The sequence below is a fragment of the Variovorax robiniae genome (genome assembly GCF_037889955.1).
GTDB classification, from domain to species: domain Bacteria; phylum Pseudomonadota; class Gammaproteobacteria; order Burkholderiales; family Burkholderiaceae_C; genus Variovorax; species Variovorax robiniae.
The window spans coordinates 228,984-286,654 of the sequence record NZ_JBBKZS010000001.1; the positions used below are offsets into that span (position 1 = coordinate 228,984).

The 57,671-nt window shown below is 69.5% G+C and carries 39 protein-coding genes and 1 pseudogene (2 of these 40 cut by a window edge); 11 read left to right on the forward strand and 29 right to left on the reverse strand.

The window, feature by feature from the left end; all coding sequences use genetic code 11:
* The 3 genes in view from WKW79_RS00995 to WKW79_RS01005 are tightly spaced (at most 4 nt apart) and all read right to left on the reverse strand, a layout consistent with a single transcriptional unit that may run on beyond the window.
* Positions 1-716 carry the 5' portion of a diacylglycerol/lipid kinase family protein gene (locus WKW79_RS00995; protein WP_340333231.1) on the reverse strand. 244 nt of this gene lie to the left of the window's left edge, so 716 of the gene's 960 nt are visible here — the first part of the coding sequence; the start codon lies at positions 714-716; its stop codon lies off the left edge, out of view.
* Positions 713-2,392 (reverse strand): response regulator, encoded by a 1,680-nt coding sequence (locus WKW79_RS01000; protein ID WP_340333232.1) that lies wholly within the window; start codon positions 2,390-2,392, stop codon positions 713-715. The genes WKW79_RS00995 and WKW79_RS01000 overlap by 4 nt, the downstream gene beginning before the upstream one ends.
* 4 nt (positions 2,393-2,396) lie before the next feature.
* Positions 2,397-3,896 (reverse strand): ATPase domain-containing protein, encoded by a 1,500-nt coding sequence (locus tag WKW79_RS01005; RefSeq protein WP_340333233.1) that lies wholly within the window; start codon positions 3,894-3,896, stop codon positions 2,397-2,399.
* Positions 3,897-4,182: 286 nt separating this feature from the next.
* Between WKW79_RS01005 and WKW79_RS01010 the strand changes: the two genes are divergently transcribed.
* From WKW79_RS01010 to WKW79_RS01020, 3 genes and pseudogenes are all read left to right on the forward strand, one after another.
* Positions 4,183-4,869, forward strand: a complete 687-nt coding sequence (locus tag WKW79_RS01010) for a hypothetical protein (RefSeq protein ID WP_340333234.1) — start codon at positions 4,183-4,185, stop codon at positions 4,867-4,869.
* A gap of 56 nt (positions 4,870-4,925) precedes the next feature.
* The gene (locus tag WKW79_RS01015; protein WP_340333235.1) at positions 4,926-6,344 is read left to right on the forward strand and encodes a TolC family protein; all 1,419 of its coding nucleotides are present in this window, start codon (positions 4,926-4,928) and stop codon (positions 6,342-6,344) included.
* 22 nt (positions 6,345-6,366) lie between these two features.
* Positions 6,367-7,621 (forward strand): annotated as a pseudogene (locus WKW79_RS01020) (cytochrome P450); the annotation flags it as partial.
* A gap of 7 nt (positions 7,622-7,628) precedes the next feature.
* Here WKW79_RS01020 and WKW79_RS01025 read toward each other — a convergent pair.
* Positions 7,629-8,315: a GntR family transcriptional regulator gene (locus WKW79_RS01025; RefSeq protein ID WP_340333236.1), complete on the reverse strand. Its 687-nt coding sequence runs from the start codon at positions 8,313-8,315 to the stop codon at positions 7,629-7,631.
* Positions 8,316-8,465: 150 nt separating this feature from the next.
* Between WKW79_RS01025 and WKW79_RS01030 the strand changes: the two genes are divergently transcribed.
* On the forward strand, positions 8,466-9,521 hold the full coding sequence (locus WKW79_RS01030) for a helix-turn-helix domain-containing protein (protein WP_340333237.1): 1,056 nt from the start codon (positions 8,466-8,468) through the stop codon (positions 9,519-9,521).
* A 9-nt stretch (positions 9,522-9,530) separates the two neighbouring features.
* On the opposite strand, the gene WKW79_RS01035 is transcribed toward WKW79_RS01030, so the two are convergent.
* Positions 9,531-10,307, reverse strand: coding sequence for an alpha/beta hydrolase family protein (locus WKW79_RS01035; RefSeq protein ID WP_340333238.1), 777 nt, complete (start codon positions 10,305-10,307; stop codon positions 9,531-9,533).
* Positions 10,291-11,463 carry a DUF3182 family protein gene (locus WKW79_RS01040; RefSeq protein ID WP_340333239.1) on the reverse strand — a complete coding sequence of 391 codons (1,173 nt, stop codon included), beginning with the start codon at positions 11,461-11,463 and terminating at the stop codon, positions 10,291-10,293. Before WKW79_RS01040 ends, WKW79_RS01035 begins: the two co-directional genes overlap by 17 nt.
* A 229-nt stretch (positions 11,464-11,692) precedes the next feature.
* Between WKW79_RS01040 and WKW79_RS01045 the strand changes: the two genes are divergently transcribed.
* Positions 11,693-12,043 (forward strand): hypothetical protein, encoded by a 351-nt coding sequence (locus WKW79_RS01045; protein ID WP_340333240.1) that lies wholly within the window; start codon positions 11,693-11,695, stop codon positions 12,041-12,043.
* Between the two features lie 10 nt (positions 12,044-12,053).
* Complete coding sequence (locus WKW79_RS01050) at positions 12,054-12,701, forward strand: ATPase (protein ID WP_340333241.1); 648 nt, start codon at positions 12,054-12,056, stop codon at positions 12,699-12,701.
* A 46-nt stretch (positions 12,702-12,747) separates the two neighbouring features.
* On the opposite strand, the gene WKW79_RS01055 is transcribed toward WKW79_RS01050, so the two are convergent.
* From WKW79_RS01055 to WKW79_RS01165, 23 genes are all read right to left on the reverse strand, one after another.
* Positions 12,748-13,401, reverse strand: a complete 654-nt coding sequence (locus tag WKW79_RS01055; protein ID WP_340333242.1) for a glutathione S-transferase family protein — start codon at positions 13,399-13,401, stop codon at positions 12,748-12,750.
* Between the two features lie 53 nt (positions 13,402-13,454).
* A complete protein-coding gene (locus WKW79_RS01060; RefSeq protein ID WP_340333243.1) occupies positions 13,455-15,059 on the reverse strand; it encodes an Imm49 family immunity protein in 1,605 nt (534 codons plus the stop codon).
* 56 nt (positions 15,060-15,115) lie between these two features.
* The gene (locus WKW79_RS01065; protein ID WP_340333244.1) at positions 15,116-24,394 is read right to left on the reverse strand and encodes a hypothetical protein; all 9,279 of its coding nucleotides are present in this window, start codon (positions 24,392-24,394) and stop codon (positions 15,116-15,118) included.
* Positions 24,395-24,397: 3 nt separating this feature from the next.
* Positions 24,398-26,383 (reverse strand): AAA family ATPase, encoded by a 1,986-nt coding sequence (locus WKW79_RS01070; RefSeq protein WP_340333245.1) that lies wholly within the window; start codon positions 26,381-26,383, stop codon positions 24,398-24,400.
* On the reverse strand, positions 26,380-27,876 hold the full coding sequence (locus WKW79_RS01075; RefSeq protein ID WP_340333246.1) for a hypothetical protein: 1,497 nt from the start codon (positions 27,874-27,876) through the stop codon (positions 26,380-26,382). Before WKW79_RS01075 ends, WKW79_RS01070 begins: the two co-directional genes overlap by 4 nt.
* Before the next feature lie 15 nt (positions 27,877-27,891).
* Positions 27,892-32,970, reverse strand: coding sequence for a hypothetical protein (locus tag WKW79_RS01080; protein WP_340333247.1), 5,079 nt, complete (start codon positions 32,968-32,970; stop codon positions 27,892-27,894).
* A 1-nt stretch (position 32,971) separates the two neighbouring features.
* On the reverse strand, positions 32,972-35,320 hold the full coding sequence (locus tag WKW79_RS01085; RefSeq protein WP_340333248.1) for a hypothetical protein: 2,349 nt from the start codon (positions 35,318-35,320) through the stop codon (positions 32,972-32,974).
* 9 nt (positions 35,321-35,329) lie between these two features.
* Complete coding sequence (locus tag WKW79_RS01090) at positions 35,330-36,253, reverse strand: hypothetical protein (RefSeq protein WP_340333249.1); 924 nt, start codon at positions 36,251-36,253, stop codon at positions 35,330-35,332.
* A 2-nt stretch (positions 36,254-36,255) separates the two neighbouring features.
* Positions 36,256-38,880: a phage tail protein gene (locus WKW79_RS01095; RefSeq protein ID WP_340333250.1), complete on the reverse strand. Its 2,625-nt coding sequence runs from the start codon at positions 38,878-38,880 to the stop codon at positions 36,256-36,258.
* A 6-nt stretch (positions 38,881-38,886) separates the two neighbouring features.
* Positions 38,887-41,175, reverse strand: a complete 2,289-nt coding sequence (locus tag WKW79_RS01100; protein ID WP_340333251.1) for a putative baseplate assembly protein — start codon at positions 41,173-41,175, stop codon at positions 38,887-38,889.
* 7 nt (positions 41,176-41,182) lie between these two features.
* Positions 41,183-41,584: a GPW/gp25 family protein gene (locus tag WKW79_RS01105; protein WP_340333252.1), complete on the reverse strand. Its 402-nt coding sequence runs from the start codon at positions 41,582-41,584 to the stop codon at positions 41,183-41,185.
* Positions 41,577-43,232 carry a hypothetical protein gene (locus tag WKW79_RS01110; RefSeq protein WP_340333253.1) on the reverse strand — a complete coding sequence of 552 codons (1,656 nt, stop codon included), beginning with the start codon at positions 43,230-43,232 and terminating at the stop codon, positions 41,577-41,579. The genes WKW79_RS01105 and WKW79_RS01110 overlap by 8 nt, the downstream gene beginning before the upstream one ends.
* A 42-nt stretch (positions 43,233-43,274) precedes the next feature.
* The gene (locus tag WKW79_RS01115; RefSeq protein WP_340333254.1) at positions 43,275-43,958 is read right to left on the reverse strand and encodes a phage baseplate assembly protein V; all 684 of its coding nucleotides are present in this window, start codon (positions 43,956-43,958) and stop codon (positions 43,275-43,277) included.
* Positions 43,959-43,965: 7 nt separating this feature from the next.
* Complete coding sequence (locus WKW79_RS01120; RefSeq protein ID WP_340333255.1) at positions 43,966-45,051, reverse strand: phage late control D family protein; 1,086 nt, start codon at positions 45,049-45,051, stop codon at positions 43,966-43,968.
* 12 nt (positions 45,052-45,063) lie between these two features.
* Complete coding sequence (locus tag WKW79_RS01125) at positions 45,064-45,231, reverse strand: hypothetical protein (protein ID WP_340333256.1); 168 nt, start codon at positions 45,229-45,231, stop codon at positions 45,064-45,066.
* 5 nt (positions 45,232-45,236) lie between these two features.
* Positions 45,237-46,382 (reverse strand): CIS tube protein, encoded by a 1,146-nt coding sequence (locus WKW79_RS01130; protein ID WP_340333257.1) that lies wholly within the window; start codon positions 46,380-46,382, stop codon positions 45,237-45,239.
* On the reverse strand, positions 46,382-46,885 hold the full coding sequence (locus tag WKW79_RS01135; protein ID WP_340333258.1) for a phage tail protein: 504 nt from the start codon (positions 46,883-46,885) through the stop codon (positions 46,382-46,384). Before WKW79_RS01135 ends, WKW79_RS01130 begins: the two co-directional genes overlap by 1 nt.
* Before the next feature lie 12 nt (positions 46,886-46,897).
* Positions 46,898-48,478, reverse strand: a complete 1,581-nt coding sequence (locus tag WKW79_RS01140) for a phage tail protein (RefSeq protein WP_340333259.1) — start codon at positions 48,476-48,478, stop codon at positions 46,898-46,900.
* A 16-nt stretch (positions 48,479-48,494) separates the two neighbouring features.
* Complete coding sequence (locus WKW79_RS01145) at positions 48,495-48,941, reverse strand: phage tail protein (protein ID WP_340333260.1); 447 nt, start codon at positions 48,939-48,941, stop codon at positions 48,495-48,497.
* Positions 48,942-48,967: 26 nt separating this feature from the next.
* Positions 48,968-50,728, reverse strand: a complete 1,761-nt coding sequence (locus WKW79_RS01150) for a phage tail sheath family protein (protein ID WP_340333261.1) — start codon at positions 50,726-50,728, stop codon at positions 48,968-48,970.
* A gap of 54 nt (positions 50,729-50,782) precedes the next feature.
* Positions 50,783-51,592 carry a hypothetical protein gene (locus tag WKW79_RS01155; RefSeq protein WP_340333262.1) on the reverse strand — a complete coding sequence of 270 codons (810 nt, stop codon included), beginning with the start codon at positions 51,590-51,592 and terminating at the stop codon, positions 50,783-50,785.
* The gene (locus WKW79_RS01160; RefSeq protein ID WP_340333263.1) at positions 51,589-52,170 is read right to left on the reverse strand and encodes a Pvc16 family protein; all 582 of its coding nucleotides are present in this window, start codon (positions 52,168-52,170) and stop codon (positions 51,589-51,591) included. The genes WKW79_RS01155 and WKW79_RS01160 overlap by 4 nt, the downstream gene beginning before the upstream one ends.
* 120 nt (positions 52,171-52,290) lie before the next feature.
* Positions 52,291-52,725, reverse strand: coding sequence for a hypothetical protein (locus WKW79_RS01165; RefSeq protein WP_340333264.1), 435 nt, complete (start codon positions 52,723-52,725; stop codon positions 52,291-52,293).
* 91 nt (positions 52,726-52,816) lie between these two features.
* On the opposite strand from WKW79_RS01165, the gene WKW79_RS01170 reads away from it, so the two are divergent.
* The 5 genes in view from WKW79_RS01170 to WKW79_RS01190 are tightly spaced (at most 29 nt apart) and all read left to right on the forward strand, a layout consistent with a single transcriptional unit that may run on beyond the window.
* Positions 52,817-54,256: an MFS transporter gene (locus WKW79_RS01170; RefSeq protein ID WP_340333265.1), complete on the forward strand. Its 1,440-nt coding sequence runs from the start codon at positions 52,817-52,819 to the stop codon at positions 54,254-54,256.
* A 29-nt stretch (positions 54,257-54,285) separates the two neighbouring features.
* Entirely contained in the window at positions 54,286-54,903 is a 618-nt protein-coding gene (locus tag WKW79_RS01175; RefSeq protein ID WP_340333266.1) for a paraquat-inducible protein A, read from the forward strand.
* Positions 54,900-55,568, forward strand: a complete 669-nt coding sequence (locus tag WKW79_RS01180) for a paraquat-inducible protein A (protein ID WP_340333267.1) — start codon at positions 54,900-54,902, stop codon at positions 55,566-55,568. Before WKW79_RS01175 ends, WKW79_RS01180 begins: the two co-directional genes overlap by 4 nt.
* Positions 55,561-57,213 carry a PqiB family protein gene (locus WKW79_RS01185; RefSeq protein ID WP_340333268.1) on the forward strand — a complete coding sequence of 551 codons (1,653 nt, stop codon included), beginning with the start codon at positions 55,561-55,563 and terminating at the stop codon, positions 57,211-57,213. The genes WKW79_RS01180 and WKW79_RS01185 overlap by 8 nt, the downstream gene beginning before the upstream one ends.
* Positions 57,210-57,671, forward strand: partial view of a PqiC family protein gene (locus tag WKW79_RS01190; RefSeq protein ID WP_340333269.1) — the 5' portion only. Its footprint extends 156 nt past the window's final position; 462 of the gene's 618 nt are visible here — the first part of the coding sequence; its start codon is at positions 57,210-57,212; its stop codon lies off the right edge, out of view. Before WKW79_RS01185 ends, WKW79_RS01190 begins: the two co-directional genes overlap by 4 nt.

The window sequence follows — 57,671 nt, forward strand, 5'->3', positions numbered from 1 at the left end:
GCGCTCTGTGGCTTGAGCGCGATGGCTGCCAGTTGTCCCTGCTCCGGCGCATCGGCCTCGGCCAGGCCGACCTGGTGCATCTGAAGCGAATTGTTGGCGACAAACAGGGTCTGGGTGCGGATGTCGCGCTGCTTGCCATGCCAGGACATGTGCAGGTACCAGGGCCGGACGCCGCGCAGCACGGTGACAAGGCCCGACCAGAACGCCACCCAGCGGTGCCGGCCGTACTGGGCCTTGAACGCCTCGCGGTCTTCCAGCAGCTTGGCATACAGGCCCAGGCTCGCGTTGACCAGGAACACCTTCTCATTGACCATGCCCACCTGCACCGCGCGCGGGTTCTCGTTCAGCAAGACCTGCAGCGCTTCTCCCGTGTCGGGGGGAATGCCATGCGTGCGGCTGAAGTAGTTGAAGGTGCCCTGTGGCAGGACGCCGAATGCACAGCCGCTGTTCAGCGCCGCCTGCGCCACGGCGTTGATGGTCCCGTCGCCGCCCGCTGCGACCACCACGCCGCGCATTTCGCGGGCGCGTTCCACCGCCTCGCGTGCGCATGCTTGCAAGCGATTCGGCCCGTCGACTTCGTAGATCTGGAAGTCGCGCTGCACCGCGGCGCAACCCGTCGCGATGATGTCCCGGGTGCGCGCGGCCTCGCCGCTGCCGGAACCGGCGTTCAGCACGATCAGCAGGGGCGGGTGGGGCGCCAGGTCGGGTGGCGTCATGCCGAGTGCTTGCGCCGAAGCTCCGTCGACACCGCCTTGCCCAGCGTGTCGAGGTCGAAGGGCTTGGCCAGCACCAGCTGCGGGCCGATGAGGCGCTCGACGGCTTTCATGTCCGCATAGCCGGTCGCGAGCAGGATGGGCAGTTCGTCGTACATCTTGTGTGCTTGCGCGATCAGTTCCGCGCCGTTCATGCGTGGCATCAGGTAGTCGACCAGCAGCAGGTCCGGCCGGGACTTCTCCAGTTCGACCAAGCCCGCAGCGCCATCGGATGCCTGCCGGACTCGATAACCCAGCACCTGGAGGCACTCGACCATGCTTCGGCGCACGCCCGGATCGTCTTCCACGACCAGGATCTCCGCCTGCACCGCCAACGCAGCGTCCTGCACGGCCGTCGCCTCTGCGGCCACATGCTGCGGCGCGGGCGCCAGCGGAAAGCTCAGCGTCACCGTCGTACCTGTGCCCACCTCGCTCTCCACCGTGGCTTCTCCGCCGGACTGCCGCGTGAACCCGTAGACCTGGCTCAGGCCCAGCCCGGTGCCGGCATGCAGCTTGGTGGTGAAGAAAGGATCGAAGACCTTGCTCAGCAAATTGGCCGCGATGCCTGTCCCGGTATCGCGCACCACGACGCTGACCGCGCCACGTGGGTACGCGGGGTTGCCCTCGGCCTCGGTTGGCGCAATCACCGTGTGGATCTCCAGCATGCCGCCCTGGGGCATGGCGTCACGTGCGTTGACCGACAGATTGAGCAGGGCCATTTCCATCTGCGCCGCGTCGACGATGAGCCAGGCCGGCCCGGGACACAAGGCCAGTGACAACTTCACATGCGCCCCGACCGAGATCGAGATCAGCTCCGCCATGTTGCGGATCAGTTCGTTCACGTCCTGCAGCTTGGGCACAAGGCTTTGCGTGCGCGCGAACGACAGGAGCTGCCCGGTCAGGCGCGAGCCGCGATTCACGGCTTCCTTCGCCCGGCGTGCGTAGTCGCGCACGCGGTCTTCGTCGACCTTCAATCGCTCGATCAGCTGGAGGTTCAGGTTGACCGCATGCAGCAGGTTGTTGAAGTCGTGCGCGATGCCACCCGTCAGCCGTCCCAGCGCCTCCATCTTCTGGTTCTGGACGAGGGAGCTTTCGACGCGTTCTCGTTCGAGGATCTCGTGCATCAGCCGATCGTTCGCACTGGCAAGGTCGGCGGTTCGCTCGGCAATGCGTGTTTCGAGCTGGTCGTTGAGTTGCTCCACGTTCAGCTTGGAGGACTGCAATTCGGCCAGATGCTTTCTCGTGAGGTACTGGCGTTGCCGTGCGCGCAGTGCAGACTGCGCCGCGCTCGCCAGCGTGTCCGGATTCACAGGCCGCTCGAGCAGCACCAGGTTGCTGAGTTCCCGCAGCGCCAACCGTGCACGATCGGTGCGGCGGACGGTCTGCCGCGCCGCGAGCACGACAAAGGGGTAGTCGGACCAGGGGGGCTGGCGCGCGAGCAGGTCACGCAGCGCTTCCACCAGGCCCTCTGAAAGCGTCTCTTCGGTGACGATCGTTGCGGCCGACTCCTGCTGGATTGCGCTGATCAGCGCCTGGGCGTCATCGCAGACGTGGACGTTGATCTGCCGGGCGCCAAGCACCTCGCGGATGACGCGCGCATCACGCCCGAATGGCGCCAGGACGAGGACTCGGTTTTCCATGCGGTCACGCCTGTTCGGCGTCGCCGAGCAGCGACGTCCCGCCCCGATAGCGGGGCAGCCCCGCCATGACACCCTCGAAGTCCGTGAGCGCCTCGCCGATTTCGAGGCCGCCCGAGCCCAGGCGGAATTGATGGATCGTCGATGCGTGGGCGCTCGCGCGGCTCTTGATCACCGACATGGCCTTGAGGATCTGTCCACGGGCTTCGAAGAAGCGGAACTGCAGCATCGAATCGCTCAGGTAGCTCAGGTCGACATCGCTGGGCGCTTCGCTGGTGATGCCGTGCTGGGACAGCACCAGGATGGTCGTCACACCCTGCAGGTTGAGGTACGTGAGGAGTTCGTGCATCTGAAGCATGAGGAAGTTGCTGCCCGGCATGGCGACCAGGTAGGCGTTCAGCGTGTCGATCACCACCGTGGTCACACCCTTGCGCTCCACCGCATCGCGCACGTGGTGCGAAAACTGGCCGGCCGAGATCTCGGCCGGGTCGATGGCATGCAGGCTCAGTTGGCCTGTCTGGATGTATTGCTCGATGTCCAGTCCGAGCGCGCGTGACCGGGACACCAGGGTCTTGATGCCTTCGTCGAACAGGAAGAACGCAGCCTTGCCGCCACTCTCCATGGTCGCGCGTGCGCAGCACACGGCGGTTGTCGTCTTGCCCACGCCGGCAGGTCCGGCAAACAGCATGTTGGTACCCGGCGTGAGGCCGCCGCCCAACAGCCGGTCGAGTTCTGCATTGCCGGTGCCGACGGGCTCTGTCGCGTGCGCACGCCCATGCTCGCTCGCCACCAGCCGGGTGAAGACCTGCAGCCCGCCTCGATCCAGGTTGAAGTCGTGCTCGCCTTCACGGAATCTCACGCCACGCAACTTCACCACGCGCAGCCGCCGCTTGTCGGGGCCGTAGGTGCCGGTGTTCTGCTCCAGGTGGATCACGCCGTGCGCAATGCTGTGCAGGTGCATGTCCCCCGTGCTCGCGGACTTGTCATCGAGCATGAGCACCGTGCAGTTTTTTGTGACGAAGAAGCGCTTCAACGCCAGGATCTGGCGCCGATAGCGCAACGGGTTCTGGGACAGCAGGCGCAGCTCGGAGAGACTGTCGAATACCACGCGCTCGGGTTGTACGCGCTCGACCAATGCCATGACGCCACGGATCGTCTCGCCCAATTCGAAGTCGGAGGGGTTGAGGATGCTCTGCTCGGCTTCCGCACTCAGTCCTTCGTCGCTGACCAGATCGAAGATCTCGACGTTCTCCAGGTCCCACCCGTGAGAAAGAGCGCCTTGCGTCAACTCGTCCGAGGTTTCAGACAGGGTGACATAGAGGCTCTTCTGGCCGAGCGCCCGCCCTTGCAACAGGAACTGCAATCCCAGCGTGGTCTTGCCGGCGCCCGGTGTTCCTTCCACGAGATAGAGGTGGCCCGCGGGCAAGCCGCCTGCGAGCACCTCGTCGAGGCCGGGGATGCCGGTGGGCTGAAGCGTCGGTGGCTGCAAGGAGGGGCGTTTGCTCATGATGGCGACGGCGCGTGCGTCACTCTGAAATGGGGTGGCCCTGAATCTAGTAGCAAGCACGCACTCGTTCGCGCCTTGCCGTGCGCGCCTGCGTGTAGGCGAATTTCGTTCTCGGCTGTCGGTTGGCTTTTGCCGCACGGGATGCAGCGTCAACAAGTGGGACGGATCGCCAACATGCGATCGACCCCGAATCGAACAATCACGTCATCGCGATCGAAGGCCGGTGGTCGCGGCAAGTCACCCACTTCGAGTCCGGTCCTTCACTTCGTTTTGCAAGGATTCCAGCATGTTCAAGCTTGCCCCGATCACGGGCCCATTCACAAAGCGCCCGCTGCGCGTTCTCCTGGGCGTGGCTGCAGCCGCACTGCTCGCTGGCGGCTCCGCCATGGCCCAGCCGCAAGCCACCCAGCCAGCGGGCCCGACCGACGCAGCGCAGAGCAACGTCGTACCGATGCCCGCGGCCAACTGGCTCTTCGTCCAGACCGGCACCTCCTTCACCTCCGACGGCAAGACGCTCACCATCAAGGGCGTCGCGCCGCAGACGTTGATGTTCTCCGACCGGCCCGAGCGCATGACCGGCGACGTGCTGACCTCGAAGTTCGCCGAGTTCTGGAACCAGGGCAAGGACGACTTCCAGAAGGATCCGCCCAACGCCACGATCTCCACGTCCATCGACGACAAGACCGACCTCACCGTGGTCGAGTTGCTCAACCCGCGCGTCTCCGGCGACACGCTGACCTACGACATCAAGCTGCTGGAAGGCACCTTGCCGACGTCAGGCAAGCAGATCAGCCTGTTCATCGATTGGTGGTACGGCCCGGGCTGGCATGGCGGTTGGCGCGGTGGATGGCGTGGCGGCGTCTATATCGGCGGGCCGCCGGTCGCAGTGCCCGTGCCCGGCCCCTACGCCTCCGGCCGCTGCTGGCGCGGCCCGTACGGCGGCCTGCATTGCCGTCCGTGGTGGGGGTATTGATTGCAAGCGGCGCTCGACAGGCGAGGCGGATCTTGCGCGGCAGGCTCGTGGCGATCATGACCATGCTCTTCGGTGCTGCCTTCGGCTTGCCGGCCGGGGCGGTCGACCTCGGCGCGCCGCTGCACCCGGCCTACGCGGGCGATCCGCTGCACGTCGATCCACCGTTGCTGCACACCGGATCGGTCCTGCCCGGTGACATGCAGCCCGTTCCCTGCGCGCAGGCCACGCGCGACCTCACGCCGGAGCTTTCACTCGCCGAGGCGGTCGACATCGCGCTGTGCGCCAACCCGACCGTGCAGGCCGCCTGGGCCGACATCAAGCAACAGGCCAGCGCGGTCGGCGTAGCCAAGGCCGCGTACCTGCCGAGTGTGCAAGGCAGCGTGAGCGGCCTGAGCGACCACACCTGGTATCCCGACGGCGGCGGGACGAATTCGATGGACCAGGGCATCAAGGCCCATGCCACCCTGGTGTGGCGCCTGCTCGACTTCGGCGGGCGCGAAGCCAAACTGGCGGCCAGCCAGCACCTGCTGGCCGCCGCGGTGGCCACGCACGACGCCACGCTGCAGGCGACGATGGCCAGCGTGATCCAGGCCTACTTCGACGCCGAGACCGCCGAGGCCGCGCTCGTCGCGCGACAGCAGGAAGCATCCATCGCCGCCAGCACCCTCGACACCGCGCAGCGCAAGAAGGCCGAGGGCAAGGGCTCGGAAAACGACGTGCTGCAGGCTCAAACACGCGTCGCCTATGCACGGCTCGGCGTGAGCCGCGCGATGGGGAGCCTGGTCAAGGCCAAGGCCGTGGTCGCCTATGCCCTGGGTGCGCCGCCCGGCACCACGCTGACGCTGACCGCGCTGGCACCGCCGAAGACCGGCGAGCTGAGCCGCTCGCTGGCCGAATGGCTGGAGGTCGCACAGCAGCACCATCCGTCGATCGCGGCCGCGCGCGAGCAGGTCGCCGCGGCACAGGACCATGCGCGCGAGGTGCGCTCGCAAGCCCTGCCCACGCTGGACTTCAAGGCCTCGGTCTACGAGAACGGCCGCCCCAGCCAGACGCTGGGCCAGAGCCGCGAGGCCGTCGTCGGCGTGACGCTCAACGTGCCCCTGTTCGATGGCTTCAGCCGCTCGTACAAGGTGCAGGGCGCCGATGCGGCCGTCGAGGAACGCGCCGCCGAACTGCACAAGGCCGAACTGCGCGTCGGCCTGGACGTGGTGGAGGCCTATTCGGATGCCACCGCCGCGCTCAAGAACCTCGACGCTTCGGACGCGCTGCTCAAGAGCGCATCCGCCTCGCTCGACAGCGCGCAACGCAAGTACCAGAAGAGCAGCAGCGAAGACGTGCTGGACATCCTCAACAGCCAGAAGGCATTGGCGGATGCGCAGGAAGAGCGCATCCGCTGCCTTTCGGAATGGCATTCGGCCAGCCTTCGCATCATGGCTGCGGCCGGGCAGCTCGGCATCGCCGAACTGGACCAATGACTTTCATCGCGAGAGAGACGACATGACGAACGACATTCCCACCGGCTGCCCCTTCAGCCGCCGCGCCGCCGAGTTCGACCCCTTCGGCGACGGCTACCAGCAGAACCCGCCGGATTACCTGCGCTGGTCGCGCGAGGAAGAGCCGGTGTTCTACAGCCCGCGCCTCGATTACTGGGTGGTCACGCGCTACGACAGCGTGCGCGCCATCTTCCGCGACAACGTCAGCTACAGCCCCGCCATTGCGCTGGAGAAGATCACGCCCACCGGCGAGGAAGCGAACGCGGTGCTGGCCTCGTACGGCTATGCACCGGGCCGCACGCTGGTCAACGAGGACGAACCCATGCACGCCGCGCGGCGCCGCGCGCTGATGGCGCCTTTCGCGCCAGAAGAGGTCATCAGGTTCGAGCCACTGGTGCGCCGGCTCACCAACGACTACATCGACCGCTTCATCGCCGATGGCCGCGCCGACTTGGTCGAGCAAATCCTGTGGGAGCTGCCGTTGACGGTGGCCTTGCATTTCCTCGGCATCCCCGAGGAAGACATGCCGATGCTGCGCAAGTACTCGATCGCGCACACCGTCAACACCTGGGGCCGGCCACGGCCCGAGCAGCAGGTGGCCGTCGCCCATGCCGTCGGTAACTTCTGGCAGTACGCGGGCGAGGTGCTGGCCAAGCTGCGGCGCGACCCGAGCGGCCCGGGCTGGATGCCCTATGCGATCCGCCAGCAGGCGCTGCAACCCGAGGTGGTGACCGACAGCTACCTCCACACCATCATGATGGCCGGCATCGTCGCGGCGCACGAGAGCACCACCAACGCCAGCGCCCTGGCCATCAAGCTGCTGTTGCAGCATCCCGATGCGTGGCTCGAACTGTGCCGCGACCCCGGCCTGATCCCCAACGCGATCCAGGAATGCCTGCGCCACAACGGCTCCATCGCCGCGTGGCGGCGCATCACCACGCGCGACGTGTGCATCGATGGCGTCGACATCCCGAAGGGCGCGCGGCTGCTCATCGTGAATTCATCGGCCAACCATGACGCCGCGCATTTCGACGAACCCGACCGCTTCGACATCCACCGCGCGGATGCCGCGCAGCACCTGACCTTCGGCTTTGGGGCGCACCACTGCCTCGGCAACCACCTCGCAAGGCTGGAGATGCGCGTGCCTGCTGGAGGAATTCACCCGCCGCCTGCCGCTCATGCGTCTGGCCACCCAGCGCTTCAGCTACCTGCCCAACACGTCCTTCCGCGGACCGGAACACCTGTGGGTGGAATGGGACGCGCGCGTCACTTTCCCGAGGGGAGCGGATTCGCAGCCTGCATCGCCAGGAAGTTCTTCTCGCAAAAGTCCCCGGCCTTGCGCAACATCGAGCGGTTGAGTGCGTTGGCGAGCGGCGCGTCGCGGTCAATGTAGGCATTGACGACGCGCACCCGGTCGCCCGCGAGCGACTCCATCTGCTCATCGCTCATCAGGCCGATGCGACGGAACCAGGCCATCTTCCACTTGAGTGAGTCCAGCACGCTGATCACGAGCGCGTTGCCGCACAGGTTCATTTCCTCTTCGAGGTAGGACTCGATGTGCAGCATGAAAGGCTCTCCGCCCTGCTTCTCGGCCTCTGCCAGCACCAGGGCATGCGCGTGCAGGGACTGCAGCGCCGCGTCGGAGGCATTGGCGACGATGGCGTCCGACATCAGGCCATGAACGGCCCCCCGGAAGGCGAACAGGTCGCGGATGGCCTGCGCCGACACCGGCGTCACCTGCGGCCGCCGCCGCGCGGTGAGGGTGATGAGGCCGTACTGGTTGAGGATCAGCAGGGCCTCGCGCACCGGCGTGCGGCTGGTCCCGAACTGGTTGGCGATGTCGACCGAATTGATGATCGTGCCCGGCGCCAGTTCGCCCCGGATGATGCTGTTGCGCACCGTCTCGACGATGGTGTCGACGGTGATGTCGTCGGTCGTCTGAGCCTGGTTCATCGTGAATTAGTTCTGATATTCAATGTCGACAGTGTAGTGAGGAATTGCAAATAAACGTAGACAAAGTCGCTGCAGATTCATAAAGTGTCGACACTTCAAAGACGCCCCCGCAGCGGCATGGCCTGCGGACTGAATCGACCGGAGCCCGACATGAACCTCGTGTGCGATGACGAACTGTTGCTTCCCGCAGAAAGCTTCACGCCGGGCCAGGGCCCCTTGCAGGAGCAACTCGCACGGTGGCGCGACTGCGTGGCCCCGGCGCTCGATGTCAGCGTGGCCGACGAAGACATGCCGCAGGAATGGACCACCCACACCACCGGCTGGAACCTCGGCGGCGTGATGGTGGTGCGCGGGCACTATGACCCGCAGACCCTCACGCGCAGCGCGAGCAGCATCGCACGCGACAAGCTCGACCACTACGTGCTGCACCTGAACCAGTCGCAGCAGGCGATGCATTTCGATGCCAACGGCCGCCGCATCAGCGTCGGTCCCCGGCAACTGCTGGTGAGCGACTTCGCACAGCCGCGTTCGGTGTTCTGCGCGGGCGACATCCTGACGGTCTTCATTCCGCGCGCCTCGTTGGATGCGCTGATGCCGAAGCAACTCGACCTGCACGGCGTGGTGCCGACAGGCGCCTGCAGCACCATCCTGGCCAGCCATCTGCAGTCGTTGTCCACACTGCTGCCGCGCATCACGCGCAAGGAGGCGCCCGACGCCATGGTCGCGACCTTGCAACTGTTGGCAGCCAGCCTCGCGCCGACCATCGACATGCTCGGCCTGGCGCGTCCGGCGGTCGAGGGCACGCTGATGCGCCAGATTCGCCAGTACATGGAAGACCACCTGAGCGAGGAAGAACTCGGCGCCGACAGCGTCTGCGCGCACTTCCACATCTCGCGCTCCACGCTCTATCGACTGTTCGAGGTGGAGGGTGGGGTGCTCAACTACCTGCAAGACAGGCGGCTGCTGCGCATCCACGCGCTGCTGGCCTCGCCGACGCAGCGCAGCTACCTCGGCCGCATCGCGGCGGACAACGGCTTCAAGAGTGCGACGCACTTCAGTCGTGCATTCCGCGCGAAGTTCGGCTACAGCCCGCGCGAGACGCGCACGGGACAGGCCTGCGTGACCGGTGCAGTCGCGCGTGGCGCATCGTCGGCGCTGGCCTCCACCTTCGGACGCTGGTTGAGCTCGCCGCCTGTCGTCGCTTGAGGCGGGCGTTCAGGCCGGGCTGTTAGGCGCCGGCCTCAGAAGCCCGGTCGCGGCCTTGGCCCCCAGCACCATCTCCGTCATCCAGCTCACCAACAGCATCCCGTAAGCCTGCCTCGAGGCTTCCGAGGACAACGCATGGTCCGCCCCTGAAATGACCCGGTAGGTGACCGAGCGCACGCGCTTCAAGGCGCTCAGGTAGTTCTCGATGACCGGGTGCGGCACCGTCTTGTCCGTCTCCGATTCGACGATCAGCACGTCGCCCCTGAACGACGTGCAGGCCGTGAGCGCGCGGTTGTCCGCGGGCGCGATGGTGGAATGCCGGTAGATCATCAGATCCTCCCGGCCCAGCTTGCCCTTGGGCGTGTCCCATTGCTCGTCGCGGTACAAGGCCGGCGCGCGCAGCGCCAGCCAGCGCACCGGCCGCAGCGCGCTCACCAGCGCGGCCAGGTAGCCGCCGTAGCTGCTGCCGACGATCGCAATCGATTGCGGGTCCACCGCCGGATGGCCCACCAGCGTGTCGTAGCCGGCCAGCACGTCCTGCAGGTTGTCCTCGCGCGTGACCGCCTCCCGCAGGTCGTGATGCCGCGCGTGGCCGCGCAGGTCGATGGTCAGGCAGATGCAGCCGAGCGCCGCGATCTCGTGCGCGCGGGCCAGGTACTGCGCCTGGCTGCCGTCCCAGCCATGCACCAGCAGCACGCCGGGAATCGCCGCCGAGGGCGCGACCAGCGTGCCCGCGATGTGATGGCCGGCAACGGCAATGTCGATGGCGCTATGACGCGTGGGCATCCGTCCTCAATTCACTGACGACCGTGTACTTGACGAGTTCGCCAGCCACCTTGTCGTTTCCCCGAAAGTACACCGTTGCGCCGGGTGGCGTCTCCTGCGTGCCATGGACCTCGAAGCAGGAGGCCCAGACCTGATGGCAATCGGGATGGTCGCGGAAGCATTCGAGCCCGGCGATCTCGGCGCCGGTCGCCCCACCCATGCGCCACGACTGTTCCAGCACGCCGGAGCGCTGCTCGCCGCTCGGCGACAGTCCCTGGGCCACGTCGTAGTTGATGCGCGAGGCGAAGAAGCCGGGGAAGCAGTCCTCGGCCGCCTGGTGATAGTCGCGCGACTGCTCGATGCCGAGCCGCACGTTAGGCGCAAGGTCGAGCGCAAGCAGCGCGTCGAAATCGCCACGCACCAGCGTCAGGTCGCTGCCGCCGTAGACCATGTGGCCGTGGTTGTTGCGCGTCATGCGCTGCACGCCGTGGTAGCTCGCCCGCAGCCCGCCGACCACGATCTGGCCGACGCTCAACGTGATCACCGGCTCGCTGAGGTTTTCCTCGATGACCACGCCGTGCGTGCGCAACTCGTCCTCGCTCATCTGCCCAACGCAATGTTCGAGGGCGGCGACGTTGCGCACCACGGTCTGCCCGCGTCCACCGGTCGCGCAGGCCGGCTTGACACGCGCATCGCCGTGGTCCAACAACCGCTTGCCGGCGATGAGCGCCTCGTCGTGCGAGAACGCGCTGTAGCCGCGCAGCACGCTGCCCGCGACGCGATCGGCAAAAGCCGGGTTCCAGCCCAGCGGCCTTGCGGCCGACTCGAACACCAGCGGATGCGTGATGACCTTGGTGCCGACGAATGCATGTGGCACCACGCCGCCGAACAGGTCGTGCTCGTCGGTGATGTCGAGCGCGTCTGCCGCGTCGGCGGTGAGGGTGTCGCTCGGCACGAAATAGGTGGGCGCCTCGCGCGGTTGCGTGCGCTTGAATTCGCCACGAAAGCCGACCCCCTTGAGCATGGCGAGCCGTCGCGCTGCCTCGGCGCGCGTGGCGTGTTCGTGATCGCTGTCGAAATGCCGGTGGTCGGCTGTCAGGGAAAGGACGCAACCCGCGGGAAGGGCGCTCGGGCGGGCGTCGGGCGGGCTCTGAAGAGCGGAGGCGAGGGCATGCATGGTGGGGCTCACGTTTCGAGGGGTTGTGGGCCGGCGTCGCACACCGAGTTGCCGGGGCATGCGTGCGATCTTGGGGGGACACACGCGGTGGCTGCATCGGCGGTGGGCCAAGGATTGCGCCGGTGCATGCCTACAGCCGCCTACAACTGCCCGGAAGTCGCGTCCCGGAAAATCCACAAAATCAGGAAAAGGTCTAAAATGCAGGCTTCGAACTTTTCCGGAGAACACCTTGGCCCAAGCCCTGAGCTCTCGTCCTGAAGCGCTGGACCGCTTGTCCCGCAACATGCCGTCCTTCACCGCCACCACCTTGGCGGGCGGCATGCAGAAGGTCACCAGCACGGTGATGGCCGAAGGCGCGGTCGTCATCACCCGGCACGACCAGCCCACCATGGTGCTGATGTCGGTCGATCGCTACCTCAAGCTCGAGCAGGCCGCCGAGCCCAATCTCGACGCGCTCACGCAGAAGTTCGACGACATGTTCGCCCGCATGCAGGGTGCCGAGGCGGCGCAGGGCATGGCCGATGCGTTTGCGATGACGCCGGCGGAACTGGGCAAGGCCGCGGTTCGCGCAGCGCGCTGACCCTCCGCAGGTGCCCGCGAACATCTTCGTGCTGGCCGGCGTGAACGGCGCCGGCAAGAGCAGCATTGGCGGCGCCGCATTGCAGGCGCGCAAGGTTCCGTATTTCAACCCCGACCTGGCGGCACGCGCGTTGCAGGACGCCAACCCCAATCTTTCGCTCGAAGCCGCGAACGGCCACGCCTGGGAATACGGCCGCAAGGGCCTGGAGCGCGCGCTGAAGGAGGGCGGCAACTACGCCTTCGAGACCACGCTCGGCGCCAACACCATTCCCGACATGCTGCTGGCCGGTGCCCGGGCCGGCGCCCAGGTCCATGTCTGGTATGCCGGCCTGTCGTCGCCGGAGCGGCACATCCAGCGCGTGCAGGACCGTGTCACTGCCGGCGGCCATGCCATCCCCGAGCACAAGATCCGCGAGCGCTACGTCAGCAGCCGCGCCAACCTGGTCCGGCTGCTGCCATGGCTGGCCAGCCTGCGCGTCTATGACAACAGCGCGGAGGGCGACCCCAAGGCCGGGAAGGCGCCGAAGCCGGTGCTGCTGCTGCACATGGAGGCGGGGCGCATCGTGACGCACGTGGCGTTGAAGCAGGTGCCGCAGTGGGCCAAGCCGATCCTGGCGGTGGCGTTTGAGTTGAATGCGGCGAAGGGGCCGGCGCATTGAACTCGAAAAAAGTGCGAACCAAAGAACCGGGTGAGCGACGTAGCGCTCAACCGCGCTTCGACGCGTCATTGAAGACCGTCAATTGCGCGTCGAAGGCGCGCTGGAACGCCGGCCGCGCTTCGCCGCGCGCGACATAGGCGGCGAGGCTTGGATACTCGTCCAGCAAGCCGGAAATGTTCAACCTGCGCAGGACCGTCACCATCATCAGGTCGCCGGCGCTGAAAGCACCGTCGAGCCAGTCCGCGTCGCCCAGGCGCGTTGCAAGTTCGCCCAGCCGGACGCGAATGCGGTCCCTCACGATGGGCAGGCGCTGCGCGTACCAGGGCTGGTCGCGCTCCAGCAGCAATGCGACGCCGAGGTCGACGATCGGCGGCTCCACCGTGCTGAGCGCGGCGAACATCCAGGTGATCGCGCGGGCCCGGGCATTGGGATCGTCGGGCAACAGGCCTGCATGCTGCTGCGCGATATGGAGCACGATGGCCCCCGATTCGAACAGCGCGAGATCGCCTTCTTCGTAGGTTGGAATCTGCCCGAAGGGATGGACCGCGCGATGCGCGGCTTGCTTCATCTCGGTGAACGACACGAGGCGCACGTCGTAGGCCTGGCCCACTTCTTCCAATGCCCAGCGGACACGCATGTCACGGGCTTGTCCCTTGCCGCGGTCGGGTGATTGCGCGAAGGCCGTGATGGTGGGGATCATGGAAGCTCCGGGTGGTGGCGCGGCGGATTCTCGCGCGGGCTGCCTGTCGGTGCTCAGGTCTTGAGCCATCGAAACGGCTTCGGAAACCAGGCCCAGTGGTCGCCGAGCCAGACCAGGCCGTCGTAGGCCATGCCGTCGCTGGCGCCGGGTGCAATCACTTTCCATGCGACCCAGACGCGTTGCGGTTGAAGTTCGGGCGCCAGGGCGCGATAGCCGCCGGGGAAGTGGCTGGAGAGTTCGTTGTCATCAGCCAGCATGCCGGCCGGGGCCACGTGGCAGACGACGCGACTGCCCGGCGCCGCGGCGGGCACGCGGGGGCCGGCCGCCCACATGCGTTCGGCGGCTTCTGCGAAGGTTGCCGCGCGGGTCGGCGTGAAGGCCAGGGCGGCATCGCCGGGGCGCGGTCGGAGCGTGTGCAGCACTGCGCCGTCGGGGTCCTGGGCCAATGCTTCAAGCAGGGGTTGGACCTGGGCCTTGATGGCTTCGGCCATCGCCAGCGCTTGCCGCCGCGCATCGACCTCCGGGATGCCCGCATGCAGGGCGAGCAAGTTGACGTAGACGGCGCGGCGGGCCAGCAGGCGTTCGCGGTCGAGGGATTGCCCATCCGGAGCGGCGAGTGCGGCGTCGAGGGCGGCCAGTGCTTCGGCGAGCAGTTGGCCTTGCCATGCGCGCTCCTGGGCGTCGTCGGACGGGGTGTCGTCGAGTTGCCTCGCGAGGATGTCCGAGGCGGTGAGCAGCGAGTCCACCGGCAGGTCGGGGGCTGACGCGTCGAGCCTGAAGTCGGCCTGCCAATGGTCGATGCCGAAGCTGCCCGTGGCGGTGATCCGCACTGCATCGGCGGTCGCCTGGGTCTGGCGCGTCGATCGGGGGATGCCGTCGATGTCGGCTTGCCAACCGGCCTGCCGGATGGTGGGCATGGTGCGCGTGGGCAATTGGAGCGACAGCGTGGCGCTCGGCGCGGGCGCGACGTGCTCGCACAGGGCCGGGAATTCGCGCAGCGGTGCGAGGTCGATGCCGAATCGTTGTTGCGCGAGGGCGGCGCAAGCGCTCAGTTCCCAGGCGGCCATGCCCAGCGTCAGTCCGTCGCGCGCGGGATCGGCGTAGAAGGCTCGGTGGCGTTCGAAGGCGTCGAGCAGCAGGGCAGGAAGGGCGGCGGCATCCTGGCGCGCCAGGGCATCGAGCAACGCGGCGAGCGGCAGCAGCAGCGCGTGTCGGGCGTCCGGGTCGAGCGCGGTGTCGGTGGTTGCGGCGATGGCTTGCTCGCAGGCTTCGCGGGCGCTTGGCGAGTGCCGGCCACCAAGGATGGCGTTGGCCAGCAGATCGCCGAGTTGCGTCCAGCAGGACGCATGGGCGAGCCCATGGCCGCTGGCTTGCGCCGCGGCGAACACCCCGGGCATCAGCAGCGCACGCAGGGCATGGCGGTCGTTGGCGAGCATCGCCGCCGCAAGCGCTGGGAGCAACAACGCAGGGCTGGCTTGCACGTGCGAAACCTCGAAGCGCTGCGCCGGTTCACCCCAGACCAGGGTCGACGCGGGTGGTGCCAGCAGCGCGACCGCCAGCACGCGTCCCTGTGTGGCTGCCGCTGCGAGCGCGGCATCGCGTCGGGCCAAGTCGCCGGCGCCATGCGCAAGCCGGGCCTGCTGGAGCGCTTGGTCCAACGCATGGTCCGACGCTCGGCCTGACGCCTGACCCAAGGTGTCCAGCGGCTGCGCATTCATCTCCCGGGCACTTTCATGTCGTAGGTCTTCACCACGATGCGGTCCAGATTGCCAGCGTTGTCGGCGGTCTGTTGCGCGAGGAAATAGCGGATGTTCGGCATCTCGGCCAGGATCGCGAGACCCAGTGCCTTGATGTCCGGGTCGGACGAGTTTGACATCGAACGGCCGAGGCTCATCATGTATTCGGGCGTGCCTTGCTGCGCGCGCACCGGCATGCTGCCCTGTTCGGCGGCGCGGTCGACCAGGCCGGCGCGCGGGCCCTTGCATTCGATGATGACCAACGCGCCGCTGGCGTCGCGGTAGGCGAGGTCGGGCACGCCGGAGCCGGCGCGCGGGATGGGCATGGGCGTCATGGGGCCGCCGTCGAGGCCGGCGGCGACCTTGCGGCCGGCCGCGACGCCAAGCCCTTCAGAGGTGCGGTTGAGGTCGCCGATGACGCGCGACCAGATCGCCTCGGCCTCGTTGTAGGCGGGGCTGCCCTTGGGATGGCTGGCCATTTCCAGTTCCAGGGCATCGCGGCGCGCCAGCAGGTCGTTGCGATGGGCGGCGGCCTCGTCGGGCGTCATGTTGACGATGTGCCTGACGGGTTCCTCGCCGGGGCGCAAGGGGCCGGCTGCACGCACGGCCACCTCGACCAGGTCGGTCGCCAGCAGTGCGGGATGGGCGCCAGCAAAGGTCGGCGAAGTGCCGCCGACAGGCTTGAGGAACACCAGGTCGCCCAACTGGTTGAACTGGCCGGTGCCCGCGTCGATGTAGTGGCCGGTGATCCAGTGCAGCAGCGCGATCTCCATGCTCTCGGCGCGCCCGAGGGTCATCACGTCCAGGCCCTTGTCGGTGCGGCCTGCGCTGATGTCGGTGAACTGCCGTCCTTCGTTCAGGTCGCGCCGCAGGGTCATGAATTCACCGAACTTCTGGAAGCTCGGGGAGTCGGCGAACAACTGCGCGACCAGCTTGCCGTTGGCGATGTGGTTGAGCACCTCGGGGACCTTGTCGACGCGCTGGGCTTGGCGGGCGGTGGCATCACGACGGGCCTCTGCGGCGGACATGCCATGCTCGCGCAGTGCGACGCGGCCTTCCGCGTCGGCCTGGGCGGTGAGGGTGCGGATGCGCGCTTCGAGTTCGGCGCGTTGCGTCTGCACGCCTTTGGAGCGGCCGGTTGGCATCACGTCGAGTCGGCGTTGCAGGGCTTCTGCCTCGGCGCGCAAAGTGGGTTCCTTCAGGCGCGCCGTGTGGCGTTCCACGACGTCGGCGAGCACGGCGCGCAGGGCGGGCGAAGTCATTTCGGGATGCAGCGTGGCGAGCGGACTTGCGAGCTGGCCGCTGTGTTCGAGATGCAGGCCGACGATCTGCGCCAGCTCGGTGGCCTGGGCGCGGTTGCCCATCGCGGCGGCGACTTCAAGCTGCTTCAGCAGCGTCGGCGCGTCGGCGGGCGTGCCGGTGAGCGGCTTCATGAAGGGGTTGTCCATCGCGCCGGTGCGCACTTCGGCCAGGCGTGCGATCAGGTGCGGCTCGCCGAGCAGCGTCTCGGCGAGGCTGGCGCGTTTCGGCGCATGCTGTCCGAAGGCGAGACCGAGTTCCGCGGCCTTGGCTTCGGCGGCATGGCGCAGCGCGAGCACGGCGGCGGGCTCGGCGCTGCCGTCGGTCGGCTTGGGCGGCAGGTTGCGCAGCAAGGCTTCGAGTTCGGCGAGCTTGCGGCGGTCGGCGGCGCTGGGTTGCGCGCCCTCGGCGGGCACGCGGCCGGGCTGGAGCAGGTCGCCGGTGTCGTCGGTGTCGTCGGTGCTGCGCGAACGTTGCTGCGCTTCGGCCAGCGCGACGCGGGCCGGTGAATGCTCGGGCAGCGCGTCGAGGGCGAGCTTCAGGCGCGGGTCGGCGGCATCGGCGTGCAGCAGGCCGAGGTGGGCGGCCAGGGCTTCGATGTCGGCATGGACCTGGGCGCGGGCGGCGGTGTCGGCTTCCGGTACCGATGCCAGGCGCCTGGCCAGCACTTCCAACTCCCCGAGCCGGCCGCGATCGTGGGCGGACAGGCGATCGCCCACGGCCGCGCCGGGGCGCAGCGCGTCCGGGGCGGCGCCGGCCTCGGTGTGGTGATGGCGCACCTCGGTCAGCTCGTGCGCGATGGCGCGGCCATGGGTTTCCAGCGGGGCGTTCGGCGACAGGCGCACGAAGTACATCGGGTCGTCGCCGTCCGGGTTGCGGCGGAAGCTGGCGATGGCGCCGTGCTCGGTCTCGCCGACCTCGACCTTGACTTTCATCGGCTTGCCTTCGGCATCGGTCATCGACAGGTGCAGCGCGCTTTCGGTGGTGCCATGGGTCGTGAGCGGGCCGACGCTGCTGAGACCGAAAGCCTCGCCGATGGCCGCATTCAGGGCATTGAGCGGGTGCGTGATGACCGGCTCGGTGGCCAGTTGCATGCGCGAACCGGCGATGGGCGAGGCGGTGCCGTCGTGCGGCAGCAGCGGGTTGGGCGCGGGGCCGCCTTCGGGGCTGGAGGGCGCATCGATCTCGTGCACGCGTCCGCTGCCGGGTTTGATCATGCGGTTCAGCTCGCCGATGAGGCCCGCAGGGACTTCCAGCTGGTCGTCGGCAAAGCGCACGTCGACCAGGCGCGGCTGGCCATGCAGGTCGGCGGTGCCGGCCTCGGGAATCGCGGCGGACCGCATCGCACGGACCCAGGCTTCGTCGACCTCGAAGGCGATGATCCGGGCCTTCCCCTGGCTGTTGTTCATCACGAACTCGACGGCGCGCTCGAAGGAGCCGAAGTTCAGGTGCGCCGAGGCACCGCCTTCGACGTGCACATTGCTCTGCGCATCGACATGCACCAGCGAGCGGCTGCGTTCGCTCTCGACACGGAACACCACGCGGCCGCCGCCTTCGCCTTCGAGCAATGGCCGGATCAGGCGAGGCAGCAGCTCGGGGTTGCGTTCCACCGCGGACAGCGGGATCTGGAACATGTCGGGGCCGGGCTTGGTGTGCAACTCCGCGAACATCGCGTCGACGTCTTCCGGGCCGGGCAGGTCGGCGGTGGCGGACTTGCGGCCGCTGGCGAATTCGGCAGCCTCGGCGCGGTGCTGCACGGCTTGCGATTCGAGCGCGATGGCTTCGTTGAGCAGCTTGCCGGATTCCTCGCGCAAGGCGGCTGCGCGGCGCGGGTTGTGGGTGTCGGCGATGGCGGCTTCCGCGTCCTTGGCGATGGCCTTGTCGAGCAGGCCGTTCGCGCGCTTCATCAGCGCATCGGCCTGTTCGTGCAGGGCGCCGGCGGCCTGGCGTTGCAGCAGCGTGGCTTCAGTGCTGGCTGGTGGGAGGGCGCGCGTGTCGGCGCCGGGTTGCTCGGCGCCGATGCGCATTGCGGGGCCGGCTTCGGCATGGTCGAGGGCGTGGGCGATCTCGGCGTCGCTGAGGTGCGGGAGGAGGCGCTGATCGGCTTCCGGTGTTGCGGCGGGCTTGGGCGGCTGGGTCTCCTCGGCGGCAACAGGACGTGGTGCAGGGGCGTCGTCAGCGGTCGAGGTGCGAGGCGCGATGCTTTCATCGGCACCGGATGTGGCGCGTGGTGTGGCGGCTTCGTCGGCGCCGCTCGTGACGGGGGGTGCCGTGGGTTCATCGCCACCGCTAGTCGTGCGAGGCTGGGTTGCAAGGTCGCTGTCGGACGCAGCGCGCGGTGCTGCACCCTCCGCTTCGGGGCCGTGCGGCGTTGCGCGCCCGGCCGCCGGTGCAGCAACCGGTGTCTCCACCAGCCCGCCATGCGTCGCGATGTGGTCCAGGTTGATCGCGCGGCCCAGCGCATCGTTGCCGTTGCGGCCGTGCGTGTTGAGGAATTGCAGGTCTTCGACAGCCGCATGGAGCGCATCGCCTTCCAGCGGCTTCAGTCCCATGCGCTCGCGCTCCGCATTGATGCGCGCGCCGCTGGCCTTGTTGGCGCGGTTCTGGATGCCTTGGCCCACCGACTCGGCCGCGCCTTCGCCAAAGCCCTGCACGAAGGAATGCAGCCCCGCATGGCCGATCTCGACCAGCGCGGCACCCATGTCGCCCTTGAACTTGCCAGTGCTCTTGTCCACGGCCAGTTCGGTCGCCTTGCCGGCCATGCCGCCCGCGGCCGAGATGCTGGCCTTGGTGAGCCCGCGACCGGCCATGCCCAGGCCGCCCTTGATCAGACCGCCTTCGCTGGACGCATTCATGCCCGCGCCGATCGCGCTGCCGACCTTCGACACGCCCTTGAGCCCCACGCCCGCCACGCGGCTCAACGTGCCGCCAGCCGCGAGCTTCTCTGCCTGCGCGCGCAGGGCCGGCGCATTGCGTCCCAGCGCCTCGATCGACTGCGTCACGCTGGCAGTCGCCGCACCGGCCAGCCCGCCCTTGATGAGCCCGCCGAACAGCGCCATCACCGAGTCGCCGCTGCTGCCCTTCCACGTCTGCTCGTTGAGTGCCGCATTGCCGAGCCCGCCGATGCCGCCGGTGATCGCGCCGATGATGATCTGGTCGACGACCGGGTTGCCGGTGAAGATCTTGGCCAGCGTGACCAGCGAGCGGGACGCGGTCTGTGCGGCCTGCGCTGCCTTCGAGGCCACCTGCGCCGCCTTGCCAAGCTGCGCGCCGACACCCGCCGTGATCGCCTGCACCGCCGTCATCGCGAGGTCGATGCCGGCCTGTTCCCAGCCGTAGCGTCCGCCCTTGATCGCGTAGTTGGCGCTCATCGAGGCCAGGCCGGTGACCACGGCCGCGGCGATCAGCGGGGCCGCCGCGCCGCCGGTGACAACGGTGATCACCGCCGCCGCGATGGCCCCGAGGATCGCGATGCCGGTGGTGGCGATGTCGGCGAAGGCGTCGATGCGGGCGGAGTAGTTCTCGGCCACTGTCTGCGCGATGGCGGTGGTGGCCTCGAAGGTGGCGCGGTCGGCGCCGGTGTAGTCGTCGCCCTTGAAGTTGGGCAGGCTGGAGATCAGTTCGCCGCGCCGGTTCAGCGCGATCGGGCCGCCGGCCAGTGCTTCCAGTTGCTTGGTGGTGGCGGCCATGGCCCGGTCGGCATAGGTGCCGTCGGCCAGCATGCTGCCGAGCCCGCCCGATTCGCTGCGCTGCTGCGCGATGGCGAAGGCCGCGTTCTCCAGCTTCTCGCGGTCGTTGCGCGCGACGCCCTTCATCGCGCGTTCCATGCGCAGCCGGTCGTCGCCGGAGAGTTCGTTGAAGTTGCCGCCTTCGCCGTAGACGCCCAATTCCGCATCGAGCGAATTGCCGGTGCGAGTCTTGTAGGCCTTGCGCATGTCCGCGATCTCGTCGCGGTTCATGCGCTCGGTGAAGCGGAACAGCAGTTCCTCGTTGGTGCCCCAGTGCGCATGCATCGCGTGGTCCATCGCGATGGCGCAGGTCTCGGGGGTGGGGCGTGCGTCGGTGATGAGGCCCTTGGCGAGTTGCGCATCGAGCGAGCCGGCGCCCAGCTTCTCGTTGAGGCGGGCGATGACACGGTCGCGTGCGGCGATGACCTTGGGGTCGGTCATCGGCGTGGTGGGGTCGGCGGCCTTGGCTGCGGCGGCTGCGGGGTCGAGCGGGGCACCGGGCTTGGCATCGGGCGCTGCGGGTGTGCCGGGTGGCTCGGGCGCGTACTTCTGCGCGGCCAGCAGTACGACGGCGGCGCGCTTTTCGGCGGCCTGGCGGTGCGCGGCACGTTCCTCGGGCGTTGCCTTGGAAAGGTCGCCGGAGAAGCCGGCATCGAAGGTCGCCTTGTCGAAGCTCTCCGGGTCGAAGTCCTTGTCGCTCTGCATCGCGACGCCGACGCGGGCCGCGCGTGCGGCAACACTGTCGCCGCCGCCTTTCTCGGTCATCAGCGCGACGGAGAGGTCCTTGTCCGCGCCTTCGAGCTTGAGCGTGTAGTGCTGGTTGCCCCGGGCCGGGCCTTCGGCGTAGCTGACGCCGCCGCCCTCGTCGATGTACATCTGGATGTCGCGCGTCACGTACTGCACGGCGCGGTCCTCGGCGCTCATCTTCGCGACGGCACCGGTGGTGTCGGCCTTGGCCCAGTCGCTCTCGGCCACCAGTCCGCCGAGGGCGGCGACCACGGCCTTGCGACGGGCGTCGGGGTCGTCGTCGAGCAGGGCGCGGGCGTCGGAGTCCTGGCCCATGGTGGTGCGGGCCTCGATCGCGCGGTTCAACGCGGCCTTGTCGTTCTCCTTGCGCGCGTCGTCGACCTCGTCCTTCAGGCGCAGCGCGTCGGCGGTGACCTGGTCGCCGGTCTTCAGGGCGTTGAAGACCTTGCTGTCGGTGCCGTCTAGCGCCTTGTCGACCTCTGCCACCACATCGCCGTGCTGCTTTCCCAAGGCCGCGGCCTGCTCCGGGGTCAGCGCGCGCATCACGGCCTCGACGCGGGCCTCGTCGTCGTTGAAGAAGCCGAGCGAATCCTTGAGTTCCAGCCGCGCAGCCTCGACCGCATCGCCGCGCAGCCAAGCGCGGGTTGAAGCGTATTCGGTGCTCTTCTCGCCGAGGTTCTTGACCAGGTCGGGCTCCAGCGTGCCGCCCGCCACGCGAGGGTAGGACTCCCACTCGAGTGCCGAGCCGCGCGCCGCGCTGACGCCGCGCACGGCGGCCACCACGCCGGTCTCGTCCACCGTGCCGGCAAAGCCGCCGCCGAAGGCCTTGGTGACGTTGGTGGAGCGCTTGTCGATGTCGTTTTGCGTCTGGTCGCCGGTGCCGGTGATCTGCTTGCCGAACAGGGTGGCGGGGTCGGTGCGCTTCTTGAGGAATTCGGCTTCTGTCTTGGCTTCTTCCTCCAGGCCGCCGCCGGCCTTGGCGCCGGGCGCGGGCGCTGGCGCAGGTGTGGTGCCGCCGGCTTCGGCATCGCACTTGCCGCAACTGGATTCGGGTGCGGCACCACCTTTCCCCGCGGCGCCTGGAGGCGGCGCTGGCGGCGCAGGCGGGGCCTTGACCTCGGCCTTCTTGCCGGTGAGGGTCTCGGCGAGCTTGGCCGCGGCTTCGCCACGCTTGGCCTCGATGGACTTGGCCATGCGCTGGGCCAGCGGCTGCGCCCAGCTGGCGGCCGCGGCGCTGACGGTGCCGGCGAGCCCGCCGAAGGCACTGACGAAACTTTCGGCGTTGGCGCCGAACTCGGTCGCGGCTTGGGTCGTGAGTCCGCTTGTCGTCTGCTCGAACTGCGCGTGCAAGGCTTGGTTGCCGACGTGCGTCGTGGCCTCGCGCTGGGACAGGCCGGCGCGCAGGCTCTCCAGATTGCCGGAGAGACGTGCGTCGATCTGCGTGGCACCCTTGCGCAGCCCAACGAGGCTGCCTTCGGGTGCCCGCTCGCTGGCCTGGGTGAGTGCCGCAATACCGCGCGGCGCAGCGTTGACCATCGCCTGGCGTGCACCGAGTGCCGCGCGCGCATAGCCAGGCAGGGCAGCGCGGCTGGCGCCGAGCGCGCCGTTGATGGCGCCCTGCGATTCGCCACGCACGCCGCCCAATGCGGCGCGGGCCTGGCTCAGCAGTCGGCTGCGGGTGGCGCGCTGCTGGGCGTTGATCTGCGCCAGCCGGCCCACGGCGATCGCTGCGAGCGCATTGCGGCCGGCCTTGGCCTGGGCTTTCAACTGCTTGCGGGCGGCGTCGGTGGTCTTGCCGACCGCGGCCCGGCCCGCGGTGTTGGCGGCGACGCGCTCGGCCTCCAGCGACTCGCGGAAGCCACAGCCCAGGCTGCACACGCTGGTGTCGCGCGACTTGGTCCAGACCTTGGTCTTTTCCTTGACGCGTTCCTCGACCTGGGTGAAGTCCTTCTCGACCCACTTGGGGATGCGGCGCTGCACCGTTTCGTTGCGCGCGGCGGGCATCGGCGCGCCGGAGACCGGGTAGTTGGTGGCGGCGTTGTTGCGGAATTCGTTGAGCTTGGTCGTGGCCTCCGCGGCCGCGGTGGCGGTGGCCTTGATGACGCCGTTGTAGGCGCCGAGGTGGCCGGCCACGAGGCCGTCGACCACGGCGCCGATGCGCGCCGCGGCGGTGAGGTCGTCGGCGTTGATGAGGCCGTAGGCGCTGTCCGCCGCCTGCTTGATGCTGAGCGCCGCATTGGCTGCCGCGTTGTCGAGCTGGAGCTGGGCGAAAGATGCGCTGGCCTGGACGGCGGCGCGTGCGGCATCTGCGACGTTGTCGAGCTGGAAGCCTTCCTCGTCATGGGCATGCAGGATCGCGCCGGCGACCAGGCCGTGCTGCCGGGCCATGTAGTTGGCGACCTGATTGGCGCGGTCGCTGAAGCTGGACTGCTCGCGTTGGGCGGTGCGGACCAGGTTTTCATAGGCGCGTGAGGCCTGGGCAACGGCGACGGGGGCGCGCTGGCGTTGGCGCTCGGCGTCGGCGGGGCCGGCAGTGGGTGGCGCGGGCGCCGCCTTGCTGTTGTCGGCGGGGGAAGGTGCCGGTGCGGGTGCGGGCGCGGCGGCTTTGGCGGGTTGGGCTTCGGGCAGGAGCAACTCGCTGCCGGGCAAGGAGGCGGGGGCGGGCCAGGACGGGGCCAGAGCGGTCCAGGCCAGGGGCTTGATGGTCAGGGGCTCGGCGTCGTTGTCTTGCGCGTCCAGGTCGGAGGGCGCGGCAGAGGCTTCGGCTGCTTCGCCATCGGAGTCGGCGCTGAGGAGGATGGCGCCACCTTCTGGCGACTGCCCGCCTTTCTTCTTTTTGGCGTCGGCGTCGCCGCCCTTGGCGTCGTTCCCTGTCTTGCCACTTTCGCCTGGCGCAGGTGCGGCGGGCTTCCCGTCCTTTTCCTTCTTGTCCTTTTCCTTGGACTTGTCGGCTTTCGCGTCTTGCCCGGCCTTCGCTTCCTGGCCTTCCGCAGGCGACTTGTTTGTTGCGGGAGGTTCCGGTGCGGGTGGCTGGCGAGGCCGAACCGGGGGCGGTGGGCGTACGGGCGCGCCAGGTGCCAGCACGGCGGCGGGCACGGGGGGCGCTGCGTGGTCCAGAGGGGTCGACGTGGCGGGACTGCCGGCGTCGGCGGAGGGCGGCGAGTAGGGTGATCGGTCGGGGTTGGAGGCGTCGAGGTAGCGCGGCCAGCCGGCAGCCGCCAGTGCGTCGAGCGTGGGCTCGTCGCTTGCGTCCAGCTTGGCATCCAGTGTGGCGTCGTACCGGGCGTCGAATTGCGAATCGAGTTGAGCATCGAGACGGCCGTCGAGTTGCCCATCGAGCCGTCCATCGAGCCGTCCATCGAGCCGTCCATCCAGCCGTCCATCTTGTCGGCCGGACAGCACGATCGCATCGCCTCCCGGCCCGCCGCGCGGCCGGCCCACCGGCCGGCTGCGCCGCTCCGGGGTCGGGATGCGCGCGCCCATGGGCTACTCCGCCGGCACCAGCGCGGCCGGCATCGCGCGACCCAGCTTCCGGTACTCGGCCTGCAGCGCCATGCCGAGGGCCGGCCAGTCGATCAGGCCCGTGCGACCCGCGATGGCACGCGCGGTCAGCACCACGTTGCGGACATGCCCGCCCGCGAAGTCGCATCCCGCGGCCAAGCGGTTCAGGCCGCTGGCGGTCAGCGCATGGCCGTCGCCCAGATGCGCCAGCCACAATGCGCGCCGCTCGCCCGGCCCCGGCGCGGGAAAGTCGAGGATCGCGTCGAGCCGGCGCGTGAAGGCGCTGTCGAAGCGGCTGCGGCTGTTGCTGGTCAGCAGCACGATGCCGTCGTAGGTCTCGATGCGTTGCAGCAGGTAGTTGGTCTGCTGGTTGGCATAGCGGTCGTTGGCATCCTTGACCTCGGTGCGCTTGCCGAACAGCGAATCGGCCTCGTCGAACAGCAGCACCACGTCGGCATGCTCGGCACGCGCGAACAGTTCGCCCAGGTTCTTCTCGGTCTCGCCGATCCACTTGCTGGTGACGCCGGCCAGGTCGACACGGAACAGCGGCTTGGACAACCGCGTCGCGAGCCAGCCGCAGGCCAGCGTCTTTCCTGTCCCCGAAGGCCCGACCAGCAGGGCTCGCACGCCCGGCCGGTAGCGCGTGCGGGCGGCCGGGCCGAGGGTGTCGGCCAGGCCTTCGCGGTGGCGGCAGCGTTCGGCGAGCGCGAGCAGGTCGGTGCGCAAGGCCGGCGTCAGCACGAGTGCGTCGTCGTCGATGTCCTCGGTCAGCGTCTGGGCCAGTGAGCCGAGGGTACCGGCGTCGGCCTGGCGGGCGGCGCGGTGCAGGTGCGCAGGGCTGGACTGCACGACGCCGTCGTCGCGGGCCAGCGCGTCGGCGCGGGCATGCAGGCTGGCGATGCGAGTGGCTGTGTGGCGCTGGGTGCGGGCGAAGCGCTCGGCCTGTGCGGCGTCGTGGCCCAGTCCTTGCCAGATCGATGCGCGCTCGTCGGGCTCTGGCATCGGCAGGCGCCATTCGGCGAGCGGCTCGTCATCGCGCTGCCAGCTGCCTTCCAGGCCGGTCGCGATCAGCAGCGGCCCGGCGGCAACGGCCGGGTGGCGCGTCAGGCGATGTATCCGACGGGGAACTTCGCGCCGGTCGCCGGGGCCGGGTTCGGCGCAGAGCACCGGCAAGGCGTCTTGCAGGATCAGCCAGGGCAGCAGCCCCGCGGGCGGATCGCCCTCGATGAGCGCGGCGCGGGCGTTGCGGGCGTGAGCGATGGCGACGCAGGCGGCACGTGCTTCGGCCGGGTCGCCGCTGCGGATCAGCAGCGCATCGGCGGCTTGCAAGCGCGTGGCGCGCAGGACGGCCTCCGCTTGCACGGTGACGGCCAGCGTTGGCGCGGTGTCGAGCAGCGTGACGCCCGCCCAGGCGCCACCGCCGCCGGCCAATGCCACCAGCAGGGGCAGCGGCAGGCGCAGGGCCGCGTCGGCGCGCGAACTGGCGCGGTCCACCGGCTCCTCAAGGTGCAGCAGGCCGCTCGCGAGGGCGGCGCCGTCGAGCAAGGCGGTCAGCGAGGCGGCGGCACCGAGGCCGCGTTGCGCATCGAGGCAGGCGATGAGGCCGAGCGTCGGGCGGGCTTCGCGCAAGGGCGCCTGCAGCCATGCCAGCGCGCGGCTGTGCATCACGTCGCTGTCGGCGGCGTGTGACAAGGCCAGCGCGAAGGCTTCGCTGGCGTTGAGCCTGAGCGCCATCACGAGGCGATGCAGGCGGGCATCGGCCGCGGGTGGGCGCACGCGCCAATCGGACCATGCGCTCGCCAGGTCGAGCCAGGGGGACGCGCCGGCCTGCGCGACGAGCCAGTGCGCCTCGGGGGCGGCATCGGGCAGGGCGCTGCCGGGCGCGAGCATGGCCAGCAGGCGCTGCGCCAGCGGGAGGTCGTCGCTGGTCGTCGGGGGCGCTGCGCCGGCCAAGGCTTCATCGCGCTTCATTGAAAGTTCTCAGGTTGCCGGCCGCTGAAGTAGTGGAAGCGGACGATGCGTTGCAGCCAGGGTACCCAGCCGGGGTCGATGTCGAGGCCGGCACGGCGCACGCGCAGGTCGGCATGGGCCAGGGGCAGATGCACGTCGATGTGCGTGGGGCCCCAGTCGAGCCAGCCGGGGCGCAGGGCGAGGCTGGCCAGGCCGATGCCGCATTGCAGGCGCAGGTGGCGGCGGCAGGTGGCGAGCCAATGGGTGCCGCGTTGGTCGAGGTAGGGGGCACGGGCGTCCTCGGGTGCGGAAAGCGCGGCGGCCAGCGACCAAGTGGCGTCGTCGTCGGGCAGGTCGAGGCGGGTTGCGATGCGTTGCAGGAGCCGTTGCATCAAGGGGGCCACATCGTCGTCTCCGGCCGCGCCGAAGTGGAGGCGGGACAGCACGGGCACCAGGCACATCAGGCCGCCGGCTGCGGTGAACTGGCCGATGGCTTCGAGGGTGCGGGGTGGTGCGGGCGGCGCTTCGCGATCGTCGTGCAAGGGTGATGGCGTGGGCGTTGGCAGGCCTTGTGATGGCGGCGTGTTCGGGGCGGAAGGCGCCATGCCTGCCGGGACCACTGGGGCAACGCCCGGCGGGGCCACAGGATGGGCACCCGCGTGGCCCGTGGCCACTGGCGCCGGGGCGGGTGTCGACGAATCGCCAAGCGTTCGCGAAGAAGCCTTCACGGATCGCGGTGTGACCAGGGACAACCTTGGCGCACCTGCTTCTGGCTCGTTGAACGTGGCGGACACGGCCTGCGTATGAGGTGCTTCATGCTGCGGAGCGCTTGCGCGATGGGCCAAGCGTGCCGTTGCGGGCTCCGCATCCCCCGACAACGCCCCTGCGCCATCGCCAAGCCGTAGCGCGGGCATGCCAGTCACGGGGTGAATCACGGCCCATGACTTCGGCAGCCGGACGCCGTTGTCCCGTAGCAAGGCCCCCATCTCGGGCAGCATCTGCGCCCGCGCCCAGCGCCCGTGGCGGGCATCGTCCAACGCCTGAAGCAAGGCCGGCACGGTGTTGTCCGCGCCCGGCGACGACACCAGTTCACGCACGATGCGGCGCAGGCGCTCACCCGTGTCCGCATCCGGCGCGAGCACCTCCGCAGGCAGCGCCAGTCGCCAGTGCCATGCGTCAGGGGCGGCACCCTCCGCCAGCCGCGCCGCATAGCAGCGCATCGCCTCGAAAGGGCTTGCGAACCACACCGCGCTGGCCTGCGCCGCTTCCGCCGTGTCGCCATGGACCCAGCGCCATCCCGCGGCCTGCACGCAGCGCTCGATGTGCAGGGACAAGGTGTGCACGCTCCACCCCTCGGGCAGGCGGCCCAGCTCGAGCCGCCTGACGAACAGCAGGCGCTCGCCCGCATCCGGCAGGCTTGCGCAACGCAAGGCGTCATCGAGTCGCACCTGCAATTGCCGGGCATGCGATTCGCTGGGCACGCGCATTCGGAGGTGGCGGACGGTGCGGGTCATGCCGGGCCTTCTCCGTCAACGCGACGCGATAGCCGCGACACGCGCCGCCTTCGCGCTGACCACTTCACCGGCGGCGAACTGCACGCGCACGTCCACGTCCAGGTCGACCTGCGCAGCCACGGTCGACAACACCCGCGCCGACACCTCGCCGCTGCCCACGTCCTCGATGGCCGCGCGTGCCACCAGGTTGCTGCCGCGATACAGCATCGCCTGCATGCCGACGCGCAGCTTGTCGCCGGCATCGAGCGCGACCAGCGGAATGCGCACGCCGGGCCGCACGCCGACGACAGGCCGGGGCATGCGCCCCGCCACGATGCGCCCGACCGGTGCATGGCTGGCCAGCAGCAGGCACATGCGCACCAGGTCGCTGACCAGCGATTGCGCATCGTCTTTGGCCGGGTCGACCTGCGCGAACAGCCAGTCGATGTAGGCCTGCATCTGGCGCCGGTCGGTCGAGTCGATCTCGCTCCAGCGCGGCAGGTTGGCGCCGTTGCGCAATGAGGGCGCCGCGTCGTACTGCGACATCAGTTCGGCCCAGTCGAGCCGGATCGATGCACTGACGCCGCAGAACTCGGCGTGCAGGCAGGCGCAGATCTGCGTGATCGAGCCGTAGAGGGCGGCGGCGCGCTGGCTCACGGTGCTGCGGCCATGGTCGCCGTCGATGACGTCGCCGAGTGAAACCACCTCCGTGGCCTGCGCATGCAGCGCTTGCCAACTCAGCGATGCGGCGCGCGTGAGGTCGATGCTGTTGACCGCGCTCACGCGGGCCGCGAGCAAAGGCGTCTGCCGTGCGATGACGTTGCTCACCGACATACCCAGCGTCGGCGTCGCGCTGCGCGAGGCGCCGCCGAGGGAAGCCGTCAAGGGGGCGCTGGCGTTGACGCGCTGCGCCACCAGCGTGGTGCGCAACTGTGCGGTTTGCAGCGTGCGCAGCAGCAGGTCGCTGCGGTCCAGCTGGCGCAGCAGTGTCGGCGCCTGCACGAACCAGCTGGCCGGCGCCTCGCGCACCACGCGCAGCATTTCCTCCAGCTCATCGGGCACGTCGGTGTGGTCGCGCAGGCAGGCCGGCACGGGCGCCTCGGCCAGGGCCGGGTCGATGACGCGGCGCGGCAGGTCCTGCATCGTGGCCGTTTCCCTTGGCCGCATGAAGGCGAGGAAGCGCACTTCCTCGGCCAGCACCTGTGCGCGGCGGGCGTTGACCGCCTCGATGCGGGCTTGCTCCTCGGCGATCAGCGCGCGGGCCACGCCGACGTCGTGGCGGGCTTCGGCCAACCGGTCGCCCGCTGCGCCGACACGGGCAGCCGCATCGGCGCGGTCGCCCTGCAGCGCGGTCAACGCGAGCTCGCAGCGCGTCAAGGCGTTGCGATAGCCGTTGATACGGCCTTCCAACTGGCGCAGCATCGCGACGGTGTTGTCGGACAGGTCGGAGAGTTGCGAGAACAGCGTCGACTCGTCGGCCGGCAGCACCGCGCCCGCGGCATTGCGCAACAGCGGCGGCGAGTCGTCGAGCATCCCTTGCAGTGCGGGGTTCACTCGGAAGTCGGTGAGCCGGCGGCGCCGAAGGGTCGCATCGCCCGCCGGTGCACCGGCCAGGAAGGGATCGTTCTCCAGCCCGAACACGTAGAACTCGTCGCTCACGCCGGGCACCGCGCTGAACAGCCCCGAAGGCGCGCCGCCATCTTCGGCCATGAATTCGTTGAGCAGGCCGATCAGCTTCAGCACCGTGTCGCGCCGCGTGGCCAGCGCATAGTCGCGCGCCTCCTGCGAAGGCGAGGCCTTCAACCGCTCGGCGATGGCCGTGGTGCGGATCGGCGACTTGCCGATGACCGGCGCCGACAGCACCACGTCGACCGGGCTGGGCATGTTGGCCACGTAGATGGGCTGGTAGGTGGCGAGGGCGGCCACCTGCTGCACCGGCGAGCCGGCCTTGGCCTGGACGTCGGCGCGCAGGTCGTTGCGCACGCTGACCTTGGGCGCCGCCTCGAGCTGGACCCCGAGGTTCAGGTTGAAGTTCGAGGCGCCCACGCTTGCAGTGTTGAAGAAGCGCGATGCGGCCAGCGGCGGCGTCGCGACCAGGGGCGCCGCGGCAGCGGGCGCCGCCGCTCGCGCCACAGCGGTCACCGGCACCTTGAGCCCGGCCACGTAGCTGGCGATCTGCGCCTGGGAGGCCACGGCCGTCTCGGCCTTGGCGATCGAAGCGAGCGTCGGCGACACGGCGATACGCAACGCATCGGTGCTGCTGAGCATCAGTTGCCGCACGCGGTAGATATCCGACTGCATCTTGACGAAGCCATGGTCCGTCAGGTCGTCGGTGCGATCGATGCGGGCGCGCAGGTAGTCGACGAAGGGGCCGAGGCCGCGCACCGTCAGTTGCGCGCGCTCCTGTTCCGACAGCACCGCCAGCAGCGGGTCGGCGAGCAGGCTGGCCACGGTCTGCACCCGTCCGATGCGCGATGTGTTCGTCGGTGCATAAAGGTCGCGCGCCTCGATCGGCAGCCAGGTGCCGGACGGGCGCGCATTCGGCGGCAGGTTGAAGGCGAACCAAGGCCGTTCCGCGAAGTTGGTGACGAAGACGCCGGTGCTGGCCTCGGTCTGCGTGATCGTCACCGCGCCGGTCGCCGCGAAGGCCGCGCTGCCGCCCTGCAAGGTGAAAGCCATGCCGTCGATGGGCGTGGTCGGCGAGAGTCCGACATCGGCCTTCTGCACCACGAGGCGCACCCATTGCCCGGGCGGCGGAAGCCCGCCGATGCGGCGGCGCGAATTCGTGTCGAGCGTGCCCCAGCCGATCTCGTCGAAGCCCCAGAAGGCGCGGTGCTCCCAATTGCCGGCGGCGTGCCACTGCAGCATGACTTCGCGCGGCGGATCGTTCGGGTCGACGTAGACCCAGGCATAGAGCTCCTCGGCGGTGCCCAGCGTGAAGCTCGGGTTGGCGCCTTCGAAGTAGTGCTGGTGGATGCCGGCGGCCGAGGGCTCCAGGTGGCCGCCGTTCACCAGGTTCGGCGCAGCCGGCACGTTGGCCGGTATCGCGGGAACGACGCCGCGTGCCGGCTCGAAGGGCGCCCACAGGTCGTTCTGCGTGAGCAGATCCCAGCGCTCGTCACCCTGGAGCTGCGCACCCAGGGGCAACACGTTGCAGAACCACTTGGGCTGCTGGTTGGCATTGCGCGTGCCGGCCATGCCGTAGGCGGCGCGGCCGTCGAAGAGGTTGAAGGCCATGCCGTCGATGGGCTGGCCGGCGGTGCCGACGACGGAGGCCGGCACTTCAATCTGAGCCCAGCGGCCGGGCTCGGGCAGCGGGCCCATGAGGCGGTGGCCGGGTGTGCTCGGGGCACCGAGGTCGGGCCGCAAGTCCTCGCCCCAGATCGCCCGGTGCTCCCAGTTCTGCCCGCGCACATGCCATTGCAGCATCAGCATGCGCGGCGGGTTGTCGGGGTCGAGGAAGACCCATTGGGACATGGCGTCGGCCGTACCGGGCGTGAGGATCTCGGTGGCGCTGTCGAAGTAGTGTTGGTGCGAGCCCGCGCGCAGCGTGCTGCGATGGCCGCCACCGACGGGCGGTGGGCCCCAGGGCATCAGGGTTTCCGTCTCGACGGCGAGCGGGTCGTCGTTGTAGGCCGGCACGGTCTGTGGCTGGCCGGTGAGCACGCGGGTGAGCAGGGCGAGTTCCAGGCGCAGGCCTTGGCGCGCGCCGAGTTCGCGCGCACGGCGCAGCAGGAAGCGGTTGAGCGTGGCGTTGAACTCGGGATCGATGAGATCGGTCTTGAGCAGGCGCGGCTCCCATGAAGCTTGCGGCACGGGCACCAGCATTCGGACGCGATTGGGCGCCGACATGTCGACGGGCGCGAGCGGTGCGGCATCGCGGAAGGCGGCGTCGAGTTGCTCGATGGGCACGGGCACGGCATCCAGCGTGGTCAGCGGCGGAAAGAAGTCGCTGCGCCATGTCGAGAAGTTCATGGCATTCGTCGGCAGCAGTCCGCAGGGGGGCAACGTGAGGAAGGGGTCGGCCAGTTGCTGGGGCGGCGGCGCGGGGTCGCCCAGTTCCGCGATCTGCTCGGCGAACTGTTCGATGCGCGCTTGCCACAGCGCGGGCAGGCGGCTGTCGGCCAGCAAGGGTGTCCGGCCGTCGACAGTGGCGCCGGGCTGGAGGCGGGCCTCGCGCGCACGGCCGCCCTGCCGAACGACGCTGGCGCGATCGCTGAACAGCGGCATCACGGTGGTGGCGGTGGCTGCCGTTGCCGCGGTATCCAACGCGATCAGGGCCAGCGGCACACCGGCATCGGCCCATGGCAGGACCTCGCCGGGCGCGAGCGCCGCTTCGGCTTCGAAGATGGCATGCGCGAGCGCATTGCGAAAGCGCAGGAAGCTGGTCGGCAACGGGCGCCACTCTTCCGGCCACGGATACCAGAGCAGGCGCAGGCCGTCGCCGATGCGCACGTCGTCATAGGCGGCACCATCGTCGGCCGCGCCGCCGCAGGCGCAGAGGTCGCAGGGGTCGTTGGGGTCGATGCTGGAGACGTCGACGACCACCGGTTGCGCGACCAGGATGCCGACCCGGGACATGCGCGTGCCGGCCATGACCAGCAGTTGCGACAGCGGCAAGGTGCCGATGCTGCGGGCGTCGAGCGTGGGCAAGGTGACGGGAGGCGTTGGATCGTTCGGGTCCGGGGGCGGGGCGGGGGGCGTGGGCGGCGCTGCGCTGAACCATGCGGGCGGGGCCAGCACCGGCAGGTCGGAAAGGCGCAGGGAGATCGGGCGCGTCAGCGTGATGTCCTCGCCGCTCGCGGCTAGGGCCTGGCCGGGCTCGATGAACACGCGCAACTGGTTGCCGCCGCCTTCGGCGGGCGGAAGTGGTTCGAGTCGATGGTTGACTTCGAGGCCGCCGACCACGCCAGCGGTGAAGGCCTGCCCGCGTTGCGCGATGCGGCCTGCCGCCCAGGCTTGGCGCGCGGCCAGCGTGGCGGCGCTGAGGGTGCGGCCGGCGAACAGGTGCGGGCGGCGCAGCCAGTCGGTGGCCGCGTCGGAGGCGTTGCCGGGTTGCAGCGCGATGACACGCTCGCCGGGCAGCGGCGTGGCGATGGGGACGATGGTGCTCACGTCAGCCTCCCTTGCGCTTGGCCTTGCGGCCGCTGCGTGATGGCGAATCGCCCGGGTCGGGTTCGGGTGCGTCGGCGGCCTTGCGTGCGGCGCGAGCGACCGGTGTCACGGCGCCACCCCGGATGACCGGCGAGGCGATGGGCGTGGCCGGATTGATGACGGGGTTGATGACCGGAGAGACCGGCGTCAGTGGCGTCACGGGGCGGACCGGCGTGACGGGTGTGACGGGCGTGACAGGTCCGGCGATCGGAGGGCGTGGCCCCGGCGCAGGCGTGACGACCGGCGGTCGGGTGGGGACCGGTGTCGGCGCAGGGCCTGGCGTTGGCGCGGGCGGCGGCGTTGGAACGGGGGCCGGGATCGGCGTGGGCGCTGGCGGAGAGACTGGCGGTGGTGGCACCGGCCGCGGTGGCGGAACCGGCGTTGGAGTCGGTGTCGGCGCCGGAGTCGGAGTCGGCGTTGGCGTTGGCGTTGGCGTTGGCGTTGGCGGTGGCGGTGGCACCGGCGTCCCCGGCGCACCCACCGGTGCATCGAACACGCGCGCCAGTTCCGCCACCACCTGCGTCGGCGCCAGCGAGGCGTTCTGGTCCAGCTTCTTCCACGTCACACCGGTCGCGATGCGGCGCAGCGTGTCGGGCCGCAACTGGCCTTCTGGCAGGGCCTTCTCGACGCGTTCCAGTCCCTGGCCCGCGCCCGGCGCGGTGAGGTCCGCGCTGACCTTCAGCACGGTCGCCAGGTCCAGCGAGGGACGCGTGCTGCCATCCGGAGGCGGGGCCGCCGCATCGGCATCGCGCGCAGCCTGGGTCAACGCACCCAGCGTCGCCGCGCTCAGCGCCGGAGATTCGGCCAACCGCTTCGACGACAGCAGCGAGGTCAGCGTGCCCACGGCCGCGGGCGACGAACGGGACACCACGTTGTTGAACGAATCGCTGAGCCCCAGCGCGCTCATGCGCGTGCGCAACGCGGTGTCGAGCGTGCGCTCGTCCACGCCGCTCACGGCCTGCCAGGCACCGGTGTAGTCGTCGCGCACCGCGATGTGGCGGCGCCGCACGAACCACAGGTTGGGCAGGCGCGCGAGCCGTTGCCATTCGGCGTCGGACGGGCTGGTCGGGTCGAGCACGACCACCGGACCGCTGGGCAGGCGCAGCTTCTGCAGGATCTCGAAGGGCTTGCGTTGCGCGATCAGGTTGGGCGCGGCCGGCTTGACGACCCGGCTGGTGCTGGACAGCCGCGCATTGACGGCGCGCCATTCATTGCGTGGCACGGGCGCCAGGATCAGTACCGCAGTGGAATCCAGCGCCTCGGCGGAGGCCTGCAGGTCGATGGGTTGGAGCATCAGCGCGTCCTCGATCAGCGCGGGCAGTTCATCGTCGGGCACCGGGCTGAAGTCGACGTCGATCTCGGCCGGGAAGAAGCCTTGCGTGAAGTCGCGCACGTCGATGAGCCCGGCCGGCACCGGCCCGGCGCCGGGCAGCGCGGGAAACCACGAGGACGCCGGGAAGGTCCGGCCTCGCGTGTTCACGACCACGTCCGCCAAGTGGTCCTGGTACTGCATCAGGTGTGCGAGCCGTAACGCGCGCGGCGAGAAGCCGAGGCCGGGCAGGTCGCCGCGATCCGCGCCGAGTTCGCGCCGCACCATCGCCTCGTCGACCCACTCGACCGTGTTGTTGCGCAGCGCCAGCAGCGCCAGCGGCAGCACGTTGGCCGACAGGCTCGCGCCGCCGCCGGCCACGAACACGTCGCGTGCGACCCGGCCGCGCCGCGCATCCAGCGCATCGGAGGCGCCGTCGTCGGGCCAGGGCACCAGCACGATGGCGGTGGCCTCGATGGTGTCGCCATCCTCGACGGTGCGCTGGCCGGTCAGCGACGACGGATAGGCACCGATGGGGTTGGCGGTGTATTCGACCGGACGCAACGCGAGCACGAAGAGTCCGGTGCGGCTGCGCATCGGCGGGTTGGGAATGCGGCCGAGGCCGAAGCGCGCGGACAGTTGCTCGGCCTGCGCGATGTTGGCCAGCGCGATGTCGAGGTTGCGCGGCAGCAGCACCAGTTCGCCGGCCGGGGTGATGCCGTGTCCGGTTTCGATGTGCAGCGACTGCGAATCGCTGCTTTCGGTCACGCGCAGGCCCTGGGCAACGCCGCTGCCGGCCGCGCGGCCCAGGTCGGCCTCGCGCGTCAGGGTGTATTGCTGCTCGCGGATCAGGTCGCGAGCGGCCAGGAAGCGGCCGTCGAACCAGCGCGGGCGCTCGCGCCGCGGGTCTTCGATGAGCACACCGGCGCTGCGCAGGCGTTGCACGTCGGCGCGGGCGACGAGTTCACGGGCGACGCCTTGGGTGAGGTTGGGGAAGGGCATGGCGAGTCCTTAGAGGCCGATGGCGTTGGCCAGCAGGTCGACCGCCGGCAGGAAGCGGCGGCCGAAGTTGTCGACTTGGGGTGCGTCGGCGCTGCGCAAGGGCGCGCCGGTGGCGACCAGCGCCTGCACCGGGATGAAGAGGCGCGCGAGGAACACCGCGCTGTGGTCGAACACCGGCGGGTGCTCGGGCAAGGGGTCGAGCGGGTCGGTGCTGCCGGAGCGGCCTGTCGCGGGGTACGCGGCCAGCACGGCGTCTTGCGCTGCGGCGCGGCGCTCGGCGGGCGCCGCGCCGCTGAGGTCGGTGCCTTGCAGGGGCAGGCCGCTGTGGGTGTTGGAGAGGCCGGCCCGCAGTGTCATCACCACTTCGTAGGCATCGCGCAGCCGCGACACCGAGACGGCATCCAGCGCGTCATACGGCCCGGTCGCGAAGCTCGGTGTGTAGCCGTGCGCGCAGGCGATGAAGCGCAGGTAGACATCGGCGACGACGGCGGCGGCGGGTAGCGGGGTGGCGTCGGCCTGGCGGCGCACGCTGGCGAAGCGGGAAAGGTTGTCGTAGCTGGCCAGTCGCATCGCATCGCCACCCTGCACCGCGGCCTGCTGCGTGAACCAGGGCACGAGGCGCAGGCAGGCAGGACGCGGCACTTCGATGAGCCGGCCGAGCCGATCCACGGCCACGCCGGGGTCGACCACGATTTCCTCCGGATGCGGTGCTTCGCCGCCGGTGACTTCCGGCTCGTGGTGCACGCGCAGGCCGGCCAGCGTGCCGTTGCCGGACAACTGCGCCAGGGCGCGGGCGAGGCGGCCGCGGTGGTAGGTCTGTTCGTCGCTGAAATCCTGCGCGGCCAGCATCATGCCGGTGGCATAGGACGGTCGCTCGGGCAGCGGGCGGGCGTACAGCGGATCGGCGCTGGGATCGCGGCTTTGCACGGTCATGGTCAGGACTCCTGGTTCAAGATGGGCGCGGTGCTGCCGCCGACGCGCGGGTCGAGCGCGGGCGACTGGCGCACGAGGTCGCCCATGCCGAGCACGCTGCGCTGGACGCGCACCGGTTGCGGCCGCGCGGGCGGCCCGAGGTAGGTATCGACGGCGACCAGGCTGGAAACGCCGACCAGCAGCGGCTTCGATGCGGTCACCACGCGCACATCGACATGGGCCGGGGCTTCGAGTTCGGCGATGCGGCGGATCAGGCCGAGGTCCTGCGGCTCGACTTCCTGGTGCACGAAGATCGTCGCGCGGTGGGCCAGGCGGCCGTAGAAGGCGAGCACGGCATCGTTCTCGGCATCGGTGGCCTGGTCGCTGCGGAACAGGGCCATCAGTTCGGCCTGCTGCTGGTCGGCGAGGATCAGCGTGTCGCCGACGATGGAGTTGCCGCTCTGGCCGAGGCCGGGCAGCAGCGGATCGTCTTCGTCGACGAGGTCGACGCCGAGCAGCGTGGCCAGGAGGCGGCGCAGGCGGAAGTCCTCGATCACGACGATCTCGCCGCCGCTCACGCCACCGCCAGTGGCCACGTCGAGCGCGAAAGAGAGGCCGCGACGTGTGCCATGCCAGCGCGCGAGACGCGGAGATTCGCGTAGCCAGGCGCGGCGACGATCGACGGGCAGCACAGGATCGAACGCGACGCCGACCCATGTGGCGAGCCAGTCGAGCTGCGGCTCGGGCACCGTGGCCGGATGCGTCAGCACATGGGCGCTGGCAACGCGGTCTTCCAGTGTGGTCAGCACGCCTTCGAAGTTGGCGACCATGCGGGAGAGGAAGTCGGATGGGGTCGCCTTCGGGCGGTAGACGCCGATGTCCTGTGCACCCTGCGTGTCGCGTACCAGGTGCCAGGTGGTTTGGCGTGCGCTGTCGAAGAGGCGCCAACGTTGTTGCGGCTGGATGGGCGTGGCGGCGAGTGCGCCGGAGATGTCGGGGAGTTGCAGTTGCAGGGCGTTCACGACGGCCGCAGGTGCATCGCCGCCGGCATTGAGCAAGCTCAAGGTCGCCGCGCTGGCCCGCAGGGTCGCGAGCCGTTCGCCCGCGGCTTGCGCATCGGCGCCGAACTGCGTCTCGCGCAGGAAGCGCGGCAGGTAGTGGTCGACGTAGTCGAAGCGGCCGGCCCAGGCGCGCAGCGCGCAGATCTCCGGCGTGGCGCGGCCATCGCCGAGCATGGTGCAGCGCACCCACAGGTAGCGGCCGACCAGGCGGCGCACGCGGCGTGTCGCGTCCTGGATCAGCACGCCGAACAGGCCGCGGCGATCGCGCTCGGGTGTCCACGATGCAAGCCCGGGATGGCCGGGCAGTTCGGAGGGTGCGGGGTCCCAGGCGGCGCGTGGCACCGGACCTGCCATGACCGCGGGGGCGAGCGCGGCGATGTCGCGGCCGAAGCCGTGGGGTTGCCATGCGGCTGCGTCTTCCAGGGCGGGCGGCGCGGGGTCGGCGGTGGCGGCGAGCCAGGCGATGAATCCTGTCCCGGCAGGGATCGAGGCCTCGGCCATGAGGCGATGCCAGACGGTGTCGGGCTGGCCGCTGTCTAGCCATTGCGCTGCAAGGCCGTCGTCGGTATCGGTCCAGTTCGTGGCCTCGCCCTGGCGCGCGGTGTTGACCAGCGAGAGGGGCAGCAGGGGCTCGGCCTCGTCGTCGTTGAGCGGGTAGCGCGGCGGCGTTTCGAGCGTGTGGGCGAAGGAGGCTTCGACGGCGCCGGTGGCCAGCGGATAGACCTCGCCGAGCACGATGCCGCCGTCGTCGAAAGACAGCGCATCGCTGCGACCGGGCAAGCGCACGGCCATCCCACTGTTCGCAAGCCAGGCCAGACTGTAGGCATAGCGGCCACCGGCCAGCGGCACGGCGGTCGTGAGGGCGCCATTGATGGCGTCGATGCCGCGCAAGCGTGCAGCGTCGTCCGGGCCCCAGCTCAGCAGGCGCAGCGCGGGGCCGGGGTGGGCCGCCAGTGCGATGGGCTGCTCGTCGGCGGGCCAGGTGACCTGATCCAGCAGGCGCAACGTCGGCGGGAAGCAGTTCTCCGGCTCGGGGCGGAAGACTTGCGGGGCGTATTCGTCGCGGGCCGGTGTCTGCAAAGACAGCGGACGGCCTTCGAGCCGCGCCAGTCTTCCGCTGGTGCGCTCCAGCAGCCACACGCCGCCGTCCGCATGGGCCGCGAGGCGCCAGGGCACGAAGCCGTCGGTGGGCACGCGTGTCGTCGCGAAACGGCCGCGCAGGTCGTGCATGAGCACGGCGTCGGGCAAGGCGGCGTAGAGCACGCCATCGGTGCCGGCGCAAAGGTCGGTCGGTGCGACGTCGAGCGGCAGCGTGATCGCATCGCCAGGCAGATGGCCGGTGTGCACGACCACCGCCATCGCATCGCCGTCCCATCGTGCGACGGAGCCGAAACTGTCGACCGCACGCGGCACCAAGTCGAGTGCGGCCAGCGCCGTGGCCTCCGCGACGGCATCGATCGGCGACTGGATTTCTCGCTCGCTCGCCAGCCGCAGGGCCTTGCAGCCACTGTCGTAGCGCGTGTGCTCATGGCTGCGCCAGTGACCGGCATTCGCCAGCAGGAAGAAGCGCAGGCCGTTGGCGTCCATGGCGGTTCAGCAGAGTTCGGGCACGACGGGCACCGCGACCTGGTTGGCCTTGGCGAAGGGATTGGGCAGCGCGGCCAGCGACGTGGGCACGGGTGTGTCCCCATCGACGACGATCACGCCCAGCAACTCGGGCAACTGCCAGCGCGCCAGTTCGAGGCTGCGGGTGCCGTCCGGCTGGTTGCGCGGCAGCAGCGTCCAGGCAGGGCCGCTTTCCGACACACCCTTGCCGAACAGGTTCAGCCCCGACACCTCGCGCACGCCGGCCACGCGGGACACTTCGACTTCCAGTTCGCGCTCGCGCACATGGCGGCCCAGCCTCCAGCCCTTGCCGTCGGCGCCGCCGGGCGGCAGCGGCCAGAGCAGCCGCTTCAAGGCCTGGCGCACTTCGAGCAGCACGGCATCGCGGCCGAAGCCATCGCGCAGCACCACGCCGACAGCCAGGCCGAGCGGGATGTAGTCGCAGCCGATCACGTACAGCTCCGAGGCCAGCGGGGAGCGCGCTGCCAGGTGGCTGTGCGTGCGTTCGAGGAAGGGCCGGTCGGGGCGCGGATTGGGCACTTGCGCAGTGGTCATCGGCTGCTCGGGCAGCACCATCACGCTGACCACGCCGGGCACCTCGAAGCGCCGGTCGCGCGGCTTGAAGCGCGGCATGACCTCGACGCGGCCCATCGCGATGCCGGGCACTTCGAAGGCCAGGCGCTGGTAGTCGAGCGGGGTCACGGCCCGGTCGCGATGGCGCAGCAGCGCGGGAATACGGGCCTCGGCCTGCGCCATGGTTTTGGCATCGACGCCGCCTTGCATGGCGAGGGGTTGCTGCACCTTGAGCGGGGACGAACGGCCACCTTCGACGCGCGTGGCGCTGATGCCGGTGAGCGATTGCGGCGGCAGGTTGCCCGCGACGCCGCCGCCGAAGCGGCCGAAGGCCAGGCGCACGCGCATCTGGCGATCCGGGATGCGTCCGCGGATGCCATCGCCGAAGCGCAGCGTGCCGGCGGCGGCATCGAGTTCGAAGGCAGCGGCTTCGCGTGCCACGTTGGGGTTGGCGTCAATAGTTGCCAGGTCTTCGACGCGGCTCCATGTGCGGTAGCCCTGGCCCGGTTCCTCGACTTCGATCACCAGCGTGTCCGCATCGACCGACCCTTGCGGCAGCGAGAAGCTCTGGTCCGCCGCGCCGGTGGAACTGCCGAGCACGCTCCCGCGCAGCGTCACGCGCTGGTCCACTTCGACCGCATTCGCGCCGATCCACGACAACGCCAGGTGCTCGACCTGCGCACCGGGCCGCGGGCGCAGCCGCAGCCAGCCAACCAGGCGGCCGGCGCGATCCGCATCGTCGATGCGCGGCGGCGTGTCGCCGACACCGGCGGAAGGATTGGCCAGCACGTCGTTCGGTGGCACCCACAGGCGATCGCTGCCTGGCAGGGGCAGGCGCAATGTGCCGGCACGGGTGAGACCGCCAGTGGTGTTGCTGTCGGGAAGCGGATCGAGCGTGAGGTATTCGGTGCCGAAGGTGCCGGTGCCGCGCGTGGCGAGTTCCCACAGCACCGGCAGCGGGGCCGGTGTTTCGAGTTCATCGAACAGTTCCGGCGTGCTGATCGTGGGCACGATGCCGAGCGACAGCAGTGTCGGTGTGCCGGACGCGCCGCCGAGCGCGTTGCGCACGGCGTCGTTGGTGGCGGCCTGCTCGGTGGGCCTTGCCGCGGTGGGGGCCAGCAGTGCGAGCCACAGCACGCGGTCGATGCTGCTCGCGAAGACATCGATGCCATTGGGCTCGGCACGATCGGCATCGAACACGCGATGCGTTTCATACGGCTCGGCCGCACCGTTCACGCGATGGATGCGGGCCAGCCCCGCGACCACATCGGCCATGCGGGCGCGTTCACCATCGTCCAGCGCCCGCTTGATGTACGCCTCGGCCACGATCGGCAGCACGCTGGTCTCGGCCAATGTCTCGAAGGGGGCCGCGCCGCTCAGCGTGGCGCCGGGTTGCAAGCTTTGCACGGCCAGCTCGGTGGGCGGCTGTGCGTAGGCCAGTTGCACGATGCCGCGCGCGGGCAGGGCGCCCTTCATCGGCGCACCGAGCAACTGTTGGAAGACCAGCCGTTGCCGCTCCGGCACGAGGTTGGCGCGGTACAGCAGCGCATCGCCGAGCCATGCGAACAGTTCGACCATCGTTCGACCGGGGTCGCCGAGGCGCGGGTTGGTCCATTCCGGCGTGTGGGCCGGGATGCGGGCGAGCAGGTCTTCGACGAGGTCGTCGAAGCGCCGGTCGTCCAGTCTGGGAGGAGTGATTGCCATGATGGGGTTACCGGGTTTCCTGGGTCATGGTCAGCGCGAGCGTCGCGGCCTCGCCGGTGCGTTGCAGCCGGTATGCGATCTCGACGCGGATCTGGGTCGGCTCTGCCTCGACTTCGAGCACGTCGACCCGGTCCAGCACGATGCGCGGCTCCCAGCGCGTGACGGCGTCGGTCACCAGCACCTGGATGCGGCGGCGCGTGGCCAGCGTGTTGGGCTCGTGCTGCAGGCGGTCGAGGCCGGCGCCGAAGTCGGGACGCATCAGTTGCTCGCCGGGGCGGGTGGCCAGCAGCGCCTGCAGCGTGTCGCGAACGCTGCGTTCGAGCACCGGCCAGTCGAGACGGCCATGGGCATCGGGCAGCGCGAACAAGGGCCAGCCGATGGCGGGGCGGCGCAGGTCGAAGTCAGCCATTGCCGTCGCTCCGCTTGGGGAACGGGATGCAGATCTTGATGAACAGCATCCAGCGGAAGAACAGGTCGAACAGGCTCAGGAAGATGTTCAGCGAGATGAACGCGCAGATCGTGATGATCGGGATGTTGAAGCTGCAAATCCAGCCGAGCGTGAGGTTGCCGGTCGAGCCCTTGCCGTCGAGCATGTCCTTGGGGTTGCCCGACATCAGCGTCTGCAACGACGGCGGCACGACGAAGGAGACATTGGGCTTGAGGCCGGCGAGGAAGCCGCGGTCGGTCGGGTCGGGCATGGCGATCTGCACCGGCGGGGCGCCCGCGCCTTCGTACCAGGGGGCAATGACGAAGGGTTCGCTTGGCTCGGACCAGACGGTGCGGGCGGGGCAGGTGCCTTCGGGCTTGAGGCGGACGAAGGCGTGCACGATGTACTTGGCACCGGGCTCGTCGTAGCGGCCCGGTGCGCCCTTGACGGTGGCGAAGCGGGCGCGCATGGCGGAAGACAAGGCGCTTCGCAGGGCGCGCTTTTCAGCGTCGGCCATCGAGGGCCAGGCACGCGGCATTTCGGGCGCGGGTGCGCCGGGGTCGCGCTCGATCAGCTGGCGCACCGCGGCACGCAGGAAGCTGCCGGCATCGACGAAGCGATCGGTGGTCTCGCCTTCCTTGCGCTTCAACGGGAGCTGGATGGTTTGAAGACGCGCGTAGACCGCCGCACTTGCCGGGCTCGAGCCAAACGCATCGAACTCGCTCGCCAACTGGCGCAGCAGCGTCACGAAGCGCTTCATTGCGAGGTTGCCGGAGCTGGTGTTCAGCACGGCCCAGTCCTCGTTGCTGATGCCTTGCGGCTGGATGACCGCACCAGGCTCGCCGAGCGCATCGACCCAGACTGTTTGCAGCGTGCTGCCCGCAAACGGAAAGTCCATCGCCTCGCCACGCAAGGGCTCGACCAAATGGTTGATGAACTCGGCCGATTCGGCGCCGAAGCTGTCGCCGAAGGTCTCGCTCTCCGGCGCAGGCATCGCGGCCAGTTCACCGCTGCTGGTCGGCACGATGCCGCAATAGAGCGTCTTGGCTGCGGCGGTGCACACGTCGGGTGGCGCGAGGAATAGCGGGTGCGTCTTTTCCTCCAGCCACGCGTCCGCTGGTTCGAGGGCGAGTTGCGTGAAGGCGCGATCCAGGGCGGCGCCCAGGCGCGGCGCGGGCAGGCGTTGTTGCATGCCAGGGTCCGCGCCCTCGGCACCCAGCCGTTCGACCCGCGCCCATCCCTGCAGCACGCCGCGCCGCGACATCCAGCCTTCGAGCCAGGAACCATGAGTGTCACTGCGCAGGCGCCGCACGACGAAGCCGGCTGAGGCGATGCGCTTGGGGTCGAGGCGCGGCAGGCCGGGCGTGTCGCACCAGGCTTCGATCAGCGCCAGGTGGAACTGCCGCTGCACCGGCTGGAACAGCTTCAGCACGCCGGACTTGTTGCGTTGGCCCGCGACGAGACTCTTCAGCGCAGCCGTGCCATCGACATCGCGCAATTGCGCGTAGGTGCTGGCAAGGAAGTCGTCGTCGCTGCGTTGCAGGAGGTAGGGCGCGCTGCCCTGGCCCGGCGCCGGTGGCGGCCGAAGGTTGCGCGGCGCGCCGACGAGCACCGGGTGGTGTTGCTGCATGGGCGGCTGTTGCCGTTGAAGCACTTGTGCCATGTCCAGCCCCTACCAGATGTTGCCCGCGCCGGGCGTGTAGGCGGTGGAGATCACCGTGTTGCTGATCAGCGTGTCGCACTTGACGACGCCGCTGAAGGTCGACATGCCCGCATCGACCGTCACCATGCCGGCGCTCACGGCCACCTGCGAGGCCCGCACCGTGACCTTGGCCGATGCCGTCACCGTGATGCCCGCGGTCTCCAGCTTGATCGAGTTGCCGTTGGAGTCTTCCAAGGTCAACGTGCCGGGCCCGTCCTTCAGCGTCACGCTCTGGCCGCCGGGTGTCTCGAGCTTCAGCGTTTCCTGGCCGCTCTCATCGGTGAAGGTGATGCGGATGCCGTTCTTCGACGCGATGCACTTGGTGACGTTGCGGCCGCCGCTGTCGATCGAGGCCGGCGCGGGGGAGGCACCGTTCCACAGCCCGCCGACGATCAGCGGAAAGCGCGTGTCGCCACCCGCGAAGACGACCAGCACTTCGTCGTCCACATCCGGAATGAAGAAGGCGCCGCGATCGCTGCCGGCGAAGGCCGACACCACGCGCGCCCACAGCGGCGCATCGTTGTCGTCGCCGTCGAAGGCGATGAGGCGGACCTGTACGCGGTTGCTGCTGTCCGGGTCGTCGAGCGACACCACGCGCGCCAGGTGCGCGGCCTGGTACAGCGCGGCGGGGCGGTCGAAGATGGAATGGGTCATGTGCATGTCATGCACCCAGGTAGGCGCATTCCGCGCTGAACTCAGTGCGGTAGCCGTGCTGCAAATCGAACAGGTGACAGGCCTGCGTCACGTAGTAGGTGTTGTCGAAGCGGGTATCGAGGCCGGTCAGCGTCACGTGGCTACCGACGCGCAGCTTCGGGTTGCCTTCCGTGGTGCCGTCGACTTTCACGAAGCGGCGTGCGCGCTGGTCGAAGGCGGTCTGCGCGACCACGGTCGCTTCCTCGCTGGTCGCGACGCTGATGTGCGCGACGCGTTCATGGCGCGCACCGAATGCGTCCTTCAACAGTTGCGCGCCGGTCTTGCCGCTGCCCGGGCCGAGGTGCGTCCCACTGTCGGCGGTGGACTCGGCCACGCTGCCCTGGGCCGCATCCCAGCCGCGCACGCTGACGCTGGTGGCCTGGTCGGCGAGGTCGGCCCGCACGCGGGCGCGGCCGAGCTGCCCATGCAACTGCAGTTCGATGGCGTTGCGCTTCACGTCCGCGCGCGGCGAGACCTGCAGTTCCTCGCCCGCGATCTGCAGGTCGGCGTCGAAGCGCTCCAGCAGGCGGCGCAGGAAGGCGAGGTCGCTCTCGGCCAATTGGGCCCACGTGCCGCTCGGCGACGTCAGGCCGGCGATCACCGGGCGCAGGCCGAGGTCGCTGGCGATGGCTTTGACCACGTCGGCCGGCGTCTTGTCGGTCCAGGTGCGGCTGCGGCGCGTGAGGCGCGCGGCTTGCAAGGCGTCTTCGGCCAGCGCGACGATGGTCGGCGGGTCGCCGGTGGCGTATTCAAGTTCGAGCGCGGTGATGCGGCCACGGAAGATCTCGCAGGGGCTGGCTTCCTCGCCGAGGTAGACGATCAACGCAGCGCCGAGCGCCAGCTTCGATCCCGACGGAAAGGCCAGGCTCGCGCCGCCGTCCGGCGTGCTGGCCCAATTGGAGAAGCGCAGCTCGATGCCGCTCAAGCCGCCGTCCTGCTCGTGCATGCGCATTGACTGGACGAGTTCGGCGGCGCGCTCGTCTTCCTGCCCATCGAAGCGCAGCGTGGGCCGTGCGCGATAGATGGCGGCCTGGCTGACGGAGGTTTCGGCCATGGTGAAGGGTCCTCAATCGGCGTGCAGGCGGGCCTGGCGCTCGGCCATCAAGGCGAGCGCGTGGCGCAGGGCTTCGAGCGGGTCGGGGCCCTGCTGCGTTTGCGGCTGTGCCGGCGTGGCCTCGGCTGCGTTGGCGGGTGGCGCGATCTCAGCGGTGACGTTCTCGAAAACGATGGCCATGGTGCTCAACCCTCGAAGTTGATCGAGGCGCGCAGCCCCGATGGAATGTCGACCTGCGCCACGAGGCCCGCGCCACCGCCGGCTGCCGCCTGGCCCCCCACGCCGATGGAGGCACCGGCCGAGATGCCGGCCGAGGCGCCGATGGAGGCACCGGCCGTGAGGCTCAGCGCGGCGCTGCTGGCGTTGAGGGACAGCGAAGGCGCAGGCGGCAGGTCGACGCGCAGGCCGGCGAAGGCGCCGCTGGAGGCTGTGCCGAGGGACAGGCTGCTGCTGGATGCGCTGGCGCTCGCAGAGGCGCTGAGTCCGATGCCGGCGCTGGTACTTGCGCCAGCGCTCGCACTGAGCCCGAATCCCGCGCCGGCACTTGCACCTGCACCCGCACTGAGCCCGAACCCCGCACCAGCGCTCGCCCCGGCACCCGCACCAGCCCCCACGCCAATCCCGAACCCCGCACTCGCCGAAGCCCCCGTCGAAAACGCCGCCGCCGCATTCAGCGTGACCCCGGCACCTCCCACCGCCAGCGTCCCGCCGTCCGCAAAACGCAGGCTCGCGCTGCCATTGGCACTCGCAATGTCCCGCGCCGCACGCGGCTGCCCGAGCTGGTTGGCCACGCTGGCCGGGTTCGGCGAACCGGGGCTGCTCCCCGCCGGCACCATCACCGGCGGCGCATTCGTCGGCGCCGCATCAACCGACGCAGCCGGCGCATGCTTCTGGTCCTCGAAGACCTTGTCCTGGCTCGCCAGCGTCAGGTTGATGCCGCAGCGCAGCGGCACGCCTTCGGGCGAGAAGTAGTCCAGCGTTTCCTTGTACTGCTCCACCATGCCGGTGAATTCGTAGGTGCCCCAGCTGAAGGTCACCTTCGGCGGCACCTGCTTGCCCTTCGGGCCGTCCGGCTTCATCAGCCGCGCCATGCGGTCGCTCAACTCGCGCACGTCCTGGCCGTTGTGCGTGGTGTCGAACACCAGGTCCATCGTCAGCTTGGCGCTGCTGTTGGCGACGTACTGCTTCTTGTTCGGCCCCTTGGCCTCGCCCATCGTGTTCGACACGCTGTACTGCAGCGATGCCGGGTTGAAGTGCACCGTGATGTCGTCGCCGCCATCGATCTTGAAGTGGGCGAGGGTGACCGCGCGGTCGGTGGGTTGCAGTGCCATCACGGAGCCTCCAGCTGCAGGCCTTCATGGACCAGGTGCAGCTCCTCGATGCCGATCTCCGCCGTGCGCGCGTTGAGGTCGGCGGCCTTGAACTTGACCGGCATGGCACGCGCGAGGCGCCAGGTCATGGCCGTGTTGCCGGCCGCGTCCTGCACCGCGATCGAGACGTCGAGCCGATACGCGCTCGCACCACCGGCCACCAGCGCGAACCATTCCCACGCATGGCGTGTGCTGGTGACGCCGCGCTTGAGGATCACCGTGGCGAAGGTCACTGGCCCCGTGCGTTGCGCCGCGCCGTAGTTGGCGCCGCCGGACTTGATGACCTTCGGCTCCATCGTGGCTTCCAGGCCGGAGCATTCGGAAAAGGCGCCCGAGCAGAGATTGATCTCCGCCCCGGCCTGCCCCTTGCCGCCCGTCAGCACGGCCCGCTTGAACGAGACGTGAAAGCGAAACATCTGCAGGGGCTGCAGCAGGTTTTCCTGGAGGTCTTGTGCGTCGGCCATCGCTGTTTCCGGTCAGGCGACCGCCTCCCCGAGCACCGCATCGCTGCCTTCGGCATGCTGTGCCGCGAGCAGCGAGAAGCTCACCGTGATGCGCTCGACCGAGGCCGCGGGCAACAGCACCACCTCGACGATGAGGCGACCCGCATCGAGGTCGGCCTGCGTCATCGTCCTGCGGTCGCATCGCACCTCGAAGGCGTCTTCTGGCGTGTCGCCGCCAAGGCCGCCTGCGCGCCAGTAGCCCATCAGCAGTTGTTCGAGTGACAGCCTCGCTTGCCGCCACAGCGCCGGTCCGTTCAATCCAAAGGCATGTGCCTGGCCCATCGCACGTGCCGAGCGCAACACGCTGGCGACCAGCCGCGATGCCTGACCGCCGCGCCAGGCCGGCGCAGGTGAAGTCGTGACATCGGACTGCAACGCCCACCCATCCGGCCCCGGCGCAAAGACGCACAGGCGCTCGGCCAGCCGGGACCAAGGATGTTCCGCCACCAGGCTGGTCGCGGGCGTGGGCTCGCCGCGGATGATCTCCAGCCGCGGTGTGCCGGCCGCGCTGCGGTAGGTGCCGCGCGTCAGGGCATTGCGCGCCAGCGTGCCGCACAGCAGTCCATCGGGCGGCATCAGCGCCTGCGGCATGTCCTGGCTTGCCGGGGTTTCCAGCCATGGCGTGGCGAGCTGCACGAAGGCGCTGCTGGCCTGCGCCGGGTCGGTGCCGGCCGCACGCAACAGCGTGGCCTCGGTCAATGCGCCGAGCGGATCGGCGACGTAGCGGCGCTGCCATCCCGCGCTGCCTTCGAACAGGGGCAGGGCGGCGATGAAGCCGCAGTCACGCCGATAGCGCAAGAGGAAGTCCCGCACGCGCCCGACCGCCTGGGCCCATGCCGCCGTGCCGGCCACATCGAGCCGGGGCGCCGCGATGCGACGCAAGCCAGGATCCACCACGGGTCCGACATCGTTGGCACTGCATTCGACGAACACTTCGGGCGACGTGACGATCGGCCTTTCGCCATCCGGCGTTGGGGTCGGCAATGCATGGAGCAAGGGCAGGTCGGGCAGGCACAACAACGCAACCTGCTCCAGCCCGACCAGGTGTTCCAGCCCCTGCCAGCCCGCCGGATTGAACCGGTCGACGGCACGCGGTGGCAGCAATGCGCCGAGACGCGCCGCAATGAGCAACACACGCGCATTGCGCTCGGCCTGGTCACGCGGCTCGGGCTCCAGCACGGGCCACGGATCGCCCACCCGCACGATGATCGCCCGCCGTCCGCCCGCGATGAAGAAGCTGCGCACCGCAGCACCCAGCACCGCCGCGCAACGCTGGTTGCCTTCGACGCTCAAGGGCCGCGCCACGCTGTCGAACAGCCGGTCGAATTCCGACCAGCTCTCCACTGCCACCGGCACCTGGTCCAGCGCATCGAGCCGATCCGCCGGCAGCGCCCATGGCCCATCGATCCAGCCCGCGTCGCGCAGGTCCGCCCGTTGCGCCGCCGACAACGCGGTGCCCGCGCGCCGATGCACGAAGCCGATGAAGCAGGCGACATCGGTTCGCTCGGCGACGACGGTGGCCGGGATCTCGGCAGGGGCGAACACCAGCGGCATGAGCGGCCTCGTCTCGTCAGACTTCGATCGTCAGGCCTTCGGCGCTGAGCACGATCTCTTCCAGTGCCAGGTCGCCGCCGCCCTTGCCGGCCAGCGTCGGGCCGGTGTACTTCATCGGGATCACGTTGCTCAGCACCCATTGCTGCACCGGCTGCTGCGCTTCGTCGAGCAGCTTGATGGTCACGCTCTTGCGTTGTGCATCCGGGCCGGCCACGCGGGTCTGCTTGATCCAGTCGAACAGCGTCTTGGAGTTGATGACGCCGCGCTTGAGCGTGACGTCGCTGACCTTGTGCACGCCGGCCACCTTGCGCACGTGGTTCTCGCGCTCGTTGCCGTTGCGGTATTCGGCGACGGTGACTTCGGTGCCGAGGCCGGACACGTCGGAGAAACCCCCGAAGACCTCGCCGCCGTCGAAGTTGACGGTGAAATTGAAAGCGCCGTAGGGCGTGTTGCGGTTGGCCATGGCTGATAGCTCCTGTGAGGTGTGGTTCAGGTGCGCGCGTCAGCCGTCTTCTGGCCGATGCGGAAGATCACGAACTCGGCCGGCTTGATGATGGCCACGCCGATCAGGCAGATGAGGCGACCGTTGTCCAGGTCGTTCTGCGTCATCGTGCCGCGGTCGCAGCGCACGAAGAAGGCCTCCTCGACGGTGCTGCCCAGCAGCGCACCGCCGCGCCATTCGTTGTAGAGGAAGTCGGTGATGGTCTGCCGCACGTTGGCCCAGAGGCGCTCGCCGTTGGGTTCGAAGACGGACCACTGCGTGCCGCGGTCGATGGACGCTTCCAGGTAGTTGAAGTAGCGCCGGTCGCTCACGTACTTCCATTCCGGGTCGCTCGACACGAGCCGCGCACCCCAGACGCGATAGCCGCGTCCCGAGAGGTAGCGCAGGCAGTTGATGCCGAGCGGATTCAACGCTTCCTGCTGCGCGAAGTTGATGTCGGTCTCGAAGCGCAGTGCGCCCCGCACCACCTCGTTGGCAGGCGCCTTGTAGACGCCGCGCTCGATGTCGTTGCGCGCGTAGATGCCGGTGACGAAGCCGGAAGGCGGCAGGGCAATCTCGCGCGGAATGTCGTCGCGGCCCGGGCGTGCCAGCGGGTTGGCGGTGATGACCCACGGGTAGTAGAGCGCGGCGCGTGTGGAGTCGACGCGGCCGCGCTGGTCGCGCACCTGGCCAGGCGTCTGCGCGCGCGGCGTGTCCAGCACGGCGATGCGGTAGGCGCGGCGATGCTCCGCATGCGAGATGAGCGCGTTCTGGATCGCCTGCGCATCCGCATACACGCTGCTGCCTGGCGCCGCGACGATCGACACGTCCTCCAGCCCGATCAGCTGCGCCAGCGCATGGGCATAGGTGCCGACGGTGGTCTCGTTGCCGACACCGGGCGCGCTGCCATCGGTGCCGCCCGCAAGCATCACCTGGCGCCGGCCTTCGGTGTCGCCCGGCACCGCCGTCAGCGCCGCGATCGCCGCCTGCAATTCGAAGGCGCTGACGCCGCTGCCGACCTGCACCCACACCAGGTTCTGCAAGTCGTCGGCGCGGTTGCCGGGCGTCTGCGCCAGCACCGTGCCGATGAAGCGCGGGTGCGCCGCGCCCAGGCCGATGTCGTCGAAGACCTGGCCGTAGCCGTCGGCATCGGTGAACTCGACCGACAAGGTCACGAGTTGCGCGCGGATGCTGTCGTCGATCGTCAGGGCGGCGGCGGCGCTGTCGGCCCAGGCCGTGGGCGTGGTCTTGGTGAACAGCGTGAACACCGGCGCGGCATCGGTGCCGGTGGTGACGCGCACCAGGCTGCCGACCGGCGCCGTGCCCAGCGTGCGCGCCGTGGCGGGCCGTGTCGTTTCGCGGAACACCAGCCGCCCGTTGCCGGTCGCGCCGGCCGAGCGCGCAAAGGCGGCAATGGCCTCGTCACCCGCGCCAGCCCCGATCGCGGCGGTCGCCACGCCCCCACCCGCCGCCGCGGTCCGCACCACGTACAGCCGCGAGCCGCCGTTGTCGAAGTAGGCATGCACCGCATGCGCCAGGAAGTTGAGCTGATGCCGCGCATCCGTCACGTCGGAAAAGGCCAGGTTCTCGAAGCTGCCGTAGACCCGCTCGAAGTCGGTCAGGCTGGTCAGCAGTTCCGAGGCCACGCCCACCGGCCCGCGCCGTGCCGGGCCCACGAAGGCCGTGGTGCTGGTGCCCACGCCCTCGACGGACTTGGCACGGAAACTGGTCTCTTCGACGTAGACGCCGGGGGCAAGGTATTCAGGCATGGGTGGCTCCTTTGGACGGGGCGGTGGGTGGAGGAAGTGAGGGGATGGAGGGCATCACGGCACGGTGAGCACCACGCGCAGGGATTGCGCGCGGCCCGCCGTCAGCTGGATGTCGACGGGGGTGCCGGCGATGGGGGTGGGCACGACGGGCAGGTTGTCCGGGTCGATGATCGGCAGGCGGGCGGGTGGGCGTCCGGCCGCGACGAGGTCCTGCGCGACGCGCGTGCCGGCCACTGCGGGCCAGCGCACGCGCACCGTCGCCGGGACCTGGTCGACGACGACGGCATCCTCGCCATCGCCCCAGGTGGTGACCGGGATGCCGACCACCGGCAGCACGCATTCGCCGCGCCAGTCGCTGACGCCGCGCGCGATCAGCTGCGCGCTGGCGTTGAAGACTTCGATAAGCGCGCCGCCCAGCGCATCGCCGTTGCCGGCGCTCACGTTGACGAACAGCGTCGACCAGTTGTGGCCCGGCGGCGCCGTGGCGCTGCGCATCATTGGCACGCGTTGCGGCCGGAACAGCGAGTCTGGCGATGCGGCATTGAGCGGATTCGGATCGCGCGGCAACAGCATGCGCGCATCGCGCGGCACGTAGTGGCCGGCCGGGTCGGTGATGCGAACGTCGAGCGCCTGGCTGCCGACGGCTGGCGTGGCCGGTGGCGCAGCAAACGCATCGGCATGCGAGGCCAGCGGCGTCCACGAGACCAACGCATACAAGCCGCTGACGTTGCGCACGAAGCGCGCGCCGGGTGCCTGCAACTGAAGCGGTTCGGCGATGCGAGCACCCGTGCTGCCGTCGACGCATTCGATGGCACCAAGTACGCGGCGAACATCGTGCCCATGCGCTTCCCAGACAACGCTCATGGCCGTCCCCCCGGCCCATACGCAAAGTCCCGCGCCACCACCGGCGCAAACGCCTGCGCGTCCGTATCCGGATCCAGCCTCACCACCCGCGCCACATACGCCGCCGAGAGCCGGTACGACGCATCCAGCGCATCCCAGATCCGCACCTGCTCATCGATCCCAAGCTCCTGCGGCACGATCTGGATCACGTCGTCGCGCTGCCAACCGGCTTCGGGCGACAGCGACGACGCATCGAGCAAGGGATGCAGGTGCAGTTGCCGCATGGCCCAGGCCAGCGGTATCTGCTCGTCCTCGGCGGTGGCCGCGAAGGCGGTCAGCAGGTAGTGCAGGTCGAGCGAGAGCGCGTTCGGGTTCTGGGTCGGAAGAGGGCGGCGCGAATGCTCGCTGACCGTGACGCGATACAGCAGCAGCCCGATGTGCGTGTCGTCATCCGACAGCGAGGTGGCCTCGCGCAGCGCCATCGACTCGAAGGTGCATGCCGGCATCTGCACGTCGCCCACGCCCGGCTGCGGATATGCGCTGCGCAGGAGGGTGGCGATGGAGTTGCCAACCGAGTGAAGGGCCCTTGCATTTGCCACGATGACTTCAACTCCCCGATGACCTTGATACGACGGGGATCGAAGTTATCGGGCAAGCGATGTGAGCGCATCCTCACGAGTGTTTACGCCTTTCAGAGTGTGCCGAGCGGCCTATGACATTCAGGGGCAAACATTGGTACTCGTGCGCTCGAAGCTGACGCTGCGATGCCGCAGGTTGTCGACGCCGACGAAGCGGTCGTTCGAGGTCATGTGGATCGCGTAGCCGGTCGTTGCGAAGTAGTTCATCGGCAAGGGCTGCCCTTGCCTGCGTGTGTACTTTCGCTTGAGGTTCGTGCCGTCGAAGGACCATTCGCCGCTCGTGCGCACCTCCCGCGGCGAGCCCTTGCCGTCGTCGATCTTCTCGATCTCCCTGAACTCGCCCGGCTCGGCCAGTTCCAGGACGGTGCAGGTCCGGATGCCTTCCTCCTCGGACTCGCTGAGCCACGTGCCAATGAGTTGCGCGCGGAGGTTCGCCGTGGCCGCGGGGCGCGAAGGGTCGCAGGCCGCGAGGCAAGCCAGGAGGAGGGCGAGAAGCAGGGAAAGGACGACGCGCATGGTTGCGGCCATTGTGGCGGGGCCGCCTACCACGTCGCGCTTGGCCCCGCGTGCACGAGGCCGGCGCCGGTGCGATAGGCTCAGGGGCCACATGTCATCCACGCCTTCCTCAGCACCCGTCGTCCACGACGGCCTGCCTTCCCCCGCACGCGGCTGGGCCATGCTGGTCATCATCCTCGGCATCATGGTCGCGGTGCTCGACGGCACCATCGTCAACCTCGCATTGCCCGGCATCGCCGAGCAGTTGCAGGTCTCGCCCTCGCATTCGATCTGGGTGGTCAATGCCTACCAGATCGCCACGCTGGTGATGCTGCTGCCCCTGGCCACGCTCGGCGACCTGGTCGGCTACCGGCGCATCTACATCGCGGGCATCGCGCTGTTCACGGTGGCCTCGCTGGGCGCCACCTTTGCCAATTCGCTCGGCACGCTGATCGCGGCGCGCGCGGCGCAGGGCCTGGGCGCGGCCGGGATCATGAGCGTCAATTCGGCGTTGGTGCGGCTGATCTATCCGGCCGACCGCCTCGGGCGCGGCATGGCGATCAACTCGATGGTGGTGGCCACCTCCGCGGTGGCCGGGCCGTCGGTGGCGGCGGCGATCCTGTCGGTGGCCTCATGGCCCTGGCTGTTCGCGCTCAACCTGCCGCTGGGCATCGTGGTGCTTGTGATGGCGCGACGCTCCTTGCCCGCCAACAGTGCGCCGCCGGCGGCGGGGGCACGCTTCTCGCTTGTCGACGTAGTGCTCAACATCCTGATGTTCTCGCTGATCTTCCTGGGCGCCGACCAGCTCGGCGTGGGCGATGGCACGCAGCGCGGCGGCTCGCCGACGGCATGGGCGACGCTGCTCGCGGGCCTGGCCGTGGGCTTCGTCTTCCTGCGGCGGCAGACCCGGCTGGCGTTGCCGCTGTTCCCGGTCGACCTGCTGCGCATCCCGGTGTTCGCCTTGTCGATGGGCACCTCGGTCGCGGCCTTCGCCGCGCAGACGCTGGCCTACATCGCGCTGCCCTTCCTGCTGCTTGGCGCCTATGCCCGCAGCCATGTCGAGGCGGGGCTGCTGATCACCTGCTGGCCGCTGGCCATCGTGGTCATGGCGCCGGTGGCGGGGCGGCTGATCGGCCGCTATCCGGACGGGCTGCTCGGCGCGGTCGGCCTCGGCCTGATGGGCACCGGCCTGGCCTTGCTCGCCGCATTGCCGGCGAGTCCGGCCAATGCCGACATCGTGTGGCGCATGGCGCTGTGCGGCGCGGGCTTCGGGCTGTTCCAGTCGCCCAACAACCACACCATCGTGACCTCGCCGCCGCCACACCGCAGCGGTGCGGCCAGCGGCATGCTCGGTACGGCCCGGCTCACGGGCCAGACGCTGGGCGCCGTGATGCTGGCCGGGGTGTTCAGCGTGTGGGCGCCGCTGGACGGCAAGGGGCCGATCGTCGCGCTGGTGCTGGCCGCTTGCTCCGCTGCAATCGCGGCCACGTTCAGCATAATGCGGCTTCGCAGGAGGGCGCCGGAGATCGCTCGCGGCGCCATCGAACCTTGAGAAGGCGTTGAACGAATCCGAGTTCTCCCATGCGCGAAGTCCCTGACACCATTGCCTGCGCCAGTTGCGACGCGATCTTCCAGCGGGCGAAGCTGCGCTCGCGCGACGTGGCCTATTGCCTGCGCTGCGGCACCGAGCTGGAGCGCCATGCCGGCACCTTGCAGCGTCGCGTCCTGCCGCTGACGCTGGCCAGCCTGATCCTGTTTGCCATTGCCAGCCTGTTCCCCATCGTCTCGATCGAGATCCACGGCCTGCACAGCGAGACCACGCTGATCGGCGCGGTGTTCGTGCTGGGCCGCGAAGGCATGGCGCCGGTGGCCCTGCTGGTGCTGGTGACCACGCTTCTGTTCCCGCTGGTGCATCTCTGCATCATGGTCTGGGTGCTGGTCCCCTTGCAGCGCGGGCGGCGCACGCCGGGCTTCGCGGGCCTCGTGCGCGCCATGCAGTCGCTGCGGCCGTGGGGAATGATCGAGGTGTTCCTGCTGGGCGTGCTGGTCGCGATCATCAAGCTGTCCGGCATGGCGACGGTGGTGCTCGGGCCGGCGCTGTGGGCCTTCGTGGCGCTGACAGTGCTGCTGACCCTGGTGCTGGCCTTCGACCCGCGCGGCTTCTGGGAAATGGCGTTCGATCGCCCGCAGAACGCATGAAGACGCTGCCCGAAGGCACCCCCGTCCCCACGGCGTCCCGCCTCGGCCTGATGGTGTGCAGCCATTGCGCCACCGTCTGGGCCGACGCCCACGAGGACGAGGCCTGCGAACGCTGCGGCACGCGACTGCACTGGCGCAAGCCCCACAGCCTGAGCCGCACCTGGGCCTTCCTGATCGCGGCCGCAGTGATGTACATCCCGGCCAACCTGCTGCCGGTGATGATCACCACCTCGCTGTTCGGCACGCAGGACGACACCATCCTCAGCGGCATCATCTACTTCTACGTCAGCGGGGCCTACGGGCTGGCGGCCATCATCTTCGTGGCGAGCTTCCTGGTGCCGCTGTTCAAGCTGGCGGCGCTGTTCATCCTGGTGATGGGGGCGCAGCGGCACAGCAGCTGGCGGCGGCTGCAACGCTCCAACCTCTACCACGTGATCGAGTTCATCGGCCGCTGGTCGATGCTCGATGTCTTCGTGGTGTCGCTGATGGCGGGGCTGGTCCACCTGCAGGGCTTTGCGGTGATCTCGGCCGGGGTCGGCATCGCGGCCTTCGGCGCCGTGGTCGTGTTGACCATGCTAGCCTCGCTGAGTTTTGATCCGCGCCTCACCTGGGACGATCCATCGGATACGTCGGACGACGAACTGAAAGCGCCATCGAATGAGTGATCCCGAGCCCTCCAAATCGCAACCTGTGCTGGATCGCCCGCAAGTGCGGCGCCGGCGCAACTGGTTGCCCTCGCTGGTCTGGTTCATTCCCGTCATTGCCGCGCTGGTCGGCATCGCGCTGGTGGCGCGCCTGGTGTTCGACCGGGGGCCGACCATCGAGATCGCGTTCAAGTCGGCCGAAGGGCTGGAGGCCGGCAAGACCGCCGTCAAGTACAAGGACGTGCAGATCGGCACCGTGCAATCGATCCGCCTGTCGCGCGACCGTTCCGCCGTGCGCGTGAAGGTGCAGCTCGCCAAGGACGCCGACAGCTTCACCGCCACCGACACCCGCTACTGGGTGGTGCGGCCACGGCTGGACACATCCGGCATCTCCGGGTTGGGTACCTTGCTCTCGGGTGCGTACATCGAGGCCGATGCCGGCTCGTCGGCGGAGACCACCAGCGATTTCACCGGCCTCGAAGTGCCGCCCATCGTCACGCGCGATTCGTCGGGCCGGCAGTTCCTGCTGCGCGCGTCCAACATCGGTTCGCTCGACGTCGGCTCGCCGGTCTACTTCCGCCGCATCAAGGTCGGACAGGTCGCGGCCTTCCAGCTCGATGGCGACGGCGGCGGCGTCACGCTGCGGGTGTTCGTCAACGAGCCCTACGACAAGTTCGTCGGCGTCAACACGCGCTTCTGGCATGCCAGCGGCATCGACGTGTCGCTGAGCGCGGGGGGCATCAATGTGCGCACCCAGTCGCTGGCTTCCATCCTGCTCGGCGGCATCGCATTCCAGGCGCCCGACAACGAGATGGGGCCACGGGCCAGTGAGAACACGGCCTACGTGCTCGCCGCCGACGAGGGCACCGCGATGAAGCCGCAGGACGGGCCATCGCAGACCATGCTGCTGCACTTCAACCAGTCGCTGCGCGGACTGGAGCCCGGTGCACCGGTCGACTTCCGCGGCGTGGTGATCGGCGAGGTCAAGTCGATCGGCGTGGAGTTCGATCGCTCCGAGCGTGAGTTCCGCATGCCGGTGCTGGTGCAGATCTACCCCGACCGCCTGCGCCGCCGCGCCGGCAACATCGACACCGGCCTGCCCGAGAGCGCCGCCAATTCAGCCACCCAGGAGGCGCGGCTGCGCTTCCTCATCAACAAGGGCCTGCGCGCCCAGTTGCGCAACGGCAACCTGCTGACCGGCCAGATGTACGTGGCGCTCGACTTCTTCCCGAAGGAGCCGACCCTCAAGGTCGACGTGAACGCCAGTCCGATCGAGCTGCCGACAGTCAAGGGCAGCTTCGAAGACCTGCAGTCGCAGATGCAGGAGATCGCGACCAAGGTCAACAAGATTCCGTTCGACGAACTGGGCCGGGATGCGCGCGTGACGCTGGCCACGCTCAACAAGACGCTCGCCGGCGCGGAGAAGCTGGCGGCTTCGCTCAACAACAACGTCTCGCCGGAAATGACCGCCGCATTGAAGGACGTGCGCAAGACGGTCGACAGCGCCAACAACCTCCTGCAATCCGACACCGGCCTGCAACAGGACCTGCGGCAGACGTTGCAGGAACTCACGCGCGCGGCCGGCTCGATGCGCGTGCTGACCGATTACCTGGAACGCCATCCCGAGTCGCTGCTGCGCGGCAAACCGGACGACACGAAGAAATGAAAGCCACGACCCACCTGATTGCCCTGGCTGCCGTCTTCACGGCCTTCCTTGCCGGCTGCTCGACGACATCGACGCGCTTCTACACGCTGGCCTCTCCGACGGCCGCCACGGCCGCGCCGGCCGGTGCGGCGCCGTACTGGATCGAAGTCGCGCCGCTGGCCGTGCCGGAGCGCCTCGCGCGCCCGCAGATGGTGGTGCGTTCGGCCGCCGCCAATGTGCAGGTCGACGTGCTGGAGGACAGCCGCTGGGCGTCGTCCTTCGAGAGCGAACTGCGCGACGCCTTGTCCAGCGGCATTGCCGGGCATCTCGGCGCGCTCGACGGCACGCGGGGCGGCCGGCCGGCCACGGCGCCGGTCATGCGCATCGCGGTGCAGGTGCGGCGCTTCGATGCCGTCGATGGCAGCGGCGTCGAGGCGAGCCTGGGCTGGTCGGCACGCCGAGGCGAGCAGGGGCGCGTG

What these genes read in the sequence shown, in the direction of transcription:
- WKW79_RS01000 (WP_340333232.1), bottom strand. Translation starts at nt 2,392, where the DNA reads ATGGAAAACCGAGTCCTCGTCCTGGCGCCATTCGGGCGTGATGCGCGC.
- WKW79_RS01005 (WP_340333233.1), bottom strand. Translation starts at nt 3,896, where the DNA reads ATGAGCAAACGCCCCTCCTTGCAGCCACCGACGCTTCAGCCCACCGGC.
- WKW79_RS01010 (WP_340333234.1), top strand. Translation starts at nt 4,183, where the DNA reads ATGTTCAAGCTTGCCCCGATCACGGGCCCATTCACAAAGCGCCCGCTG.
- WKW79_RS01015 (WP_340333235.1), top strand. Translation starts at nt 4,926, where the DNA reads ATGACCATGCTCTTCGGTGCTGCCTTCGGCTTGCCGGCCGGGGCGGTC.
- WKW79_RS01025 (WP_340333236.1), bottom strand. Translation starts at nt 8,315, where the DNA reads ATGAACCAGGCTCAGACGACCGACGACATCACCGTCGACACCATCGTC.
- WKW79_RS01030 (WP_340333237.1), top strand. Translation starts at nt 8,466, where the DNA reads ATGAACCTCGTGTGCGATGACGAACTGTTGCTTCCCGCAGAAAGCTTC.
- WKW79_RS01035 (WP_340333238.1), bottom strand. Translation starts at nt 10,307, where the DNA reads ATGCCCACGCGTCATAGCGCCATCGACATTGCCGTTGCCGGCCATCAC.
- WKW79_RS01040 (WP_340333239.1), bottom strand. Translation starts at nt 11,463, where the DNA reads ATGCATGCCCTCGCCTCCGCTCTTCAGAGCCCGCCCGACGCCCGCCCG.
- WKW79_RS01055 (WP_340333242.1), bottom strand. Translation starts at nt 13,401, where the DNA reads ATGATCCCCACCATCACGGCCTTCGCGCAATCACCCGACCGCGGCAAG.
- WKW79_RS01065 (WP_340333244.1), bottom strand. Translation starts at nt 24,394, where the DNA reads ATGGGCGCGCGCATCCCGACCCCGGAGCGGCGCAGCCGGCCGGTGGGC.
- WKW79_RS01070 (WP_340333245.1), bottom strand. Translation starts at nt 26,383, where the DNA reads ATGAAGCGCGATGAAGCCTTGGCCGGCGCAGCGCCCCCGACGACCAGC.
- WKW79_RS01075 (WP_340333246.1), bottom strand. Translation starts at nt 27,876, where the DNA reads ATGACCCGCACCGTCCGCCACCTCCGAATGCGCGTGCCCAGCGAATCG.
- WKW79_RS01085 (WP_340333248.1), bottom strand. Translation starts at nt 35,320, where the DNA reads ATGCCCTTCCCCAACCTCACCCAAGGCGTCGCCCGTGAACTCGTCGCC.
- WKW79_RS01090 (WP_340333249.1), bottom strand. Translation starts at nt 36,253, where the DNA reads ATGACCGTGCAAAGCCGCGATCCCAGCGCCGATCCGCTGTACGCCCGC.
- WKW79_RS01095 (WP_340333250.1), bottom strand. Translation starts at nt 38,880, where the DNA reads ATGGACGCCAACGGCCTGCGCTTCTTCCTGCTGGCGAATGCCGGTCAC.
- WKW79_RS01100 (WP_340333251.1), bottom strand. Translation starts at nt 41,175, where the DNA reads ATGGCAATCACTCCTCCCAGACTGGACGACCGGCGCTTCGACGACCTC.
- WKW79_RS01105 (WP_340333252.1), bottom strand. Translation starts at nt 41,584, where the DNA reads ATGGCTGACTTCGACCTGCGCCGCCCCGCCATCGGCTGGCCCTTGTTC.
- WKW79_RS01110 (WP_340333253.1), bottom strand. Translation starts at nt 43,232, where the DNA reads ATGCAGCAACACCACCCGGTGCTCGTCGGCGCGCCGCGCAACCTTCGG.
- WKW79_RS01115 (WP_340333254.1), bottom strand. Translation starts at nt 43,958, where the DNA reads ATGACCCATTCCATCTTCGACCGCCCCGCCGCGCTGTACCAGGCCGCG.
- WKW79_RS01120 (WP_340333255.1), bottom strand. Translation starts at nt 45,051, where the DNA reads ATGGCCGAAACCTCCGTCAGCCAGGCCGCCATCTATCGCGCACGGCCC.
- WKW79_RS01125 (WP_340333256.1), bottom strand. Translation starts at nt 45,231, where the DNA reads ATGGCCATCGTTTTCGAGAACGTCACCGCTGAGATCGCGCCACCCGCC.
- WKW79_RS01130 (WP_340333257.1), bottom strand. Translation starts at nt 46,382, where the DNA reads ATGGCACTGCAACCCACCGACCGCGCGGTCACCCTCGCCCACTTCAAG.
- WKW79_RS01135 (WP_340333258.1), bottom strand. Translation starts at nt 46,885, where the DNA reads ATGGCCGACGCACAAGACCTCCAGGAAAACCTGCTGCAGCCCCTGCAG.
- WKW79_RS01140 (WP_340333259.1), bottom strand. Translation starts at nt 48,478, where the DNA reads ATGCCGCTGGTGTTCGCCCCTGCCGAGATCCCGGCCACCGTCGTCGCC.
- WKW79_RS01145 (WP_340333260.1), bottom strand. Translation starts at nt 48,941, where the DNA reads ATGGCCAACCGCAACACGCCCTACGGCGCTTTCAATTTCACCGTCAAC.
- WKW79_RS01150 (WP_340333261.1), bottom strand. Translation starts at nt 50,728, where the DNA reads ATGCCTGAATACCTTGCCCCCGGCGTCTACGTCGAAGAGACCAGTTTC.
- WKW79_RS01155 (WP_340333262.1), bottom strand. Translation starts at nt 51,592, where the DNA reads ATGAGCGTTGTCTGGGAAGCGCATGGGCACGATGTTCGCCGCGTACTT.
- WKW79_RS01165 (WP_340333264.1), bottom strand. Translation starts at nt 52,725, where the DNA reads ATGCGCGTCGTCCTTTCCCTGCTTCTCGCCCTCCTCCTGGCTTGCCTC.
- WKW79_RS01170 (WP_340333265.1), top strand. Translation starts at nt 52,817, where the DNA reads ATGTCATCCACGCCTTCCTCAGCACCCGTCGTCCACGACGGCCTGCCT.
- WKW79_RS01175 (WP_340333266.1), top strand. Translation starts at nt 54,286, where the DNA reads ATGCGCGAAGTCCCTGACACCATTGCCTGCGCCAGTTGCGACGCGATC.
- WKW79_RS01180 (WP_340333267.1), top strand. Translation starts at nt 54,900, where the DNA reads ATGAAGACGCTGCCCGAAGGCACCCCCGTCCCCACGGCGTCCCGCCTC.
- WKW79_RS01185 (WP_340333268.1), top strand. Translation starts at nt 55,561, where the DNA reads ATGAGTGATCCCGAGCCCTCCAAATCGCAACCTGTGCTGGATCGCCCG.